Raw genomic sequence first — 44,716 nt, forward strand, 5'->3', positions numbered from 1 at the left:
GGGGTTGGGGGTGGGGTTCTTGTATTTCACTCAACCAATAACCGCTATATTACCATTAATTATTATTTGATTGTAAACAATTTTAGGCATGGCGATCGCTCCCCCTCACCAACACTATAATTGATCAAGCAGATTGTTTATTAACACTACTTTCAATATGACGGCGTAAAATCTCATTAATAGCTGTTTGATAGTCTTTGTTTTCAGCTTTAAACCAAGCTATTACATCAGGTTCTAGTTGAATAACATTCTTTACTTGTGCTGCGGGAATTCGCAGAGTTGCTTTTTCAAAAAACTCATCAGTCAATGGAGGAATATCAGAATAGTCAATATCCTCATCTGACATTGAATCTAAAGCTTGCCAATTAGTCCGTGAGATATTGTTCAAATCTTTTGCATTCATAACGATTTGCCTTTCGTTATCACATATTTTACAGTATTTTTCATCCTGTAAATCCTTTAATCCTGGAAATCCTGATATGGCTTGCGCCACGCTTCGCTATCAGACAAAAAAATCAAAAAGTCCCTATCAACTAGAACCCGTGTATGTAATCATTGTGGGTTCAAGATAGAGACTTAAAAATGAGATTGTCAAAGACTACTCAAAAACCTAACCTAACAACTCAATGTTAGAAAAGATGAAATCTTGAATGGAAATACGTTCTGCGATTTCCGTGCGAATTTCCCGACGGTTGAGAATGTAGTAATTTCCTACCTTTTCATATTCATCAGTAAAATCGCTTTTACCGCCCTTTTGAGCGCCGGTTTCCGGGTCATGATAAACAGAATTGTATGTGTGAGAAAGATATCCTTCTCCAGTGTCGTGACTGCTGAAAGTGTCAATAGTCACAAAAGTACCGTGAATTAAACGGTGAACGTGGCAAACTTCATTGTTACGCACTTTGTACTTATCTCCTTCCGACTTTCCACCAACGAAAATTTCTACTGCGCCGTTTGCTTCCGTGCTACCATATCTAAAAGTATTTGCGCCGTGAGTTTGTTCAAAAGCGCGACGGACACGGTGAACGGCGATTTCCCAAGCTTGTCCATGAATAGCTTTTTTCGCGGCTTCGTCTTCCACATTCAGAACTTCTGCCTTCATATTGGCATCAATCCGCACTTGACCTGTGATCACTTGGCCATCATACTTATAAGTAATATCTGCGGTATAGCCAGGGAAATTTTCATCCCAAGTATAACGGTTTTGATAGGCAGCCTGAAAAAGTTCTTGGGCTGAGATTTGAGTAACTGTCATCGTGCTTTTCCTCTGATTACAAGTTAAAATAGCTTTTTATCGTTGCTGGTATTAGCATAGAGGTAATTATCGAGGTTCGCATAGACCCCAAATGGGTACACTTATGGCTAAAACTCTCCACGCCATTTTCCAAGCGATCGCCAATGTCCAAAATGAGCAAGAATTAAAACTAGCTCTCATGGATACCATTGGCGACCATTTTGTAGATGCACATTGGGGTATTGATCTCCTAGATGACCAATTAGATACTCAAATTGAAGTTCCTGAAATTCCCGCTGTCTGCTTAGAAGCTAACCCCATTGGGCGTTATGTTGTCGAACGTCACGCCCCCACCCATGAGCAATTAATTTTATCCCCAGAAGACTGGAAAAACTATTGCACTCGTCACGAACACGTAATGACTGGTCCCATAGTTTGTAATGGTCAATTAGTGGGGACTTTAAATTTTGCTCGTGACCCCGGAAGTCAGCCCTTTGATAGTAATGATTTAGCTGATTTAAGTGCAGTTTGTTTACATTTATCAGCGAAAATGGCGACACTCCAAGCAAAACCAAAAACCTTCGCATCTGCTGGTAATTGTCCCCTGACAGCGCGGGAATTAGAAATTGCCAGATTAGTAGCTCAAGGTTTAACTAATGGAGAAATTGCCGTTAAATTATGGATTACTCAAAATTCTGTCAAGCAAGCTTTGAAAAGGATGTTCCGTAAATTAGACGTTTCTACTCGTGCAGAAATGGTATCCAAACTACAAGAGCGATTAGTTTCCTAATAGCTATAAAAGAATGATAGAGCATAGATCCCCGACTTCTTGAAGAAGTCGGGGATCTGAGTGAGTATTCAAATATATTACTCTTTGGATACAGTTAATATCAAAATCTTTTGTTAACGTATAAACAAATACGATTATATTCTGATAATTGTCGGTTGGTTTCAGCGACAGCAACCCAACCAAGGTTTAAAATGTTGGGTTTCCCGGCATTAACCCAAACTACGGAATTATTATGCACAAATTATTAACTGGAGCTTTGAGTACAGAAAAATTGACAGTGAAAATCCCCAACTTACCTCTATCATTAGCAGGATTAAAGCTGGTACAAATGTCAGATTTTCACTATGATAATGGTCTATTATCAACAAAAATGTTAACAGAAGCAATTGCCGTTAGTAATACCGCAAAACCAGATTTAGTTATTTTAACTGGCGACTACGTTAACACAATCGCTAAACCAATTCACCAACTAGCACCACGACTAAAAAATCTAGAAAGTCGCTATGGTGTCTATGCTATCCTGGGTAATCATGATATTTATTATCCCAATTCAAAATTAGAAATTACAAATGCTTTAACCAATGTGGGGATTAATGTACTTTGGAATCAAATTGCTTATCCAGTGGGAGAAAAATTACCTTTAGTGGGATTAGCGGATTTTTATTCACGAGAATTTAATCCAGAAGCAATTATGAATCAACTCGATTCGACTATACCTCGGATTGTCTTATCTCATCACCCAGATACAGCCGAAATCCTGAAAAAATGGCGAGTAGATTTACAATTATCTGGTCATAGTCATGGAGGACAAATTGTAATTCCTAGAATGGGACCCGCCATGATTTACTATGCAAAAATAGTCAAAAAAATCCCCAAAAAACTTCTCCGTAAATTACCATTTTTACGGAAAACCCATTCTATATTACGCCACTGGCAATGGTCACAGGGTTTACATATAGTGGGAAATAATCAATTGTATGTCAATCGAGGCTTAGGAACTTATTTCCCCGGACGGTTATTTTGTCCACCAGAAGTTACTATTATTACCTTGGAAGTTTCTTCATAAATATTTATAGAATAATAGACCGCAGATAAACGCAGATGAAGATGGATAAATAATTTCTTCCTTTGCGCGAAACAAAAACAATATAGTAGAATAGAAAATTAGCATCAACTTGTAATTTCTTATGTCTGCTACGCCGTTTGTATCTCAGCTAGATTCTCCTAACTCCAGTAAATCTGAACTTCTCCCTCCCCTTCTAGGTGCTTCCGTGACGGAGTTAACTGCTTGGGTACAGCAGCAGGGACAACCTGGTTATCGGGGTAAGCAATTGCATGATTGGATCTATAATAAGGGTGTGCGATCGCTCGCTGATATTTCTGTATTTCCGAAAAATTGGCGTTTGCAACTGGCAGATATTCCCATAGGTCGTTCTTCTCTACATTACCGCTCTGTTGCCCCCGATGATACCGTCAAATATCTCCTCAAATTGGCTGACGGGGAAATTGTGGAAACAGTGGGTATTCCCAGCGATAAACGCTTAACAGTCTGCGTTTCTACTCAAGTCGGCTGTCCAATGGCTTGTGATTTCTGTGGGACTGGGAAAGGTGGCTATAAGCGTAATCTTACCCGTGCAGAAATTGTTGATCAGGTCCTGACTGTGCAAGGAGATTTTCAAGAACGGGTGAGTAACGTCGTATTCATGGGTATGGGTGAACCATTGTTGAATACGGAAAATGTGATTTTAGCAATTAAATCCATTAATCAAGATATGGGAATTGGGGCGCGATCGCTTACACTATCTACTGTAGGCATCCGCGATCGCATTTTGCAAGTTGCCGCACACCAACTGCAAATTACCCTCGCTGTCAGCCTCCACGCACCCAACCAAGCATTACGAGAACAACTCATTCCCAGTGCTAAACCCTACCCCATAGAAGACTTACTCGCAGAATGTCGAGAATACGTAGAAATAACTGGACGCAGAGTTACCTTTGAATACATACTTCTCGCTGGAGTCAACGACCTACCCGAACACGCCTTAGAACTATCAAAACGTCTGCGAGGATTTCAAAGTCACGTTAACTTAATCCCCTACAATCCCATAGAAGAAGTAGATTATAAAAGACCAACCCGCGACCGAATCGAGGCCTTTGTCAACGTTCTTCAACAACAAAATACCGCCGTCAGTGTCCGTTATTCTCGCGGTTTAGAAGCCGACGCTGCTTGTGGACAATTAAGAACCACAAAAAGGTAATTTGTCATGAAAATCGTCAACTATTTTCTAGCATAAATTCCTGGTGCATAAGCCTCAATCACCTTACCCGTGCGAGTGCAAGTGATCATCAAATAATCGCAACTAGGACATTGTGTTCGGGTAACTTGACTATCAGCAATATAGTGACGTTCAGCCGCACTACCGCAATTTGGGCAATGAATCTTTTGTGATGCTTGCATTTTAAAACCCCTGAACTTAATAACTTTTAAGAAAAAGTGCAAAAAACTGTTTAATTATTGTGAATGGAAAAAAGTTGATATCTTTGGTGATTATCTTAGACTTGATAATTTTTTTTATCATCATGCCTCAGATATATAAATTTACTTTAGATGTAACTTTTCCTGGATTAGCGGTGATCCCTATAGTGTAATCCTTGAGATAGTCTTGTTTATTTTTTGGGAAAAAATAAGTTATTTTCCCATTCAAGCGTTACCAGACAGGAAAAACTGTAATCAAAGTCACAAAATCAATAGTTTTATATTTAATTAATATTTTGGACAGGCAACACACCCCTACTCCTCTTTTCGTTACAAAAAGGAGGAGTTAAGAGGCAGGGGGCAGAAGGTTATCAGTATCAACCCACATTCCGCAGATGTGACTTAGATTATTAGACATCTCCAGAAATTAGGTTTTCGTCTAGACAGGTTAAGGGTTTTAGATTCTTTTTTGGAGATGTCTATTGGATTTTCTGGACGCAGAGACATTAAGTTTTGCAGATTTGTGAATTATTTGTTCATTAAACTTCAAACTTGTTTACAAAATCGTCTGAAACCGCTTTAATAACTCTATTTTTTTGTTTGTAACAGTTAATTGATATTTGTTGTCAAAATCATTGTTTTAGTTAGACTCTAAGAATACAACAAAGCAATTATTCTTATGAACGCTATTTCTAACCTCAATTTGAAAAGGTCAACTTGGCAAATAGCCATGCTATTGACTTTGGGCTTTTGGCTTAGTGCTAGTCTGGTTTTGGATTGGGTAATTATGCCTAGTCTTGCCGTTGCTGGGATGATGAATGAAGCAAATTTTTCTACGGCCGGTTATGTGGTTTTTTGGAATTTCAATCGCCTAGAATTATTGTCTGCTGCTGTGGTTTTAACTGCTGTGTTAGCTATTAGCAAAACTAAATCTAATTGGCCTTTGGGTAGCATTGCTTTATCTGGACTTCTGATAATAATCGTATTCCTAGACACTTATTTCTTAACTCCCCAAATGTGCGCTCTGGGGGCTAATTTTAGCTTACTCGCTCGTGATGCAATGCCACCAGCAATGAATTTATTGCACAGCGGTTATTTTCTGTTGGAAGCCTTGAAGGTGGTCGGAGGAGGTGTGCTTTTAAATTGGTGTTGGCGGGAAGCTTAAAGTTCAGAGTTTTTGGCTTTTCGAATTATTCCTCGTCACTTTTGGGTAATAATAACCGGATGGCGAGGATGGCAAAACCGACGGCAGCGATCGCTTTTAAAATGCGTGTAGGTAAAAATTGGGACACTGCACCACCAGCCAATGCGCCCAGGAGACTTGTTAATACTAAAGCGCCCGCTGTACCAAAAAATATCGCTTTTCGAGATTGTCCCTGTCCAGAAATTGCGATCGCTGCTAACTGACTTTTATCACCCAATTCTGATAAAAACACTGTTACAAAGCTTAGTCCTAAAAGATGCCAGTTCATAATTCCCTAATTCACAATATTTACAAGTATTAACCCTGGATCACATCCCATACCAGCATCAGGGAAATTAACAGCAACATCACCCCGGCTGATTTCTCGACGGTTTTCGGGCTGAGTTTTGTGGATATCCAACCACCTAATAATACTCCCAGTAAGCTAGTAGTAATTAATGCTACTGCTGAACCCAAGAAAACTACCCAGGGGGCATGAGATTCTGCACTCATTAATAAAGTGGAAAGTTGGGTTTTATCACCAATTTCCGCGAGAAAAATAGTAATGAAGGTCGTCCCAAAGACCATAAATACAGATTCTTTCGGTTGGGGATGATCCTTAACTATAGTCTGATGTAACTGGCTTTCAGTTGCCGATAAGTGGGAAATGCTGACAGGTGGAGTATCAAGTTTCACAGGCGCTAATATTGTCTCTAGGTTGTTTTCATATTCTTTTCATTTTCTCATATTGTTGTCATCAATTGCAACCGGATTTGTTAGAATATTTAGATGTAAACACTTCCAGCGCGATAGCCTTCGGGAAGCGTCCCGGAAGAAACTAGCACTGCTGCAAACAAATCGCTACAGACTTAAGATAGAGAACAAATATTAAGTTGTGCCATGACTAAACTTGGTAGTGTCAGTGTCCAAAATTAGAATAAGTATGAACACATTACCTATTAATCTTGACGATTTAATCCACGCTCGCTCGGTTGAGTCTGTAAAGATAGAATTTAAGAAAACTTGGTCACAGCCGATAGCAGAAAGTGTATTACATAGTATTTGTGCTTTTGCAAATGATTTTTTTAACTTAAATGGTGGATATATAATTATTGGCATCGAAGATAAAAACGGTCAGCCTATTCTTCCCCCTCATGGACTAGAAGGACAAAATTTAGACGAAATTCAGAAATGGATTCGCGGTAATTGCAAGCGAATTGATCCAGAATATCAGCCAGTCATTTCTCCTGAAATATGTCAAGATCAGCAGATATTAGTAATTTGGGTATCTGGCGGGGATGTTCGTCCATATCAAGCGCCGAAAACCTTAAATAGTGGCGAGAGATCCTATTATGTCCGACAAGGAAGTGAAACTGTTGAAGCTAGAGGTGATATATTAACTCAATTAATGCAAATGGCGGCAAAAGTGCCATTTGATGATCGTCGTAATTCTGCTGTATCTATTGATGTCATTTCTCCCACCTTAGTCAGAAATTTTTTATCAGATATCAAGAGTGAGTTAGTTGCACCAGGTAATGTAATTCCCGAATTGGATTTATATAGAAATCTGCGAATTACTGCACCAATTAATAGTCATGAAGTACCAAGAAATGTTGCTTTGTTATTCTTTGTTGATAATCCAGAACAATATTTTCCTGGTGCAAGAATTGAAATTGTGCAATTTGGTGATGATGCCGGAGGAAATTTAATAGAAGAAAAAATATTTCGTGGACCATTACATCATCAGCTTCGTCAAGCCTTGGATTATTTGAATAACTTTAGTACAACGATGGTTCGTAAAGTTCCAAATCAGTCAACGGCTCATAGAACTGTTGCTTTTCCTTATGAAGCTATGGAAGAAGCTTTAGTGAATGCAGTTTACCATCGTAGTTATGAAGGGATTCAAGAACCAGTAAAAGTTTATCTTTATCCTGATCGTTTAGAGATTATTAGTTATCCTGGACCAGTACCAGGTATTGAAATGAGACATTTTCAACCAGGGGTAATGATTCCTCCTGTTCCTTATCGAAATCGGAGAATTGGAGAGTTTTTAAAGGATTTACATTTGGCAGAAGCTAGAGGCACGGGTATTCCTAAAATTCGCCGCAAGATGACAGAAAATGGTTCTCCAGATCCGAGTTTTGATTTTGATGAAACACGAACTTACTTCCGTGTAACATTACCAGCACATCCACAATATATAGTTATTCATGCCCTGAGAGAAAGTTCTCATTTATGGGCTGTAGGTGAACGACAAAGAGCTATATTAAATTTAGAATCATCCCTGAGTCAAGTTCCCAAATCAGGAGCATTAATCGCTCAAATTATTGAATATAAAACATCATCGGGAGATTTTATTGCCGCAGAGAAATTATTTAGGGATATTGAATCTGACTTGACTATTATGGATCGCCATTTGCCTTACACTGCTATAGCAAAAATTCTTTTAGATCAAAGAAAATTTAATGAAGCTTCAGTAATTTTAGAACAAGCTCCTTTACCCATACAAGTTAGTGATACAGTAGAGTTGGCAATTTTATATAAACGTGCCAAGCGTTTTCAGGAAGCTCACAGAATTTTTGCCGATAATTATGAATTTATCAAGGATGATCCTAAGTCTCTTCAGGAGTATGCCCAAACTAAAATTAATCTCTCGAAAATAAACAGAGATATGCACACAAAAAGACGATTAAATCGGGAAGCTATAGAATTACTTCGTCGTGCAATTCAATTATCTGATGATAAAGTCAGAAATGCTTGGTGTTGGTTTGATTTGGCTAGAACATTAAATTCACTACGGGCATCTGAAACTGAGATTCTTCAAGCTTATAGCAAAGCGATGGAACTATTGCCTGATGAACCTCGTTTTCGAGAATCCTATGAATCTCGCAGACGGAAAAAGGATGATGGCTGAAACCCACTGCTTAATCGCTCTGCTTATACTCGTCAAGAGGCAATGTCAAGCAAATAGCAATATTTATTTTTTACATAAAGATTGTTGATGAGAATACGCGCTTAATTAATGATATTAAAAAGTAATCTAAAACAAAATCTCTGATCATAACTTTGAGTGCTAAAATACCCGATATAGAGCGAATTGAAGATATTCATGTCAGAAGTTCTTTTAGATTCTCTATATAATTGCTTGTTAAGAAAAGTAAGAAGTATGAAAATACAGAGTTTTAAATTCAGTAACCATAAAGAAAATTGGCACATTGAGGAAGTTAAATTTGAGGATCTAAATTTACTTGTCGGTGGTTCTGGAGTTGGAAAGACAAGAATTTTAAAGGCACTTGAATTGATTTGTGATACTGCAAAAGGTGTAAATCACAATTTAGATGATTTGGAATGGAGTATCAATTTTTCTCATTTAGGACAAAATTATAGGTGGGAGTTAAAAAGTTCCTCAATCAAAAACAAAGAAATGTTTCGATATATAAGTCAGTTTGACAAGACTGAAATTGTTTATGAAAAATTAGTTCAATATAATGATGATTCAGAAACAGAAATATTTCTCCTCAGTCCTTCTAATTCAAAATTAAATAACAAAGATTTGCCTAAATTTAAAAGAACTGAAAGTGCTATTGCCATTCTTTTAGAGGAAAATTTGATTGTTCCAGTAGGTGAAGCATTTGAGCGATTAATATTTAACTTTGAAACTGCTCAGAATTATACATTTATGGTTGACGCTAATGATAGACCTCCTATGGTGTTACCTAAAGATTTTTCAAAGCGTTTCGATAAAACCCAATATTCTACTAGAAATCCACCAGTTCTAAAGGCTTTTTGTTTGCAGAAATTTTTCCCACATCTTTTTAATGAAATTAAAGAGTATTATATTAATATTTTTCCAGAAGTTAAAGATGTCAGAGTTGGTAGTAAGAGAAATTCAGATGGTGATGCTCGGCTATTCTTTGAAATTCAAGAGAACGGTGTAGAAGACTGGATTCCTCAAGAGCAAATTTCATCCGGTATGTTTCGTACGTTAATTTTTTTGGTTGAAGTAATTACTGCTCTTGAAGAATCCGTGATTTTAATTGATGAATTTGAAAATAGTTTAGGGATTAACTGTATGGCTGAACTAACAGATTTTATCCTTGATAAATCCTCAGATATACAGTTTATACTTACTAGCCATCATCCATATATTATCAATAATATTCCTTGGGATAATTGGCAAATAGTTAGTAAATCTGGAAATAAAGTCAGAGTTAGAAAATCTTTAAATATTCCAGAACTTAACACAGCTTCTAGTTTGGATAAGTTTACTCAATTAGTTAATTTACTTGATAGTGAGGAAGTTTCTGAGTGAATCTTTTATTTTTAGTAGAGGGGGGAAAGACAGAACCAAAAGTATATAAAGCATGGGTACAACATTTATTTCCTAGCTTAACTTTTGTTGTGAGACCTGAAGATATGACAATGAATACTTGTCGAATTATCGCAGGTGATGGTTATCCAAATATGGTGAGTAAGCCTAAGCAATATCCAGGAGTTTCTCGACTGGAAGCTTGTCTAATTGATATAGAAACATTCGGCAATATAAATCATTTTTTTATATGTATTGACTCAGAAGAAAATTCTTATATTGATCGTTTTCATGAAGTTAAATCTAAACTTGATGATCTAAAATCAGGGTACAATATAGATAGCTCAAAAACAGAAATTCATATAATAATTCAGCATTGCTGTATTGAAACATGGGCATTAGGTAATGCCCAAATTCCTAACGAATACAGTTCAATTGGAAGTTCTCCAGTTTTATCGGAGTTTCAGGCATATTACGATATTTTGGTAAATGATCCTGAAGAAATGTCCTCCTTTCCACCTGGATATATTTTTAGGACAAAAGCGAAATTTCATGAACGTTATCTCAAAGAATATCTCACAGAATTTGGTTTGTCCTACAGTAAAAAAGATCCAAAAGTTGTAGCGGATAAAAAGTATCTAGATGCGTTAAAAAAGCGATGTGAATCAATGAATCATTTATCTAGCTTGAAATTATTGTTAGATATATGGGATCGCATAGAAACTTTGTAAGCAGTAGCAAAACTTAGGTACATCAAGGTGAATCTCCCATTGATTACTGCGCTTAAAAATACAATGAGAGAATAATTATATGAATTAAATCAAAACCCGACGGCTTGATCAAAACGGATTTGTTCTAAACTGCGATCGCCATAAACCCCCTCAATTTGCTGACGACAGCAATCAATGGCAAAATCGTTGACATCTTCCGGTTCAATTCCATACATCTCTTCAAATGTCTCTGCTACCACACGACAAAACCGGGGACGGGTGGAGTAGATTTTACATTCCCGCGTACCATGATCATAATTTACGCACCATCCACCCTCGCCGACCATACTAAGATAAAGTTCTAAATCCGGTGGTGAAAGATACTCTTCTAAATCTGGACGATCTGCTGGTGTTAAGTTACAGCAAGCGCCACACTGAGATATACATTGCCAAGTAGCCATATTTTTAACCTTTTAATCTTCCTGTTATACTCATGTATAGGGTGATGAGGATATCAATCATAAAACCTGACTCCTGACTCCTGACTCCTGCTATATTCTACTTTTTTATGACTTTTTCTATAATTTTGTGAACTAAATTAAATTTTATATCCCCTAAACAGATATGATAAGTTGCGGGTTTTGCGATTGAATTATTAAATCTTTTTAAACCATTAAAATCATTGGGAGGAAAAATGGACATTTTAGCTAACATCAATTGGGAAGTCGTCTTGCAATTAACTTGCGTAGGACTAATCGTGGTTTCCGGGCCTATAGTAATCTTCCTTCTAGCATTTCGCAACGGCAACCTGTAAATTGGGTAATTGGTAATTGGTAATTGGTAATTGATAATGCTTTGTCTAATCACCAATTACCCGTTGAAGACAATAAAATCTTGAATAACCCGTTTAAGAGAGTTTATGATCTTCAATTTATCACAGATGTAGACAAAGCCTGAATTGCAGTTTGAATAATTCCTTCATAGACAGGTTGAGATAGATTTACCTGCTCTGCATTGTCGCGGTTGAAACCTAACAGACCAAATTTATCTTCTGGTCGCATGACTAAAACCTTACCTTCAGAATTTTTGACTCTTAATTCCCTACTCATCCCATTTTCATAGATTCCACAGGTATATTGACGCTGTTTATATTCAAAACTAGCGCGTGATGATTTTGATGAATTAGTGAAAAGTTCAAGAACGTGATTTGGGAGTTTTGCACCGATTAACTCCATTTCAATGGTAGTTTTACCATTAAAGTTATTTTCTCGTAGTTTGTAAGCAATATCCAATCTTGATGGTAAGGGAAAATAGTCACCCCAACGCCATGCTATACCTTTAAGTTCTTGACGCTGATTGTCTATTGTTTGGGATACAGTTAATTTAATGTGACCTTTACCAACTATTTTCTGTTCAATTATTTGAACATTAGGAGTCCAAAAAATTGGATCTGAGTTATCAATACCGCAAGGGTGGAGAATATTTAACTGTTGGAAAAGATCCTGATTAATTTCGTGAACATTAACTTGAGTATCTATTTTCAACAGCGGTTTTAGGTGTTGAGGTTCTAAACACTGATTTGCAAATGCAGATAACCGCAACCGAAATTCTGGTAAATTCTCTGCTGGTAAAGAAAATCCTCCCGCAGCTTTGTGTCCTCCAAATTTACCTAATAAATCTCGACAAGTATCTAAAGCTGCAAATACATGAAATTCAGGAATTCCCCGCGCTGAACCCCGAATGATGCTGTCATTTTCGTAAGTTCCAATAAAGACGGGAACACCATAACGTTCTAATAAACGGGAAGCCACAATCCCAATCACACCATGATGCCAATTATCTTTGATAACAACTAATACCCGGTCTTTTTGTAAAGAGTTTACATATAAATTTTCAACAATAGCAATGGCTTCTTGTTCAATTTCTTCGCACATTTGTTGACGTTGAGCATTAGTTTGTTCACACTGGATAGCTTTGGCTAGGGCAATACTAAAATCATCGGTTGTGAGTAAATCAATAACAATTTGGGGATCACCAATTCTGCCGATAGCATTAATTCTTGGTCCCAATCGAAAACCAATATCTTCCGGTTTTAAAGATTTAGAAGTTTGGTTTTTTTCTCCTTCGCTGGCTTGAACTCCGGCAATTTGAATTAATGCTTGTATCCCTGGTAAAGTAGATTTTGGTAATATATTTAAACCTCTTTTGACCCAGCGACGATTCACACCAGTTAAAGGGGCTAAATCGGCAATAGTTCCTAATGTAAATAGGGCTAAAAGGGGCTGCACTAAACCTTTCAACTCTCCTAATTGCTGTGCTAAACAAACGGCTAAAATATAAGCCACACCGACACCAGCTACACTTCGATAGGGAGAGGATTCAGCGATTAGTTTCGGGTTCAGAATTGCATTGGCTGGAGGTAATATTTGGGGAATATCATGATGATCTGTGATAATAACTTGTAAACCCAATTCTCTGGCTTTGGTAATTGGTTCAACGGCAGAAATTCCGTTATCTACAGTGAGAATTAGTTGGACACCTTCATCATGAAATTCTTGGACAATCCGGTTATTAATGCCATAACCATCGTGCATTCGACTGGGGATAGCATAATCAACATCAGCACCTAACGCGCGTAAACTGCGGAGTAGTAAGGCAGTGCTAGTCATACCATCTGCATCATAGTCGCCACAGATAGCTATTTTATCTTGATTGGCGATCGCCATTTCCAATAATTCCACACTTGCAGCTAAATCAGGAAATTCCTCCAAAGGAGAAGGTAAATTTAAAGATTCAGGATCTAAAAATATTTTTGCATCTTCTGGGTTTATCATCCCCCGATTAATTAACAATTGGCTAATAATGGGGGAAATATTCATTAAATTTGCTAATGTTAAACTGGCTTCGGGATTTGTTGCTGCAATTTGCCAACGTTGATTGGGTAAGCGTCTAATTGATTGGTTATTGTTCATTGCCAATTTCCGTCTTTTTCATTGATCATGGCGCGTTATACTGTCGCTAACACAACCTACGTATCTTTTTTAAAATCAAATATTAGTTCTATATTTATAATACGTAATTCAGTATTTTTAATTATTTATTAACAATTCTTACTACAAAACTGATAGTATCTTCATGTAGAATCTGTTTTGATACAAAACTCCAAGTACCAAGTGATTAATCATGAGAAATTGGCAGCAGAAATTATTTGTAGGCTTACTTTGTTGTGCCTTTTTAGTTTTCGGGTGGCAAAATAGAGTATTAGCAGCAGGAATTACTAACAACAATACTCCAATCCTCAAAGCAGAATTAGCCCAATTAGAAGTAACCCAAAATGTCTATGACTATCTATTGCAATATCAACCAGAAACTTATAATGTTCTCACCAAAACATTAGCAGATAGTATTGAAGATGCCAAACAACCATTAGCAGATGAAGTAGTTAATAATCTTTGGGCTTTATCTCCAAATAATCCCCAAGTAAAATCGAGATCAAATAATGGCAAAGTAGAATATTTGATGTCAACTTGGAAATACACAAGTAACCCAAATACAGATTGGCCAATAGGTGCAAAGAAATTACTACCTTATCAAACTTGGTTTACCGCAGTACCACAAGTAAAAGAATTTTGTCAAAAATATCAAGCAATTGATAGCAATATTCCTGATAATGTTGAACTCTCATTGCGGTTACAGCAGTATTTGGGATTAATCTTAAATAAATATTCCACCAAAACCCATTTTGTGGAAATGTGGGTAAAAGCAGAAGATTTGATGAGACCATGTATTGATGGAGAAATTGACGATTCTGCTTGTAATCTTTTACCTTTACCCGTTCCTGATAGTAGTCCTGTTGTTAAGGCAATATATACCAATTCCTATAGCAATGCTAAACAAGAATATTATCCTTGGACTGGTTTAGGTTACACCTACGATTGGGGAAATTCTCAAAAACCCCATCAAGGACCAAGTGAATTTATTATTAACCCCACTCCAGAAAAACCTGTAGAAGTGGAAGTTGTTTCTGTGACACCGACGCAAGAATATTGTCGGAATCAGATTGTACAATAAGGTTTTTGTTCAGTAGGTAAAGAAACGAAAATAAAATCTAATAAAATAGCTAGACTGAAGGGATGGTCAAAATATAGGAAAATTTTGGCTGATCCCTTATTTTTTTCATAACTTCTTTCATTATTTATACTACTAATCTTGATCACTACAACTATCATCTTTAATACTGAATAGCTTAGACTGATAACTTCCCTCTCCTGAAAACGCTACACGAATACAAAAGGTATCGCTTTTTTTGAGCAATTCCACTATAGTAGTGAAAGGTTGTTTTCCTTTGCAAACAAAGTAGCAACATAACAACCAGATAATTCTTTACTTAATCAACATAACTTTGAAATGGCTGTAGGCGGACTGGATAATGTAATTGAAATCGCTCATCGGGTGTGGGGCATAGAACCACACCGTCATGTGCGTATCCCGTCACCGAACAGCAATGAGCAACCCATACCTGTAGATGCTCTATGGACAGATTACGGTCTTCGTCCAAATTCTAATAACTTGTCCTTCATGGTTCAATCTGTTCATGAATCAGAAATAAACGCATGGAAACAGAGATTACGTTATTGGCCTGTTCGCGCAGGGTTGTTAGTCTCAGATGAAATTTATATACTTCAATATTACACTCCATCGGGCAAATTAGAAGAACGAATTGTAGATCGTGACTCTCTATATTTAGAACTAACTAGACCAGATAGCCACTTATTTAAACCAAAAGCACTGGCAGAATTTCGTACTGGTCAGCTAACATTAGCAGATATTGAAGAACCTGTTTCTGAACGGAGTTTTTCTTTTCTTCTGCGACAAAGAGCCGAATTAGATCAAGCATTTCAAACAGCAATTCAAGAGGTGCTTACAGAAATTGGTATTCCTAAAAGGAGAAATTCAAAAAGTAAAATATCTTCTCGTCACGAAATAGCAGGTCATGGAATTCGTGTAGCGATCGCATTTTTAGCAGCAAGAATTTTAGAAGACAAAGGCTTTTTTTGTTCTGAATCACGCATTCCTACTGATGATCCTCGTCTTTTACTGAATCTGACAGTACCTCGTGCTAATGGTTTTTTCAAAAAAGCCCTTGAGGAATCAATTCCTCATCTTAGCGACAGAATATTACAGCATTTAGGAGCTAACTTAGGTAATCGAGTTAGTTTTGCACTGGTAGATCATCGAGATGTGGGATTGCTGTATGAACGAGCTATTAAAGAATTACCTAGTGATATTGAAGGTGGACAATGGACTGATTTACAGCGACATTATACTCCAATAGCGATCGCTGAAAAAATGCTGGAATTATTACCTTTAGAAAGGTTACGTCCAGAAGAACGAATAATTTTTGATCCGGCTGCTGGTTCAGGTAGTTTGCTATTAGCTGCTACATCACGTCTAGCAGGAATGTTTGATATTCCTGAAAACTTAGAAGCTAGAAAATCTTATCTTGCGAATCATGTAGTTGGTAATGATTTAGATCAATATGCGGATTTAGTAACACAATTACGATATACCCTAGCAAAAGAATCACTAGGTCAAGATATTCCATTTCCTTTTCCTAATAACTTCACTCATCAAGATTATGAGTTATTAAATCAACAAAATATGGGTATTAAGCCACGAGTGATTGTTGCTAATCCTCCTTTTGCAGAAGATGGTAATACTCAACGGGCAGCAAGATTTATAGAAAAAGCATTAAGTTGGTTAGAACATGGTTCTCAATTTGCCTTTATTTTACCTCAATCTTTTTTAACTAATACAACTCATGGCATACCTAATGCACGTAGGTTATTAACTGATAATTGCCAAATTTTTGAAGTTTGGCAACTTCCAGCAGGGAATATTGGTATTCATGCTAAACAAGATGTATGTGTAATTTTAGGAAGTGTAGGTAAACCAAAAATAAAAATTCCTCTAGCTGGAAAAGCAATTTTTTCTCAAGTTAGTATTCCCGAATGTCGTGATGGTGGTTTCCTTGGTACAACATGGATATCGCAATTAAATTCTGATTCTGAAAATTGGGAATCACTGACAACCCCATCAATAGATATTAATGTTGCAACCATAGCATTAGGAAATCTGTTTTTTGTTTTTAATGGAGTAACTCCTAGTAAAAACTACAAACCAGTTAGTCAATGTCCACCAAATACTCAATGTAAGAGAAACTGGCGTATGAAGTGGCGGGATATAAATCGGCTTTGGTCAGATCCAAACAGAGTTAGCGAAGAAGAACGCTGGATTAGGTATGGAAAACAATATCTTTCAAGTGCCAGATTAAAATACGAACTACTTTTTGACTTACCAAAAGTTCTTGTAGGTCGTAAAGTAAATCGAGGTTCGTTATATCCTCTCGCTGCTCAATTAGATACTACAGGTCTTTGTCCTGACAATAATATATTTTGTGTTCTTCCTGCACAACAAGCTGGAAAATCCCCTCAACTACCTGATAATCAAAAATTTGTACAAGAATGGAATCAGCTAACTTATGAAGATCAAAGATTATGGCTGTTAGGCATTTTATCATCTCAAATCGCAAATTCACTATCTCTAATTGGTCGCAAAACACATGAAATAACAAGTGATGAGTTATGTAAACTTATCTTACCTCAGAAAATAGATCCGCGAATAATTAAAATTACCAGTCAAATTATTGAGAGAGATCAACAACGTCTGGAAATTCCTCACCCAGATAAATTACGGATTCAATTAAATAAAATTGTAGAAGAATCTTATGGTAATCCTCATTGGATAGAAATTAAACGGACTGGAGAACCACCGGAATTAGAATTATGGAAATCAGAACAAACAAAGCCTACATTTACAGTGCGTGGTCAAGTTTTAGAAGTTTCTCAAGATAATAGCCAAATTCGCTTATATTTGAGTGGTTTGTTAGATGATCACAGAGAAGACTGGCTACCGATTTTACCAGAAATACCTGGTTGGGCGCTGGATGGTACAGTTTTTAAAGCTGAACTAAGTCAGGATGTGGAAACATTTGAAGAACTTACCCAACGTCCTTGGGCTATCAGACAATTTCGCCATACTCCTCGTCCTTATCTAACTGACGATGAGCTAAGAAAAGAATTAGGGATAGAGGAGTAAAAGTAAATATGACCTGTGAATTTGTTTTTTTACCAGTTGGCAATGCTGATAGCATAATTATCTATCCTGATGGTGGTTCAGCCGTTGTAATTGACCTGCATAAAATACCTTTATTACTAAAGTGGTTTCAAAATAAGAGAGAAACTAATATCAGCAGAATATATATTACTCATGAACATCGTGATCATTTTCCATCACTTGAAGATTTAGTTACTTTTTTAGACAACTGGTTAAAAAGTGGAAAAGTAGGAAGTATTTGTCTACCTTATCAGGTATATCAACAAGCGAAGAAAAAAGTTGCTGACGGCAAAGGAAATGAATTACTTAAAGATGCTTTACTGCGTCTCAGATATTGGGAAAAAAATAATATTATCAATTTTATAGAAGTTACTCGCGGATCAAATCCATATTCTCAAGATTCTTTAGAAATTCATGCTTTACATCCAGGGCTTTTATATGCTCAGGATCACTTAGCTAACACTGGTGGTAAGGATAATGAAATATCGGTTGTCTTGCGTGTTAATTATGGTGATTTTACAGCATTATTTTTAGCAGATATTGAAGGTGCAGGTTTAAAAGAGTGTGCAGATTTATCAATTGCAAACCCAAATGAATTTATTGCTAATCTTGTTAAAATTCCTCATCATGGAGCATGGCCTAAAAATGGTGATGACCTTCAGAAATTGCTCGAAACAATTAATGCAGAAATAGCAGTTTTATCTGTAGGTAGCACGAATAGATATGGCCACGTTGTCCCAGAATTGTTTAATTTATTGATAAACCTACAAAATGATAATTCTAAACAGTTGAAACAATTTGTTTGTACAGAAGTTACTCGAACCTGTGTTCACTCAGCAAGCGATCTTTCAAATATGAGTAAATCAGGTTTAGCAAAACAGCAATTATGTGCAGGGGAAATTACCATGCTTGCAGAAACTTCTGGAAAATGGCAATTGAAAACCGAGACAGACCATGAAAATGTAATTTCTACATTAAAATACCCAGCGTGTAAAGGTCTTATTGATGTTGCTACATTATCTAAATAGTTATAAGAATTTTGAATAAAATTCTCACTTCCTTTCCTCCAATACCAAAGTAGAATCTGCACTCCTGCCAAACTCTTCTGGTGCATATTGAAGATGTGCTTCCGCACCAGGCCAAATGAATGTTCCTGGAGTCACGGAACGGACTAAATAATGTAAACTGTAAACTCCTGGTTCGAGATGATTTGCATAGGAAATTATCCGATCTTTATAGATAGTTTTATATCCTAATTGCCAATTATCGGCTTTTGCTTGTAATGCTGGTGTCGCTGTTTGAAAACTATCATCTACAGCTTCAAAACCTGCGGGTAATGGGTCTTTAATGACTACATGATCTACAGGATGATCTGTAATTATTTCTAAACCAATATCAAAGACTTGTCCAGGTTGTAAGGTTAAAGTTTTATCAAAAGCATACATTCCGGTTTTTTGGATAACTTTCTCTTCATTGACTTTGCTAATTTCTCGCGTTACTCGTAAACCGTTAAATCTTCCTGGTTGATTTCCTTGTAAACGATATTTGTAAGCCACTAAATAATGTAATTTACCTCTTCCAGATTTTTGTAACCATAAATCACGTTTACCTTGAGGTAATTGATTCATAGGAATATTTATTTGTAAGTTAGGATTTTGATAACCATTAAAACGGGTTTCTCCTAATTTCTGATTTCCTAATTTTACCGTAGTCATAAAATTAGGTGGTGTGGGTTGAAGTTGGCTATATGCAACTAAAGCTGACAGGGCTTGGGCGTTATTATAACTAGATTCCCATGTCCCTTCTCTGCGTAAATTTAGCAGACTTTGCAGTAATTTATCAATAATTTCTGGGTTGGTTTTTTGGTCAATAAATAACCGTAAAGCTTGGGCTTGGGTGACAGTGTTTGAACTCATCCAACTCCAAGTTTTGGGTAAATTCACAACTGCGGTACGTCCAGTTTCATAGATATTCTTTTGGAACTCCAACCGCATGATTTGGGCTTGATTTTGCCATTCAGGAAATTGATATAGATATCTGGCTAATTTGATTTGAGTAACTAGATCAAAATTATCACGTTGTTGATAAATATCTGATAAGAAACTATTGCGTTTATCTCCTAATTGTGCTAAGGCAATTAAGGAATTTAGTTGTAATTGAGATTTACAAAGTTTCTGTTTACAAAAGTCATATTGTCCAGGGTTAGCGAGAATATTTTGGAGATAGGTTTTCAGATTAGAGATGATTTTACTATCAACCAAACCAGGAAAACTTTGATTAGCTATAACTAAAGATTCTCCAGCATAAGCAGAAACCAGAGGATCGGATTTTTCTTGTCCTGGAAATGCTGCAAAACCACCATCTGCTATTTGCAGTTTTTGTAATTGTGCTATTGCTATTTTGGCTTGTTGTTGAGGATTAAATTCTGTAAATGTCTGATTATATTTTTGGGTGAGGGTTTGCAAATTTGCAGCAATTAATAATTGACTTGCGGCTGGTTCTGCAAATGGTAAATCATTATTTTCTAAAACTTGTTTTGCAGGTGCTTTAATTGCGGGAATTAAGGTACTAGCTAATTGAATATCTAAACCTCCAACTTCGCGGAAGGTATTTTTATCAATATTCAAGGGAATTTTTACCTGTCTTTCACTCACACCAGTTTCGACAACTTGTTCGGTAATTTCTAAAGGTTTAATTTCCAACGGGACAGTAAAAGCATCAGCGATATTATTTAGCTGTGTGGTAAATGTCATTTTCCCTTCTCCCACATTTCCCGCTATCATGGGGAAACGATAAGCCTGGGTTACTGATTCGGCTTTTGGTTGTAATGTGGTGGTTTTGGGGTTATTTTCCGCGAAGTTGAGAGAACCGCTAAGTTCACCGTTAATAGTCAAATTTCCAGTGTTTGTGGTGGTGTTGGTGACTGATAAACCTGCCAAAATGCGATCGCCTGTGCGGGCAAATTGTGGTAAAATCGCATTAGTTATGAGTGGCTTTGTGGTGATAAATGTTGCGTCACGATTCCCAAACCGCAAATTTCCATCTGTAGCTACTACCATTATCCGCCAAGTTGTTAGATTATCGGGTAATTTAAAGCTGATTTTTGCCTTACCATTTTCATCACTAATTACCGCACCATTGTAATAAGCTAAAGCTTGAAAATCTTCACGAATCCGAGTATTTGCTAAACCATTAGATAAACCACCACCATAACCCCAACCTTTCGGTAAAATTTGCGGTAATGGTGCTAATTTAACATCACGACGATTATCACTAAATCGGGTAGAAATTGGTTGTTCTGCATAAACAGTATCTACCAAATTTGGCGGACGATAACCAGTTAATTGTAACACCGCTTCATTCACAACCATGACAGTAAATTGTCCTTTGGTGGGAGTTCCTTGACTATCTTTTAATTCCAGTTCTAAGGTTGCTTCTTTTCCAGGTTCTAAAGATTTTTCAACTGGGTTAACTTGTACCTTTAAATATTTATCTTCTAGGTTAACTTTAAAAGCTGCAAACCCAATTTTGGCTAAATTCTCTAAACTTCCTGGTTCTATTTGATTGAGTGGTTTACCTTGTCTGACTAATACCGCTTCTACTGCTGCATTAGGTAACATTTCTGGGGTAATTGTAAACTGAATTTGGGGCGCACCTCCTTTAATTTTAACTACTTGTTGATAGAGAGGTTTATCTTTAATCACCGCAAAATATAATTCTCCTTCTGGGTAGGGAGATTGAATTAAAGCTGTCGCTGTATCTCCAGGTTTAAACTCTTTTTTATTTAATTTTACTGATAATCTATCTTTTTCTTCTTCACCCCAAAATACTTGATTTTTTCCTGTCACCCAAATTTGTAAGTCTGTGGCTGTAATCTCGTCTTTACTATCACTAAAATTAGCGCGAATGCGATACGAACCTGATACATTAGGTTTGAAATTGACTGTTTGGGGAGTATTCCTAGATGTAATATCTGTTTTCCCAACAGTTTGATATTCAACTTGATTTTGTGGAGTTTTACTACCTTCAACAATTTTGGTAACGCTGCTATATTTCATCTGTTGTAATTCCAGATGTATTCTTTGATTTTCTAGAGGTTTTCCCGTTGCGTCCGTAACAATAAACTCTACAGGAAAATCCTTACCAGCGTCAGCGACAAAATTACTTTTTAAACCAATCAGTCTATTATTAGGTAAAGCGGTAAAAGTTTGGGAATTAGCAACTGATAAATTAGAAACATCACTAATTTGCACATCTACCCGATAAGTCATGGGGTAGGGTAAATCTTTAGCTACAGTTACAGTTTGATTACTTTTCCCATTAGGATCTAATTTAGTGTTAGTTTGTAAGACATCATTAGGAACATTCGGACTTTCTTCTGGCCAAAACCATTGTCTCCCAAAACTAAATTCTTCCCAACCTTTAGGGATAAAATTAGTCTGTTGACGAGTAACAAAATATTTAGCTTCTCCTCCTTCCACTGGGGAACCAAATAAATAATTACTTCCTACTTGCACATCAATTTTGTCATCAATTACTGCAAATTCTTTATTTAGCTGTAAATCAACTTTAAAATTGGGAGGTTTAAATTCCGCTACCCGAAACTCTCCAGAAATTTCTTGTCCCTTGTTACCTTTAGCTTTGATAGTATAAAATCCTAAAGGCTGATTTTTAGGAATTGGTAACTCTAAAGAAAATGTACTAAATTCATTAGTGGTTTTTGTGCCTAAATCTGTATTCTTGCCATTAGTATTGACTAAAGTTACTTGATAAACGGAATTTTTATCTTCCTGGATTTTCCCATTTTCTAAATAATCTGCAAAAGCAGTAAAGACAGCTTTTTCTCCAGGTTGATATAACTGTCTATCAGAAAAGATAACCCCTCTTGATTCTGGCTTCTCAGCTTCCCAACCAGCATCAATTCCATAACCATAAGCACCAGTATATTCTTCCGTTCTGGCAAATGCCCAGTCTTGATTTTCACTAGCAACTACTAATAATTGTGGTAAACTAGATGGCAATTTGGGATAACATTGTGTTAATTGATTATTCTCAATAATTAAAATTCCCTTATCATCAGTTTTTCCAGTTGCACAGGGTACAGGTTGAGGACGAGATTTATCCGCTAATTTTGATTGATAAATTTGAATATTTGCTGCTTTAACTGGTGAACCATCACTCAGATGATGAACCCGAATTAAACCCGATTCTGGAAACCATTGAGAAAATAGTCCTAAATTGGTTAATTGTACCATGCCATAAGTTGTTGGTTCTTTCCACAATTGTTTACCATCTTCTTGATATTGATGAGTTCTTGCTTGCACTCCATAAGCTAACATTCCCTGACGATTACCTAATTTTTCCTTCAGAGGAACATTGATAGTTAGGGATTGATTTTTCTTGCTGCTAATTTTAAAATCTTGCCATTTAGCAGGTTCGGGTAATAAATCATTAGCACTATTTGTATAAACCAAATCTGTAGGTTTAACAATGCGATAAGCAGCTTGATATTTGGATTCTGGTAAATTAATAGTATCAATATTAATTTGTAAATCCTTATCTGTCGGGAAAATATTCAAATCTGAAGGGGCGGAAATATTTCCAGCCACATCACCAGTATCATATTTAATAGTTACTGATTTACCTAAAGTTTGTCCAAATTTATCTTTAAGATTTCTGTCAATATTAATTGTATAAGTAGTAGCTGGTTCTAAAGCATAGGGATTAATGCTGACAATTCTATCTGCTTCGGAAATTTGCAATAGACTATCAATATTTTTCGGTGCTGGCTTAATTTTAATATTGTTCTTAACGGAATCTGCTAATAAAATGTTATTAAATTCTAACTGAGGACTACCTTTAATAAATCTCCCATAAGTTCCACTTGCATCTGGTTCTCCATAGGGTTTAATTCCCATAAATCCTAAAGGTGAATACGTCGCTAATTTACTAACAAATTCTTTCTGACTAGGTAAATTACCATTAGCAGGAAGAATACCCGAAGAAAATTTTAAGCGGTAAGCTGTGGCTTTTTCTAGGTTTTGGACAGGAGTAAGATCATAAACCCAATTCTTAGCTGAAGGATCAAATTTTTCTAAAGGATCTAAATTTTCTGGTGTTTCATTTTTAGCTAATTCCACCTTAAAACCCACACCTTGGGTTTTACCTTCAGGAATTAACTGTAAATGCTTTTGCACAGAATCCAAATCTAATTCTAAATTAGAGGTAAATTGCAACTTTGGTTGTAAATCAACTGGTTCAATTGGGGCTTTTTCAATGGGGTTAACTCCTGGTAAATTAGTAACTTGCAACGGTTCAGTATTAAAAGTCCAAGCCAAATCTTGACTTAAACGATGATTTTTTAAATCTGCTAAACCCGCTTTAAGAGTAACCTTAACTCGCGTCGCTTTCGGTATAGCTTTATCAGCTTGAAAACCCACCATACGCGGAGTTAAAAAGCGAAATTGTCCCGGTAAAGGAGGCCAAATTGCAAATTTAGTTAATAAACTTTGCTGTTGGGGACTATCAAGACTTTCAACAGGAATTAAAGCTTCCTGAAAGCGAATCCGAATTTGACTGGTAGATTTTGCATCTCCTAAAGGACTAATTTGTTCTATCCAATCTGGTAACTTTGGTGTGATTAATGACTCAACAGGTGGTAACTTTTCCTTACCTGGTTGAATAGTCATAAAATTACAACCAGTCATTCCGAATGCGAGAGTGAAAATAACCAGGAACTTAAAGATTTTTCTAATCATCATATTAAATAAATGCAAAAAATATCAACAGCAACTAGCTACAGTGAATAAACCAATCCTAAATAAAATGTAAACAACTCTCTTCCTCTGTGTTCTCTGTGCCTCTGTGGTTCGATTAAAAAACAGGAATGATATATAGATAACTAATGTAACGTAACTATTTCCCAAAAAGCATACAATTCTTAACATTATTATGAATTCACTAACTCATTTCCTCAAAACTCTTACTCTCCGCATCTTAGCGTGTCTGCGTGAGATAAAACCATATAAATTGCAGATAAAGCGAAACTACAAACTGAATAAAATTATTGCCTCTTGCATTTTAATCTGTTTATTAATCCGATTATGTCCTTATTTTGCCCCTATTCATAGTATAGATATTGCCCAGCATCAATTAGCAATAGAGTTTACAGATCGTAACAATTTACCATTAGGAACTGTATTAACTACGGATCAAGAAAATACATCAGTTGTCAAATTAAATCAAGTTTCACCCCAATTCATCAAAGCAATATTAGCCGCCGAAGATGGTAGTTTTTATCAACATGGGGCCTTAGATTTAAAAGCGATTTTTCGAGCGATAAAAGTAGCAATTGAGAATAGGAAAATTGTTTCCGGTGCTTCCACAATTACCATGCAATTGGCGAGAATGTTGGATAATTCACCCCGAACATTTACCGCAAAATTAAAAGAGGTTTGGTTATCTTGGCGATTAGCTGCGGGAATGAGTAAAGATGAAATTTTAGCTGCTTATATTAATCGTCTCCCAATGGGGGGAAATATTTACGGTGTGGAAGCCGCCGCGAGAATTTACTTTTCTATTCCTGCAAGTGATTTAAACTTAGCCCAAGCTGCTATATTAGCAGCAATTCCTAATAATCCCACTTATTTTCATCCTTATCAATATCGAGAAAGATTACAGCAACGACAGAAATATGTTTTAAACAGAATGGTTCAGGAAAAATATATTTCTGATGCAGACGCGCAACAAATATCTCAAGAAGAAGTTATATTTAAACCCCGTCAACAGGGAATTATTGCTGCACCACATTTTTTGTTTTGGTTAGCAAAAACAAATAATACACCTAATTCAGAATCATCACCTATCCGCACGACAATAAATCGCCCTTTACAGCAATTTGTGGAAGCACAAGTACAACAAGTGATTTCCTCTTTAAAGGCTAATAATGTCCATGATGCAGCAGCGGTGATAATTGACAACTCCTCTGGGGAGGTTTTAAGTTATGTTGGTTCGCCTGATTATTTTAATGATGCGAAATTAGGACGAAATGATGGAGTTCAAGCTTTGCGTCAGCCCGGTTCTACTTTAAAGCCATTTGTGTATGAATTAGCCTTAGAAAAGGGAGTAATTAGTCCTCATACGATTTTGCCAGATGTTGCTACCCATTATGCAATTCCGGGAGCAAAATTATATAGTCCTACAGATTATACTAATAGCTTTCTTGGTCCAGTGAGAGTCAGAGTTGCTTTGGCAAATTCTTTAAATGTACCTGCGGTAAAGGTATTAGAAAAAGTGGGTGTAGCAACTTTTTTAAATCGGTTGCATGAGTTAGGTTTTTCCCATCTAAATCAAGGTGCAGAATATTACGGTTTAGGCTTGACTTTGGGTAGTGGTGAAGTGAATTTATGGGAACTAGCTAAGGCTTATTTAACTATGGCTAATATGGGGAAAAATATCCCATTAGTTACGACATTAAACAGTTCCCCAATTACCAATTTTCAATCGTTAGTTTCCAATAATTGGCAATTAATTATTGATATGTTAAGCGATCGCTATGCCAGATCCACAGCTTTTGGTGTAGACTCAGTGTTAAATTTGCCCTTTGCCGTCGCTGTCAAAACTGGCACATCTTCAAATTATCGTGATACTTGGACAGTTGGCTTTAGCCGTGATTATACTGTAGCTACTTGGGTGGGTAATTTCAACGGTGAACCCATGCGTCAGGTTTCCGGTGTTACCGGGGCTGCACCTTTGTGGAACAGAATCATGTTACATCTCCATGAACACCAAACACCGGCTGATTTCCCATCTCCAGAGGGCATGGTAAAATTACCAATCTGTGCTACCACAGGGTTAAAACCTACACCTAGCTGTACTTCAGTAGTTCAGGAGTATTTCTCTGTAAAAGATAAAATTGCTTATGAAAAATCTACGGATTTCCATTTATCACCTGTGTATGATCAATGGTTAGCAAAACAGCCACAATTGCATTCTAATCCTGATAATTTCCGAATTATCTCTCCTCAAAATGGGGATTTATTTCTGCTGCATCCATCTGAAGAAGGACAGCAAAAACTAGAATTTAAAGCTAGTGCAACATTAAATCAGTCTATAGATTGGTGGCTAAATGATCAACATTTATCTACACAATCAACCAATGGGATATTTTGGCATTTACGCCCTGGTAATTGGAAGCTAGAAGCCAGGACTGGTAAGATGCACGACCAAATAAACTTTCAAGTGGAGGTGGGAAATATCCAACGGAGAAAACAAGGTTTTTCTGTAGCAGATCCTACTAAATTATAGGATGTTATGGATTGATGAATTTTACATAATTACCTCAATCTTTTATCCGGGATTTGATCAATCAAATTCGATAATGTAAATATAGTTGAAACTTTTAAGCAAGTGAAAATAGCCATGAAGAATACACAAGAAACCAAGTCTGCGAAAAAGAAACAGTCGTTTCTTCCTGTTGATATTGGGACTCCTAAAGTACCAGTCCGCAAAACTAAAGCGAAAAATCAACAGTCTGAATCACTCAGCGACTGGGAACACGCGAGTTAATTTATGAACTGCTTTTTTTTCCCTGCATCTGTCTAAACTATGATTTGTAGTGATTTTGGTGATAATGATGATTTAATATGGTAATCATTGAATCAAAGTAATCAAAATAATTATAGTTTAGACAATCATCAAGTAAGGTAGGGTAAGTTAGGGTCAAGAAAAGATGATCAATGAAAAGTATAAATACTCGGAACTGACATCGAAAATCATTGGATGTTCTATGACTGTGCATAAAACATTGGGTAGTGGTTTTCAAGAAGTAATTTATCAAAGAGTATTGGTAATTGAAATGCAATTGGCGGGTATTTCTTTTGCAAGAGAATTTGAAATATGATTTTTATGATTGATAGGATGAAGATGATTTACTCTTATGATTGAGAGTCACACCTGTGAAAATCTTCATCACATTAATCAAAAAAATCGGACGAATCATAGTTAAGACTATGCTACCATCTACCAATGGGTAGAAAATCAGGGTTATAAAAATGCAAAGTGGTGACCAAAATCTGATTATTTTGATGATTTACATACTAACCGTCTATTGGACATTTAATCGCATGATTCAATCTATAGACGATATAGTAAAACTAGATTTCCCAAAAGATGCTGTTGATAATCAATTAAAAGAACAAAATCTCCAAGACACTGTGGGTATTTCCTTTAAAACAGGTACTTATGGTTTGGATAAAGTAGAAACTGATCTCAAAGAGTTATCAATGAGTATTGAAAATAAATCAGATAGTATTGCCATATATGTTGACTGGGATAATAGTTCTTTCGTCGTTGAACATACCAAGCAATCTCGGCGCGTGATTCGCAAATCTCCAGATGTAACCCGCGATTTAGCCATACCTCAAGTACCGACAATCATTGCTCCTAAAAAGACAATTTCTGAAAATGTCACCGCAGAAGATGTATTTCAAAGAGACAAAGAATCAGGAACATATAAACCAGCTTCTCCCTTAATTAATGTTGCTGCTATCAAGAAAAATGATAAACAAAAGAAGTTATACAAAGACTTCATAGATGGCAAAAAAGATTTAGAATTTTCATTACAAATTGTGCTGCGAATTTCGGAAATGAGAGTCGGTATTGCGCCAGGAATGAATGTTCCTCCAGTGTCAATTATTAATTGTCCTTTCACTATTAAAAAGCTTCCTTGGACCTATGCCTTACCTTGGAATAAAAAGTGATCTATGAATATCCTCAACTTCTGGAAAAAGTCGGGGATCTGAATCTGGTGATTTTCAGGCAATCAAATGTAAAATAAAGAAGAGAGTAGGCGTAGGCAGTTGCAGATTAGTCATGAAGACTGGTTTGAGGAAAGTCCGGGCTTCCGAAAGACCAAACTTGCTGGATAACGCCCAGTGCGAGTGATCGTGAGGATAGTGCCACAGAAAGATACCGCCAGTCAATTTATTGATTGGTAAGGGTGCAAAGGTGCGGTAAGAGCGCACCAGCAGCGTCGAGAGGCGTTGGCTCGGTAAACCCCGGTTGGAAGCAAGGCCACAAGGAACTATGGTTGGTCTTTTACCAGTTCCGCTTCAAAAGAGCCGCTAGAGGTGTTTGGTAACAAGCATCCCAGATAGATAACTGCCCTCGCAAGAGAACAGAACCCGGCTTACTACCGACTCTCTTTGAAAACGGACTTTGGATTTTATTTTCCATAGTTCGTTTTTTCAATTACTACAAAAAATGGTAAAACTCAGGTATTAAATCTTTTTGATTATACTTTGACAAAAAATTTTTTAGATTTGGTGAATTTAGCTTTGATAAATTGAGTGTATTGATGATCAATTTTAGCATCTTTAACGTTCACAAGAAACTAAAAAGAGTAATTCCAGAAAAACTAGAATTACCCTTTTTAAAGGTTTAGGAAAAATTACGCAAAGGCAGCCATTTTCACATCGTTATTACCAAGAATTTCTTGTAATTCCTCAGCGTCTACGGTTTCTTTTTCAATCAGCATTTGAGCAATTTCATCTAATACCTTGCGGTTATCAACTAAAACTTCTTTAGCTCGACTGTAAGCAGTATCTACCAACTTCCGAACTTCTTCGTCAATAGCAGCAGCGGTTTCTTCTGAGAAGTCACGTTCTGACATAATATCTCGACCCAGGAACATATTTCCTTGTTGACGACCCAGGGCTACTGGACCCAAGCGATCGCTCATGCCAAACCGAGTTATCATTTGTTTAGCTACTCTAGCCACTTGCTGTAAATCATTAGAAGCACCAGTGGTAACTTCCTCTTCACCAAAAATGATTTCCTCAGCCAGACGACCACCTAAAGCCACAGCCATTTGATTTTCCAAATAAGCACGGCTATATAAACCAGTGTCCATGCGGTCTTCACTGGGAGTAAACCAAGTTAAACCACCGGCTTGACCACGAGGAATAATGCTAATCTTTTGCACAGGGTCATAGTCAGGCATTAAAGCCCCAACTAAAGCGTGACCTGCTTCATGGTATGCAACCAAAGTTTTGCGCTTTTCGCTCATTACCCGGTCTTTCTTTTCGGGACCGGCTAATACACGGTCAATTGCATCATTAATTTCATCCATCGAAATTTCGGTTAAATTGCGACGGGCGGCTAAAATTGCGGCTTCATTCAACAGGTTAGATAAATCTGCACCGGTAAAACCAGGAGTCCGACGGGCAATTTTATCCAAGTCTACATCTTTAGATAAAGTTTTACCACGAGCGTGAACTCTCAAGATTTCGCTTCTACCAGCGTAGTCGGGACGGTCTACCACAACTTGACGGTCAAAACGACCTGGACGTAATAAAGCAGCATCTAATACATCAGGACGGTTGGTAGCAGCAATAATAATAATACCAGTGTTACCTTCAAAACCATCCATTTCCGTTAGTAACTGGTTGAGGGTTTGTTCCCGTTCGTCGTTACCACCACCTAAACCAGCACCCCGTTGACGACCTACTGCGTCAATTTCATCAATAAAGACGATACAAGGAGCATTAGTTTTCGCTTGTTCAAATAAATCGCGGACGCGGGAAGCGCCCACACCAACGAACATTTCTACAAATTCAGAACCAGAAATTGAGAAGAAAGGAACACCTGCTTCTCCAGCAACAGCCCGCGCGAGGAGGGTTTTACCAGTACCAGGAGGTCCAACTAAAAGTACACCTTTAGGAATTTTTGCACCAATGGCGGTAAAGCGATCGGCATTCTTTAAAAAGTCTACAACTTCATTTAGTTCTAATTTGGCTTGGTCAATACCCGCAACGTCACCAAAGGTAACTTGAGTTTGGGGTTCCATTTGCACTCTGGCTTTAGATTTACCAAAGTTCATAGCTTGGTTACCTGGTCCACCTTGAGCGCGACGGAGAAGGAAAAATAAACCAACTAACAGCAATACAGGGAAGAATAAGCTGCTAAGAGCCTTAAACCAGAATCCTTCGTCTGCTTGAGGTAATACGGCAATATCAACACCTTTATTTGTCAGAGTGTTGATTAAAGCTGGGTCATTAACTAAGGTAACAATCTTTTTGTTAGGGTCATATTTAGGTGTCACCAAAGCTGTAGACCGGTCAGAACTCAAACTGACTCTCTCAACTCTGCCTTTTTCAACTTCTTGGAGAAATTGGCTGTAGCGCCATGTTTCTCGGCTTTGAGGTTGTTTGTCAAACAATGCCGTTCCTAGCGCAATAACAACTATAAAAAGGAGCGCGTACAGCCCCGTATTTCGCCATCTTTTATTATTCACCGATGTTGATTCTCCTGTACTTGTTTGCTGCTTATACCTAGCTTCTCTAAGGAAGAGGACATTATGATAATTATGTTAACTTATCTTAATATATCTTAAAACAATCCTCCTGTCACAATAAAAATAATCTGTTCTACCCTACAGGCCTGAAAGACGAGGACAGTAGGAATTCTATTGTAGCGATTCTTCGCAGGAGTCAGGAGTCAGGAGTCAAGAGGAAGAATAAAATTACCCAATGACCAATGACCAATCAATCTTTTTCTGGTGGTCTAATACTAACTGTGCCGTCGGCATTTTTAACGACCCTTCCTCCCAAGCCTTCAATTTCCTGAATTGCTCGGCTGCGAGTTTTTTCATCCACATTATTGTTTAAAACCATTGCCCATGTAGCTACTCGTGCTGCTTTACTGTCAGGATTTTTACTCAAGAATTTGGCAGTTTTCTGAGAAATATATGCTACTTGCTTGCCTTCTTCATCAGTATAAGCGCTCGCCCACTCTGCGGCTTTGAGGAAAGATTTTTTTGATGATTGAGCATTACCTAAAAATAATAACTCATCTGTGCCTTTATAACGCCAAATATAGTATGATCTGGGGGGAATTTGTGGTGATAAGGATTTTAATCCTTTTTCCATCAGAGCTATAGTCCTATCTGGCATACCACCATATAAAGAACTACTTATAGAAAGCCCTAAATAGGCTTCTAAAAAACGTGGATCACGGTCTAAAATAACTTCAAAATACTCCGGGCTGATACTGTATCCGGTTTTGTCTCTGGCTTCATTATCACCGAAGAATTGCAAAAAGTCAATATATACCCAATCGGCAATGAGATTTTTATAACTAAAACTGGGGATAGCCTGAAGTAAGTTTAAGCGGAAAATTTCTTTTTTGAGGTCTTTTTGCAGAATTTCTACGGAAATAGATTGTTTATTAATTAATAGTTTTTGCAGTTTTGGTATTTGCATTAAGCTAATACTGACAATACAAAAGCCAGCAACTAAGGGCGTGGTAATAGCTTCACGAGATAAAAACATAGTAGGGAATAGGGAATAGGGAATGGGTAGTGGGTAATGGGTAATAGGGAGGGATTTTCTTCTTTCTTCTTTCTTCTTTTTTCTCCTGACTCCTCTATTATTTTTGCAGTAATTTCCAACATTGTTGAGCTATCGCCCAATCTTCTTGAGTTTCTATAACTAAGACTCGCACTGTGGAATCAGGTGTGGCAATATCAACATCAATAGGTTGCTGGTGATTTTTCGCTGAGTCAATTTTCAGTCCTAAAAATCCCCAGGCTTCGCAAGCAGCTTGACGAATTGCTGGGGAGTTTTCGCCGACTCCAGCGGTAAAAACTAAAACATCTAAACCTTGTAAACTAGCCAACATTGCCCCGATCCCAGACCGGAGGCGATGTACGTATATATCCCAGGCTAGTTGGGCGCGTTGATTACCTTGGTCTTTTGCGGCTATCACTTCCCTTAAATCACTAGATACTCCAGAAATACCTTTTAATCCTGAAGCTTTATTTAATACATTATCTAATTCTTGACTAGAGTAATTATACTGTTGCAATAAATAAATTAAAATCCCTGGATCAATTGAACCACTGCGGCTACCCATCATTAAACCATCTAGGGGAGTAAATCCCATTGTTGTGTCAATACTGCAACCATTTTTGATGGCGGCTAAAGAACAACCATTACCTAAATGACAGGTAATTATTCGCAGAGATTGTAAATCTTGACCAAGAATTTCCGCCGCTCGATTGGCACAATACTGGTGACTGATGCCATGAAAGCCGTAACGGCGAATATCTTGTTGAACTAAATGATAGGGGATGGGATAGGTAGCTGCGGCTTCGGGTAAAGTTTGGTGAAATCCGGTATCGAAAACTGCGATTTGGGGGATATTCCCTAGACTATTTTCAATGGCTTCAATGCCGGATAAAGCGGCTGGATTATGGGCTGGGGCTAGATTGCATAGGTGAGCGATCGCCTGTTTGACTTCTTCCGTAATTATTACAGCCTCTTGGTAATTTTGTCCGCCATGTACTACTCGATGTCCTACCACATCTATGGCTGCTAAATCATCAATTACCTTGGTTGTGCTATTTGTAAGGGTAGATAGCAAATGAGTAAACTGCACCTGTCGGGAATCATCAGTCAGGGTTTCTTGTAGTTTTGCACCTGTAGCGGTTTTAACTGTAATTTCTGCCTGATGGTCTTCAGTCCAATTGATTTTTCCTACCCACAGAGGTTGGGGGGCTAAATTAGGAATCGTGGATGTCATGTCATACAGACAACTCTTTTGGCTGCTAGAACCGGCATTGAGGATGAGTATTTTCATAAATTCAAATTCCCTGTTTCCTACATTTAGCTTTTTATCTACTATGAATTAACCGCAGATTTACCCATGTCTTGCACCCAGAGGCGCAGAGAGTTAATTGTCTTTTATTCTATTTGCAAAACCAAGGTTTCTTCGCCTGGTGAAATTAGGGTTTTTCCGACTGGTAAAATGGCTAAAGCATTAGTTTGAGCTAAATTAATTAAGTTCCCTGAATTTAAGTTACTACTTGTTTGCTCAAATTCATAAATACCATTATTTAATTTTAAATTACCCCAAATATAAGTTTCCATTTCTCCGTTAGATTTTAATTCGCAATGGGATTTTACTTTGATAAATTTACTTTCCCAACCTCGATTGATTCCTGAAAGTTTTTTAATGGTCGGTTGCACAAATCGCCAAAATGTCACTAAAGCCGAAACGGGATTTCCTGGTAAACCAAAATAAAGAGAATTAGTAAATGTAGCAAATGTTAGAGGTTTTCCTGGACGCATTTGCACAGCGCGAAAATGGATTTCTGCCCCTAGAGATGCTAAAATTTTATCAATATAATCATAATCACCGACGGAAACTCCACCAGAAGAAAGAACTATATCGGCATGATTAATCGCATAATTTATAGTCTCTATTAATGCGGTAGGATTATCTTTAACAATTCCTAACATTAACACTTCTGCATTCAACTCTCGTACCAAAGCTGCTAAGGCATATTGGTTAGAATCCACTATTTGTCCAGGTTTTAGGGTTTGTTCTGGTGTTACCAACTCATCACCACTGGAAAAAATTGCCACTCGTGGACGACGTAAAACACTGATTTTAGGCAACTGTGCTGCGGCTAAAATGGCAATTTCCGCTGCTTTGAGGGTAATTCCCCCGGGTAAAAGTTCTGTTCCTGCTTGGTAAAAGTCTCCTTGTTTTCTGATAAATTCTTGGGGTTGAGGTGCAGAAAAAATAGAAACGCGATTTTCCTGCAATTTAGTTTTTTCCTGCATAACTACAGTATCCGCACCTTTTGGTATGATTACCCCAGTGAAAATTCTGGCTGCTTGTCCTTGTTTAATAGTATTTTTGGGTTGATATCCTGCAGGGATCTCTTGGACAACTTCTAAAATTGTCGGATTTTCAGGAGTGGAACTTTGCACATCTTCATAACGCACTGCAAAACCATCCATTGCGGAATTATCCCAATGGGGAAAATCCAAAGCACTAATGACAGGAGTTGCTAAAATCCGATGAAATCCTGTTAATAAGTCCACAATTTCAAGATCATGTTCTTGATTTAAAGGTTGAACATGATTGAAAATAATCGTTTCTGCATCTTTGACGGATAACATAGTGAATAATTTAGTTACTGTTAGAAATTAAATTTCTTCTAGCATACCTCTAAGATACAAGGTTGGGTTGTGGAACGTAAACGTTCGCGGAGCAATAGCATGAAACCCAACAAATGCGCTGGGTTGCGCTGTCGCTTAACCCAACAAAGCAGGAAATGGACAAGGTATTGATAAATTTGATCAGTTTATTGCCCATTATAAGAAAAAAGACAGGCGAAAAGCCTGTCAAATAACCGATAATCTAGCCAAGAATTTGTAATCATTCTGAACAGTGATTTTTCTGATTCATGAATTATCTAAATCAAATAAATCACACCGATCATAGTTATGATTTAGAAATTCATTTCCGCAGCTTGGACTTTTTCTACTTGTTTCTTCTTGAGAACTAGCATTACTTGTGCCATCATCACTAAACAGATAAAAGCAACTAACCATGCAACTCTAGAAGAGTCTTGCAAAACAATTTCTGCATCTCTTTGACCAAAACCACCAACATTGGGGTTGTTGGTTAAAGCATCACCAATGGCAACGGCTTGTCCTTCAGTCACAATTAATTCTGGTCCAACGGGAACTGTATCGGTAACAACATCACCAGTTGCGGTTGTGATGCTGATTAGATTCTTAACGTTGCCGTCTTCATCTTCTGTTTGAGCAATTTTGCTAATTGTACCGGCAGCGGAAGCGTTGAATAGGTTATTATTGCTCTTCTCACCTGTGGGGTAAACTTGTCCACGTCCGCGATTACCGCCTACATGAACAGAGTATTTGCCAAAGTGGATATTTTTGTCTGTAGCGGGGTTAGGAGAAAGAATGGGGAAGACGATTTCTTGATAGTCTTCACCGGGTAATGGACCAACGATGACGACATTATCTGTGCTGTCGTTGTAGGGGGTGAATGTCATGTCACCCACTTCTTCTTTCATTTCTTCAGGAATGCGATCTTCTGGGGCAATCTTGAAGCCTTCGGGCAACATTAATACAGCGCCGACATTTAAACCAACCTTAGAACCATCAGCACCAACTTGTTGCACGGTGGCATCGTAAGGGATTTTGACAACGGCTTTAAATACGGTGTCAGGAAGTACAGATTGGGGAATTTCTATTTCTGTGGGTTTAGCAGCTAGGTGACAGTTAGCGCAAACAATTCGCCCTGTGGCTTCACGGGGGGTTGCGGGAGCGGTTTCTTGCGCCCAAAAGGGATAGGCAGCGGCAGTTTGTGGAACGGCTATATCGCTAGTGAAGAAAAAGGTAACAGTAGCGATCGCTATTAGCAATGTCTTAACCATTGCTTTAGCAGTGCGAGTTAACCTCGCAGGTGTAAGGGCATTTCTCATCTCTATAAAGTCATTTGTCAGTTGTCAGTTGTCAGTTGTCAGTTGTCAAGAGTGAATCTGAGAGTTACTCCAAACGACTAAGCACTTGTGTAACTTGGAAATTAAGCCCACCAAGCGGCATCCCCGGTGCGGAAATCGGTTTCTGTCCAAGGTGTGAGTAGAATTTTGTCGTCTTCTACCTTGGCATGGGCTAAAGCTAAGGATTTTGGTGCAGGACCACGAATTACTTTACCAGTAGCGTCATATTGTGAACCATGACAAGGGCATTTAAACTTATTCTCTGCCACGTTCCAGGGTACAACACAACCTAAGTGGGTACAAATAGCATTAATCCCGTAGTCAGCGATCGCTTCTTTACTTTCTACTACAATATAGGTAGGATCTCCCTTGAGTCCTTGCACCAAAGTGCGATCGCCTACATTATGGCTATCCAGAAACTTACTAACACTAACATCATTACCTAGTTCATTCTTGGCTACAGTACCGCCACCAGCACCACCACTAGCAGGAGGGATGAAGTAGTTAACAACAGGGTACAATGCACCTAACGCCACTCCGGTAACAGTCCCAAAAGTGAGCAGGTTCATAAACTGACGACGACCCATATCGGGAACGTCTGTGATTTCTGAAAATTGAGCCATAATCTCCGCGCTGTTTGTGTAATTTATTAATCATTTTGACAAGAGTACCAGCACAAGAGCCACTCTCATCTGAACTGAAATCATAACGCTCACAACGATGCCATAATTCTTAGTTGCAAGACATAGTGAACATCTTTTCCGTTAGCATTACATTTCTTTATATCCCTATCATACTGGAGTCACGGAACTTAATATCATAACTAAATGTAAAATCTAGATAAGCTAAGGGAACAGGGAATAGGGAATAGGGAATAGGGCAGGGGGCAGGGGGCAGTAATTGTCTAATTACCAAAATCCAAAATCCAAAATCCAAAATCTAAAATCTAAAATTACTATGACTGGAAAGGAATTACGCCAACTGTTGATTGATAAATGGGGACAACCTTATGATGTCCAGTTTCGCCGCACACAAGGTAAAATATTTCTGCAAATCATGTGGAAATACTTTGGACAAGTTTCTTTTCCCATGAGCGAAACAGATTATCAAGATCATCTGGACAGCATTGCCAATTATCTTAATGCTTTAGGCGGAATACAACAAGTACAAACTTTTATTCTACAAACTAAAGAGCGTCCTCGTCTTGGCAAAGCAGTTAGCATACCTCTTGATTTGGGTGAACGGGCTTCGGAATGGATTGTTTAAAGATCAGGTAATGGGTAATATATTCCTGACTCCGAACTCCGGATAGCGCAGCGTGGCGTTAGCCATACTCCTAACTCCGAACTCCTAACTCCTGATGCAGTTACCTCCAAAACTGAAGATATAAAAAAATTAACGGCAAAACATCAGATATCTGTTACCATCTACACTTATTGTACTAGGTCAACACGGTATTAATCAGGCTATGATTATGGGACGGTTTTAGAAGCCTGGAACGCTCCAGGTAAATTATGTTAATTTTTACAAGAAGCTACGAGAACACAGTGCAGGGGACGTAAGCTGTGCGAATTCCGCTTGATTATTACCGAATTCTAGGATTACCGTTGGCGGCAAATGAGGAACAATTGCGACAGGCATATAGCGATCGCATTGTCCAATTACCCCGACGGGAATACTCGACTACCTCTATATCTTCTCGCAAGAAGCTGATTGAAGAAGCTTATATGGTTTTATTAAATACCGACGAGCGCAAAGCCTACGATCAGCTTTATCTAGCTCACGTTTATACTCCTAACAAAAATGCTGACACAGTTTCACAAGAAAACCTAGTAGATCCCAACCCCAAAGACCAAGAGGGTCAAAGTCTCAGCATCGAAATCACCCCAGAGCGATTTGTTGGTTCTTTGCTAATACTCCAAGAACTAGGAGAATATGAATTAGTATTAAAACTCGGTCGCCCGTACCTAGTTAATAAGCCTAGTCCAATTAGTCTCAAAACAGGTCATCGTACCACCCAAACAGAAACTCCTGAAAATCCAGACCTACCAGACATTATCCTCACCGTCTCCCTAGCTTGCTTAGAACTAGGACGGGAAGAATGGCAGCAAGGTCACTATGAAAATGCCGCCGTATCCCTAGAAACTGGTGAGGAATTATTAGCACGGGAAGGTTTATTTCCCAGCGTCCGCGCCGAAATGACCGCTGATCTTTACAAACTGCGTCCCTACCGCATCTTGGAACTATTAGCACTACCACAAACACAGATCCCCAAACGTCGGCAAGGATTAGAACTATTACAAAGTATCTTAGAAGATCGGGGTGGTATTGATGGCACGGGCAACGATCAATCAGGACTCAACATAGATGACTTTTTACGATTTATCCAACAAATTCGCCATTATTTAACAGTCTCAGAACAGCACAAACTCTTTGAATTAGAAAGTAAACGCCCCTCAGCCGTGGCCACATATTTAGCAGTATACTCCTTAATCGCTAGAGGTTTTGCCCAACGCCAACCAGCATTAATTCGTCAAGCCAAGCAACTATTAATGCAATTAGGCAAACGCCAAGATGTGCATTTGGAACAATCCCTTTGTGCTTTACTCATGGGACAAACGGAAGAAGCCACCCGGGTTTTAGAACTAAGTCAAGAATATGAAGCCTTAGCTTTTATTCGGGAAAAATCCCAAGACTCACCAGACCTATTACCCGGACTATGCTTATACAGTGAACAATGGTTGCAGCAAGAAGTATTTCCCCATTTTCGAGATTTGGCAAAACAGCAAGCCTCGTTAAAAGAATACTTTGCTGATAGACAAGTACAAGCTTATCTAGAATCTTTACCCAACGATGCCCAAGTCACGAATGAATGGGCAGTAATTAACCATCAATCTTTTCCCCAGCCAGATATTCATCATTCCAATCACCATCATAATCACACCACACAAACACCACAACATCACCAACCACTCAATCCTGAATTACCACAAACCCATCCTCGACCTCAACCTGAATCTTCCCAGGGTTCTATACCGAGATGGAATCATCCATCAACGGATAGAAATGGGGGAAATCAAATATCACAAATACCCTTAACAGCAGCCAACCCAAACAGAAGAACACATCCAGTTAATGATCATCCGACCGCAGCGACAAACCACCAACCACCCAAACGCAGGAGACGTAAACCCACTGCTAATACCCTTCCCCAGCGATTTATCCAGTCTCAAACTAATTTTCTCAATGGTCTAGATCCAAAAACGCGCTTAGTTTGGCTAGTTTTCTTCTCATTGGGAGGAGTATTAATTTTTTCGTTATTAGTATCAACAACTTTTGGCTTGGTCAAAAATATTTTCTTTCCCAGTCCATCATTAAAGGGAGAACAGTTAGCAATACAACTAAATCAACCACCCACCGACATTCCTGACCCGAATAGCGAACCTGAACTCACCAATAACGAAGAACTGACCAAGGAGACAGCAAAGAAAGTAATTGAAACTTGGTTATCTGTCAAAGCCTCAGCTTTGGGGCAAAGTCATGACATTGATGGTTTAAAGGAAATTTTAACAGGTGCAGTTTTATCCCAATGGCAGTCAGTAGCCCAGCAAGAACAGGAAGATCAACGCCATCGTCAATATAAGCATAATGTAGAAATAGTCGCTGTCTCTAAAAAAGGTACAGATAAAAATTATGTATCTGTAGACGCTAAGGTACAAGAGGTTACTAAGTTTTATCAAAATAGTCAGCAGCAAAAGTCTTCTAATGAAAACTTGCGGGTTCGTTATGATTTGGTTCGCAAAGAAGGCAAATGGCTGATTCAGAAAATGTCGGTGATGCAGAATTTTTTGTAAGGTAGAGGTAATAGGCAACAGGCAATAGGCAATAGGCAATAGGCAACAGGCAAGAGGGGAAAAAAATTTCTTTCTTCATCCTGACTCGGTGACTCCTGACTCGGTGACTCCTCCCTCAATGTCATCAAACTTTAACGCTAATGCCCTGACTGAGATCGCTATGTTAAGATTTCATGACATATTGATCCCCGCAGAGCTGATAAATACGTGAAATATAGTAAAACCTATCTTTAGACCCCTTGATCCCTAGATAGTTTTACTGGTTAATATTTACTTAACAACTCTTTGCAATCCTCAATAAATGCAAAACAACGGCATAACCAGGAATTTCCATGAGTTGGTATCTTAAATAAAAAACAAACAGTAAACAAATTTAAAACTGGGGCAAAACCAGGAGTCAGGAATAAAAAAATCTGGGTAGATGATATTTCATCAAACTTTTTTAACCCGGAAACAATAATTTACCTTTCAAACTACTGGAGTCCAAATCAATGGCAAAAGAACGCCCACCGCTAGAAGAGATGACCCTACGGCAATTACGCAAAGTTGCCAGTGAATACTGTATATCTCGCTATAGCAGAATGCGGAAATCGCAGTTATTAGCATCAATTGAAGACGTTCAAAATAGTAAATTCTCGCTCAGTTCATCCCCTAATCTGGAGGCACAAGAAACCGTGGAAGCAGCAAAATTTGAGTTAGGTCAAGAAGATCGGACTGGTGGTTCTCTCGCTGATGTTGATGAAGCACTAGCAGATTTACCTGCTGGTTATGGTGACAGTCGGATTGTGCTGTTACCTCGTGATCCTCAATGGGCTTACACTTACTGGGATATTCCTAACGACCATAAAGAAGCCCTGCGTCGTCAAGGTGGACAAACCCTAGCTTTGCGGATTTATGATGTCACTGATGTTGATTTAGATTATCAAAGTCCCCACAGTATTCAAGAATACCCTGCTGATGAACTAGCGAGAGAATGGTATTTGCCAATTCCCGTGAGCGATCGCGATTATGTGATAGATGTTGGTTATCGCACCGCTGATGGTGGTTGGTTAGTATTAGCGCGTTCTGCGAGAGTGCATATTCCCCCCGTCTACCCTTCCGATTGGATTGAAGATGTCTTCATCAGCGTAGACTTTGAAGAAGACCTCCGTGGTAAGACCTTCTACGAATTAGTTCCCCCATCCAAGAAATTACCAACTGCTACTGCGTCCGCGAGTGGTGGAAATCCCATCTACGAACAAATCTTTGATCTAGCAGAGTCCGCTGAAGCTCAACGGGTTGCAGGTTCTATATTCGGTTCTATGCAGCACGTCCCCGGTTCTGCCGCTCCCGAACAAGCTCTCAGTTCCTACGTTTTCCCATCTGGTGTAGGTATGTGGGCTATTCCTACCGTATCTGGTTTAACTATGTCCGGTGTGGGAATGTCCGGTTTCTCCGCTTCTGCTGTTCCTGCCCGTCCTCGCAAATTCTGGTTGGTTGCTGATGCTGAATTGATTGTTTACGGTGCAACCGAACCTGATGCAACTGTAACCATTGGTGGTCGTCCCATTAAACTTAATTCGGATGGTACATTCCGCTTCCAAATGTCTTTCCAAGATGGTTTAATTGACTACCCAATTTTAGCTGTTGCTGCTGATGGTGAACAAACCCGTTCTATTCACATGAAGTTTGAGCGCGAAACACCTTCTCGTCATACTAATACTAAAGATGAAGCTGTTTTGGAATGGATGGTATAAGTTCTGTATCTGAAGATTAACCATAACTGCAATTAATAACTTTACCCGTTATAGGACTCCTGTAGCGGGTTTTTTATTGTTTGAATCAGGATTAAAAGCCATTGGTGACAAGTTAAGGCTGTAAGTCTTTTGTCAACTGGAGTTTAGACTAAAGCATGAAAAAATGACCCAGAAGGACTATTCAACTTAAATTTTGCACCATGAGAACGGCGACGACCTTTGCCACTATAAGGTGGTGGTGCATCATATATGACTCGATTAGGACGTAACCGCATTAATTTATCTGCGGGGATATCACTCGTTTGATTGATAAAACTAGCACAGCCATATTCACAAATCCCATAAGCTAATCGGACGTGTAGGTAGATTTTCGCACACCAGCTTTAGCTGTGCAGCGGCTTTTTGAATTGGGTTCTCAAAACTAGTATTTTCAACCCCTCAAAACTTCAAAAGCGATCGCCATTGCTGCCAGTTTTCTCGTATCAATACCACGAACATTATCTGGGAGTTCGGTTGTTGCCCTGTCAGCACCGTTACGAGTACCTGCATCTAGATCATTGAGCAAATTATCTGTCACTTCTAACAAATCATCATTAACATTCATCGGACCTTTATTCAGACCGCTGCTTTTGGCAATTGTTTGTAATACTTTTAGGGAAGTTTGCAAAGGTGTAGTACTAGCAATAACAAGTGCTTCGGCAACGCCCAAGGGTTCACCAATGGTAAGTTTAAAGCCATCAAGACCAGCTTGAGGAATTACTAATTTTTGTTTTGGCTTGATCAATGCTGCTGTTTCTGAAGCTGACCAATCATTAGGATAAATAATCGTCATTGTTCCTTCAGCATCAATCACTAAAATACTCACGTAGAGATGACTAGATTCCTTATTTTCTATTTGGAAAGCAATTTGTGTTCCTACGGTTAATTGAGGTATCCCTAACTCAGAAAACCTGACAGGTGATACTGGTACGGTTGGGTTTGAATCTACGGAAACTTTCTTAACACCACGAATAGCGAAAGTTTCAGCAATGATTTTTTGGCTATTAGCAATATTCATGGAAACAGTCACATTTAGCCGTGATGAATTGGTATTACCTAATACCTGCTTAATAATTCGTGCTGCCAGCAGGGATTTAAATTTCGGTTTTAATCTGGTTATTGCTTCTTGGATAGTTTCTGTAGTTTCACCAAAAGAAGCAGGGAGAATCGCATCTTGGCTGGGTAAAAATAAGCCTAAACTACCTACTTGGGGAAGATTTTTGATTCTATTTTTTTGTAATTCTTGTAATTCTTCATACTTGGCTTGAGTCATGCGTCCAAAAATGTACTGTACTTCTGAAGTACCTAATTGTTTGGGTTCAATACGCACAAGTGCTTGCAGAGATTTTATTGCTTGCTGGGCATTGTTATTATCAAAAGATTGATCAATACCAATTTTTAAAGTTAGGTTGTTGGGAATGCTACGGATGCGTTCTTGTAATAATGTTCCAGGTTGTATCTGTAAATTCTGCTTTGTGGAAAGTAGTTTCCCTTGGCCGATTAATCCTTGTCGTGACTCTAGTTTCACTAATCCTCGTTGACTACCTTGACTATCTAAAGCCGTAAAAATAGCGCCTTTTTTAAATGCTTCTAGAGTTTGTGAATCTAGTCCACCTAACCATAATTGTACTTGGTTGTTTTCGACCTTAGTGATTACAGCTTCGGCTGAGATTGCTTGTTGGGGTGTAAAATAAATGGGTGTGTTGGTGTTTTCTTGGGTCAGATTCGATTCTACTTGTGGATTTTGATAGTTTCCTTGCTGATAAGCCAAAGCTGCTGTACTTCGACCGACATTGACGATCGCATTATTGATAGATTGATTATTGGTTTGTTGCCATAAATACTGGGTTAAAGCATAAGTAAAAGCACCTGCATGGAAGTCACTAAAATTCATATCAGCAGCCCATTGATCCCGTTTGGCACTAGCAATAACAACTCCCTTAGCTACTGATTTTTTGCTAAGTTCAATAAACTTTTCTGGTGATAGATTCAAACGTCCTAACCATTGTTTCTGATAATTAAGTTCTACTGAACTAGGTTTAAGCCCTTCACCACCAGAACGCGATCGCACCCGCAAATTTCCCCTTGTTCCACCACCAGAATGACAAGAATCTAATACTACAGTCACATTTTCTGTTTTCAAGGCAGACATAAGTAAAAATAAAGTGCGTCCCATAATATCTGATACCACACCACCAGTAATTCGATATCCTGCTGGTAGTTTGCTATCTATAGGAACTAAAGTGCTATTGAGTCCATCTGGTTGATCTCGATCTGGATCTATGACTCTTGAACCATGTCCAGAAAAGTGAAATACTACTACATCTCCTGGTTTTGCTTGGTTAATCAAATGTTCTTCAAAAGCTGTGAGGATACCTTTACGAGTAGCTTGTTGATCTGTCAATGTGAGGATATCTTGAGGGTTAAAACCAAAGCGGTGAATTAATAACTCTTGTTGTAATTGGACATCAGTTACACAACCTTTTAAAGCTCCAATTGTTCCAGAATATTGATTAATTCCCACCAGTAAAGCTAGTTTACGAGATGTATTTTGAGCCAGAACTTGACCATATCGGTCTCCCTGGTGCATTATATCTAATTGGCTGATACCGACTGTTGCTAAGGTAGAACCAGCTAATTGCAGAAAATGACGGCGTTTGATATTTGACATGATGTTTTTCTCGTTATTGTGATTGGTAATCGGTAATTGGTAATTGGTGATTGGTAATTGGTAATTGGTAATTGGTGATAGGATGTTTTAAAAGTTTTTAATGTATAAATAAACCCCTCTCCAAACCTCTCCAGTATTAAATGTTATTCCTTTTCCCTCTCCTTTTAGGAGAGGGTTAGGGAGAGGTGCGGGGAGAGGCTTTGAAACCCCCATTCC

34 protein-coding genes and 1 other RNA gene are annotated in these 44,716 nt (G+C 38.0%); 19 read left to right on the top strand and 16 right to left on the bottom strand.

Translation table 11 applies throughout. From position 1 onward, the window contains the following. Positions 1 to 124 precede the first annotated feature (124 nt). Both IQ226_RS14130 and IQ226_RS14135 read right to left on the bottom strand, forming a co-directional pair. Entirely contained in the window at positions 125 to 403 is a 279-nt protein-coding gene (locus IQ226_RS14130; RefSeq protein WP_193896323.1) for a BrnA antitoxin family protein, read from the bottom strand. A gap of 207 nt (positions 404 to 610) precedes the next feature. Next, complete coding sequence (locus IQ226_RS14135; RefSeq protein ID WP_193896324.1) at positions 611 to 1,255, bottom strand: DUF3386 domain-containing protein; 645 nt, start codon at positions 1,253 to 1,255, stop codon at positions 611 to 613. Between the two features lie 103 nt (positions 1,256 to 1,358). Here IQ226_RS14135 and IQ226_RS14140 point away from each other — a divergent pair, with 103 nt between their 5' ends. The 3 genes from IQ226_RS14140 to rlmN all read left to right on the top strand — a co-directional run bounded on the left by IQ226_RS14140 (position 1,359) and on the right by rlmN (position 4,282). Beyond that, entirely contained in the window at positions 1,359 to 2,024 is a 666-nt protein-coding gene (locus IQ226_RS14140; protein ID WP_193896326.1) for a LuxR C-terminal-related transcriptional regulator, read from the top strand. A 232-nt stretch (positions 2,025 to 2,256) separates the two neighbouring features. Continuing rightward, a complete protein-coding gene (locus tag IQ226_RS14145; protein ID WP_193896328.1) occupies positions 2,257 to 3,090 on the top strand; it encodes a metallophosphoesterase in 834 nt (277 codons plus the stop codon). A 121-nt stretch (positions 3,091 to 3,211) separates the two neighbouring features. Further along, positions 3,212 to 4,282, top strand: coding sequence for a 23S rRNA (adenine(2503)-C(2))-methyltransferase RlmN (rlmN, locus tag IQ226_RS14150; protein ID WP_193896330.1), 1,071 nt, complete (start codon positions 3,212 to 3,214; stop codon positions 4,280 to 4,282). Between the two features lie 20 nt (positions 4,283 to 4,302). Here rlmN and IQ226_RS14155 read toward each other — a convergent pair whose 3' ends face one another. After that, a complete protein-coding gene (locus IQ226_RS14155) occupies positions 4,303 to 4,482 on the bottom strand; it encodes a hypothetical protein (RefSeq protein WP_053541249.1) in 180 nt (59 codons plus the stop codon). A 697-nt stretch (positions 4,483 to 5,179) separates the two neighbouring features. Between IQ226_RS14155 and IQ226_RS14160 the strand changes: the two genes are divergently transcribed. After that, on the top strand, positions 5,180 to 5,665 hold the full coding sequence (locus IQ226_RS14160; protein ID WP_193896332.1) for a hypothetical protein: 486 nt from the start codon (positions 5,180 to 5,182) through the stop codon (positions 5,663 to 5,665). Positions 5,666 to 5,690: 25 nt separating this feature from the next. Here IQ226_RS14160 and IQ226_RS14165 read toward each other — a convergent pair whose 3' ends face one another. Beyond that, positions 5,691 to 5,972 carry a TMEM165/GDT1 family protein gene (locus IQ226_RS14165; protein ID WP_193896334.1) on the bottom strand — a complete coding sequence of 94 codons (282 nt, stop codon included), beginning with the start codon at positions 5,970 to 5,972 and terminating at the stop codon, positions 5,691 to 5,693. A gap of 29 nt (positions 5,973 to 6,001) precedes the next feature. Further along, positions 6,002 to 6,379, bottom strand: a complete 378-nt coding sequence (locus IQ226_RS14170) for a TMEM165/GDT1 family protein (RefSeq protein WP_193896336.1) — start codon at positions 6,377 to 6,379, stop codon at positions 6,002 to 6,004. 247 nt (positions 6,380 to 6,626) lie between these two features. Here IQ226_RS14170 and IQ226_RS14175 point away from each other — a divergent pair, with 247 nt between their 5' ends. The 3 genes from IQ226_RS14175 to IQ226_RS14185 all read left to right on the top strand — a co-directional run bounded on the left by IQ226_RS14175 (position 6,627) and on the right by IQ226_RS14185 (position 10,723). Beyond that, complete coding sequence (locus IQ226_RS14175; protein ID WP_193896338.1) at positions 6,627 to 8,597, top strand: RNA-binding domain-containing protein; 1,971 nt, start codon at positions 6,627 to 6,629, stop codon at positions 8,595 to 8,597. A gap of 195 nt (positions 8,598 to 8,792) precedes the next feature. After that, positions 8,793 to 9,995, top strand: coding sequence for an ATP-binding protein (locus IQ226_RS14180; protein ID WP_228039441.1), 1,203 nt, complete (start codon positions 8,793 to 8,795; stop codon positions 9,993 to 9,995). Further along, positions 9,992 to 10,723: a hypothetical protein gene (locus tag IQ226_RS14185; RefSeq protein WP_193896340.1), complete on the top strand. Its 732-nt coding sequence runs from the start codon at positions 9,992 to 9,994 to the stop codon at positions 10,721 to 10,723. The genes IQ226_RS14180 and IQ226_RS14185 overlap by 4 nt, the downstream gene beginning before the upstream one ends. An 89-nt stretch (positions 10,724 to 10,812) precedes the next feature. Here IQ226_RS14185 and IQ226_RS14190 read toward each other — a convergent pair whose 3' ends face one another. Beyond that, the gene (locus IQ226_RS14190; protein ID WP_027401806.1) at positions 10,813 to 11,163 is read right to left on the bottom strand and encodes a YkgJ family cysteine cluster protein; all 351 of its coding nucleotides are present in this window, start codon (positions 11,161 to 11,163) and stop codon (positions 10,813 to 10,815) included. A 233-nt stretch (positions 11,164 to 11,396) separates the two neighbouring features. On the opposite strand from IQ226_RS14190, the gene psb30 reads away from it, so the two are divergent. Next, positions 11,397 to 11,516 carry a photosystem II reaction center protein Ycf12/Psb30 gene (gene psb30 / locus IQ226_RS14195; protein ID WP_168646159.1) on the top strand — a complete coding sequence of 40 codons (120 nt, stop codon included), beginning with the start codon at positions 11,397 to 11,399 and terminating at the stop codon, positions 11,514 to 11,516. A 112-nt stretch (positions 11,517 to 11,628) separates the two neighbouring features. On the opposite strand, the gene recJ is transcribed toward psb30, so the two are convergent. Then, positions 11,629 to 13,674, bottom strand: coding sequence for a single-stranded-DNA-specific exonuclease RecJ (gene recJ / locus IQ226_RS14200; RefSeq protein WP_193896342.1), 2,046 nt, complete (start codon positions 13,672 to 13,674; stop codon positions 11,629 to 11,631). Positions 13,675 to 13,885: 211 nt separating this feature from the next. Between recJ and IQ226_RS14205 the strand changes: the two genes are divergently transcribed. The 3 genes from IQ226_RS14205 (at position 13,886) to IQ226_RS14215 (ending at position 18,906) form a co-directional block, all read left to right on the top strand. After that, positions 13,886 to 14,773, top strand: coding sequence for a hypothetical protein (locus IQ226_RS14205; RefSeq protein ID WP_193896343.1), 888 nt, complete (start codon positions 13,886 to 13,888; stop codon positions 14,771 to 14,773). Positions 14,774 to 15,109: 336 nt separating this feature from the next. Continuing rightward, positions 15,110 to 17,860, top strand: coding sequence for an N-6 DNA methylase (locus IQ226_RS14210; RefSeq protein ID WP_193896345.1), 2,751 nt, complete (start codon positions 15,110 to 15,112; stop codon positions 17,858 to 17,860). Between the two features lie 8 nt (positions 17,861 to 17,868). After that, complete coding sequence (locus IQ226_RS14215) at positions 17,869 to 18,906, top strand: ComEC/Rec2 family competence protein (RefSeq protein ID WP_193896347.1); 1,038 nt, start codon at positions 17,869 to 17,871, stop codon at positions 18,904 to 18,906. Positions 18,907 to 18,930: 24 nt separating this feature from the next. Here the strand turns inward: IQ226_RS14215 and IQ226_RS14220 are convergent, their stop codons facing one another. Beyond that, a complete protein-coding gene (locus IQ226_RS14220) occupies positions 18,931 to 24,639 on the bottom strand; it encodes an alpha-2-macroglobulin (protein WP_193896349.1) in 5,709 nt (1,902 codons plus the stop codon). Positions 24,640 to 24,829: 190 nt separating this feature from the next. On the opposite strand from IQ226_RS14220, the gene pbpC reads away from it, so the two are divergent. The 5 genes from pbpC (at position 24,830) to rnpB (ending at position 29,085) form a co-directional block, all read left to right on the top strand. Continuing rightward, the gene (pbpC, locus tag IQ226_RS14225; RefSeq protein WP_228039442.1) at positions 24,830 to 27,184 is read left to right on the top strand and encodes a penicillin-binding protein 1C; all 2,355 of its coding nucleotides are present in this window, start codon (positions 24,830 to 24,832) and stop codon (positions 27,182 to 27,184) included. Positions 27,185 to 27,298: 114 nt separating this feature from the next. Further along, positions 27,299 to 27,445, top strand: coding sequence for a hypothetical protein (locus tag IQ226_RS14230; RefSeq protein ID WP_193896351.1), 147 nt, complete (start codon positions 27,299 to 27,301; stop codon positions 27,443 to 27,445). A gap of 163 nt (positions 27,446 to 27,608) precedes the next feature. Then, positions 27,609 to 27,779: a GxxExxY protein gene (locus IQ226_RS14235; RefSeq protein WP_228039443.1), complete on the top strand. Its 171-nt coding sequence runs from the start codon at positions 27,609 to 27,611 to the stop codon at positions 27,777 to 27,779. A 151-nt stretch (positions 27,780 to 27,930) separates the two neighbouring features. Further along, a complete protein-coding gene (locus IQ226_RS14240; RefSeq protein ID WP_193896353.1) occupies positions 27,931 to 28,638 on the top strand; it encodes a hypothetical protein in 708 nt (235 codons plus the stop codon). Between the two features lie 81 nt (positions 28,639 to 28,719). Further along, positions 28,720 to 29,085, top strand: an RNA gene (gene rnpB / locus IQ226_RS14245) — RNase P RNA component class A. A gap of 242 nt (positions 29,086 to 29,327) precedes the next feature. Here the strand turns inward: rnpB and ftsH3 are convergent. The 6 genes from ftsH3 to petC form a co-directional block, all read right to left on the bottom strand. After that, on the bottom strand, positions 29,328 to 31,172 hold the full coding sequence (gene ftsH3, locus IQ226_RS14250) for an ATP-dependent zinc metalloprotease FtsH3 (protein ID WP_193896355.1): 1,845 nt from the start codon (positions 31,170 to 31,172) through the stop codon (positions 29,328 to 29,330). A gap of 250 nt (positions 31,173 to 31,422) precedes the next feature. Then, the gene (locus tag IQ226_RS14255) at positions 31,423 to 32,208 is read right to left on the bottom strand and encodes a hypothetical protein (protein ID WP_193896357.1); all 786 of its coding nucleotides are present in this window, start codon (positions 32,206 to 32,208) and stop codon (positions 31,423 to 31,425) included. Positions 32,209 to 32,305: 97 nt separating this feature from the next. After that, entirely contained in the window at positions 32,306 to 33,517 is a 1,212-nt protein-coding gene (locus tag IQ226_RS14260; RefSeq protein ID WP_193896359.1) for an acetate kinase, read from the bottom strand. 104 nt (positions 33,518 to 33,621) lie between these two features. Further along, the gene (gene glp / locus IQ226_RS14265; RefSeq protein WP_193896360.1) at positions 33,622 to 34,848 is read right to left on the bottom strand and encodes a gephyrin-like molybdotransferase Glp; all 1,227 of its coding nucleotides are present in this window, start codon (positions 34,846 to 34,848) and stop codon (positions 33,622 to 33,624) included. Between the two features lie 332 nt (positions 34,849 to 35,180). Next, the gene (gene petA / locus IQ226_RS14270) at positions 35,181 to 36,182 is read right to left on the bottom strand and encodes a cytochrome f (RefSeq protein WP_193896362.1); all 1,002 of its coding nucleotides are present in this window, start codon (positions 36,180 to 36,182) and stop codon (positions 35,181 to 35,183) included. A gap of 101 nt (positions 36,183 to 36,283) precedes the next feature. After that, positions 36,284 to 36,823, bottom strand: a complete 540-nt coding sequence (petC, locus tag IQ226_RS14275; RefSeq protein ID WP_193896364.1) for a cytochrome b6-f complex iron-sulfur subunit — start codon at positions 36,821 to 36,823, stop codon at positions 36,284 to 36,286. Positions 36,824 to 37,157: 334 nt separating this feature from the next. On the opposite strand from petC, the gene IQ226_RS14280 reads away from it, so the two are divergent. From IQ226_RS14280 to IQ226_RS14290, 3 genes are all read left to right on the top strand, one after another. Then, a complete protein-coding gene (locus tag IQ226_RS14280) occupies positions 37,158 to 37,466 on the top strand; it encodes a DUF3067 family protein (RefSeq protein ID WP_193896366.1) in 309 nt (102 codons plus the stop codon). A 299-nt stretch (positions 37,467 to 37,765) separates the two neighbouring features. After that, entirely contained in the window at positions 37,766 to 40,054 is a 2,289-nt protein-coding gene (locus tag IQ226_RS14285; RefSeq protein WP_193896368.1) for an IMS domain-containing protein, read from the top strand. 491 nt (positions 40,055 to 40,545) lie between these two features. Next, positions 40,546 to 41,790, top strand: a complete 1,245-nt coding sequence (locus IQ226_RS14290; RefSeq protein ID WP_193896370.1) for a DUF4912 domain-containing protein — start codon at positions 40,546 to 40,548, stop codon at positions 41,788 to 41,790. Positions 41,791 to 41,933: 143 nt separating this feature from the next. Here the strand turns inward: IQ226_RS14290 and IQ226_RS25590 are convergent, their stop codons facing one another. Both IQ226_RS25590 and IQ226_RS14295 read right to left on the bottom strand, forming a co-directional pair. Beyond that, complete coding sequence (locus IQ226_RS25590) at positions 41,934 to 42,065, bottom strand: hypothetical protein (protein WP_255539968.1); 132 nt, start codon at positions 42,063 to 42,065, stop codon at positions 41,934 to 41,936. Positions 42,066 to 42,220: 155 nt separating this feature from the next. Continuing rightward, positions 42,221 to 44,500, bottom strand: a complete 2,280-nt coding sequence (locus IQ226_RS14295; RefSeq protein ID WP_193896372.1) for a caspase family protein — start codon at positions 44,498 to 44,500, stop codon at positions 42,221 to 42,223. Positions 44,501 to 44,716 lie beyond the last annotated feature (216 nt).

Origin of the sequence: Dolichospermum sp. LEGE 00240 (assembly GCF_015207875.1) — a bacterium.
Lineage (GTDB): Bacteria > Cyanobacteriota > Cyanobacteriia > Cyanobacteriales > Nostocaceae > Dolichospermum > Dolichospermum gracile.

Bases quoted from the DNA above. Each gene is read 5' to 3' on its own strand.
- IQ226_RS14295 (WP_193896372.1), bottom strand. From the start codon at position 44,500: ATGTCAAATATCAAACGCCGTCATTTTCTGCAATTAGCTGGTTCTACC.
- IQ226_RS25590 (WP_255539968.1), bottom strand. From the start codon at position 42,065: ATGCGGTTACGTCCTAATCGAGTCATATATGATGCACCACCACCTTAT.
- IQ226_RS14135 (WP_193896324.1), bottom strand. From the start codon at position 1,255: ATGACAGTTACTCAAATCTCAGCCCAAGAACTTTTTCAGGCTGCCTAT.
- petC (WP_193896364.1), bottom strand. From the start codon at position 36,823: ATGGCTCAATTTTCAGAAATCACAGACGTTCCCGATATGGGTCGTCGT.
- IQ226_RS14235 (WP_228039443.1), top strand. From the start codon at position 27,609: ATGATCAATGAAAAGTATAAATACTCGGAACTGACATCGAAAATCATT.
- IQ226_RS14175 (WP_193896338.1), top strand. From the start codon at position 6,627: ATGAACACATTACCTATTAATCTTGACGATTTAATCCACGCTCGCTCG.
- IQ226_RS14180 (WP_228039441.1), top strand. From the start codon at position 8,793: ATGTCAGAAGTTCTTTTAGATTCTCTATATAATTGCTTGTTAAGAAAA.
- IQ226_RS14210 (WP_193896345.1), top strand. From the start codon at position 15,110: ATGGCTGTAGGCGGACTGGATAATGTAATTGAAATCGCTCATCGGGTG.
- IQ226_RS14160 (WP_193896332.1), top strand. From the start codon at position 5,180: ATGAACGCTATTTCTAACCTCAATTTGAAAAGGTCAACTTGGCAAATA.
- pbpC (WP_228039442.1), top strand. From the start codon at position 24,830: ATGAATTCACTAACTCATTTCCTCAAAACTCTTACTCTCCGCATCTTA.
- IQ226_RS14130 (WP_193896323.1), bottom strand. From the start codon at position 403: ATGAATGCAAAAGATTTGAACAATATCTCACGGACTAATTGGCAAGCT.
- IQ226_RS14230 (WP_193896351.1), top strand. From the start codon at position 27,299: ATGAAGAATACACAAGAAACCAAGTCTGCGAAAAAGAAACAGTCGTTT.
- IQ226_RS14155 (WP_053541249.1), bottom strand. From the start codon at position 4,482: ATGCAAGCATCACAAAAGATTCATTGCCCAAATTGCGGTAGTGCGGCT.
- IQ226_RS14220 (WP_193896349.1), bottom strand. From the start codon at position 24,639: ATGATGATTAGAAAAATCTTTAAGTTCCTGGTTATTTTCACTCTCGCA.
- IQ226_RS14215 (WP_193896347.1), top strand. From the start codon at position 17,869: ATGACCTGTGAATTTGTTTTTTTACCAGTTGGCAATGCTGATAGCATA.
- petA (WP_193896362.1), bottom strand. From the start codon at position 36,182: ATGAGAAATGCCCTTACACCTGCGAGGTTAACTCGCACTGCTAAAGCA.
- IQ226_RS14260 (WP_193896359.1), bottom strand. From the start codon at position 33,517: ATGAAAATACTCATCCTCAATGCCGGTTCTAGCAGCCAAAAGAGTTGT.
- IQ226_RS14290 (WP_193896370.1), top strand. From the start codon at position 40,546: ATGGCAAAAGAACGCCCACCGCTAGAAGAGATGACCCTACGGCAATTA.
- IQ226_RS14205 (WP_193896343.1), top strand. From the start codon at position 13,886: ATGAGAAATTGGCAGCAGAAATTATTTGTAGGCTTACTTTGTTGTGCC.
- recJ (WP_193896342.1), bottom strand. From the start codon at position 13,674: ATGAACAATAACCAATCAATTAGACGCTTACCCAATCAACGTTGGCAA.
- rlmN (WP_193896330.1), top strand. From the start codon at position 3,212: ATGTCTGCTACGCCGTTTGTATCTCAGCTAGATTCTCCTAACTCCAGT.
- IQ226_RS14140 (WP_193896326.1), top strand. From the start codon at position 1,359: ATGGCTAAAACTCTCCACGCCATTTTCCAAGCGATCGCCAATGTCCAA.
- psb30 (WP_168646159.1), top strand. From the start codon at position 11,397: ATGGACATTTTAGCTAACATCAATTGGGAAGTCGTCTTGCAATTAACT.
- IQ226_RS14190 (WP_027401806.1), bottom strand. From the start codon at position 11,163: ATGGCTACTTGGCAATGTATATCTCAGTGTGGCGCTTGCTGTAACTTA.
- IQ226_RS14145 (WP_193896328.1), top strand. From the start codon at position 2,257: ATGCACAAATTATTAACTGGAGCTTTGAGTACAGAAAAATTGACAGTG.
- glp (WP_193896360.1), bottom strand. From the start codon at position 34,848: ATGTTATCCGTCAAAGATGCAGAAACGATTATTTTCAATCATGTTCAA.
- IQ226_RS14165 (WP_193896334.1), bottom strand. From the start codon at position 5,972: ATGAACTGGCATCTTTTAGGACTAAGCTTTGTAACAGTGTTTTTATCA.
- IQ226_RS14240 (WP_193896353.1), top strand. From the start codon at position 27,931: ATGCAAAGTGGTGACCAAAATCTGATTATTTTGATGATTTACATACTA.
- IQ226_RS14280 (WP_193896366.1), top strand. From the start codon at position 37,158: ATGACTGGAAAGGAATTACGCCAACTGTTGATTGATAAATGGGGACAA.
- IQ226_RS14255 (WP_193896357.1), bottom strand. From the start codon at position 32,208: ATGTTTTTATCTCGTGAAGCTATTACCACGCCCTTAGTTGCTGGCTTT.